At 47.1% G+C, this 47,575-nt stretch carries 51 protein-coding genes and 2 pseudogenes; 40 read left to right on the plus strand and 13 right to left on the minus strand.

Features of this window, described 5'->3' with window-relative positions; genetic code table 11:
- The first annotated feature begins 294 nt into the window (after window positions 1-294).
- The 6 genes from ACHA8N_RS00365 to ACHA8N_RS00390 all read left to right on the plus strand — a co-directional run bounded on the left by ACHA8N_RS00365 (window position 295) and on the right by ACHA8N_RS00390 (window position 5,528).
- A complete protein-coding gene (locus ACHA8N_RS00365; protein WP_393964384.1) occupies window positions 295-936 on the plus strand; it encodes a hypothetical protein in 642 nt (213 codons plus the stop codon).
- Window positions 937-1,121: 185 nt separating this feature from the next.
- Complete coding sequence (locus ACHA8N_RS00370; RefSeq protein ID WP_393964385.1) at window positions 1,122-1,298, plus strand: hypothetical protein; 177 nt, start codon at window positions 1,122-1,124, stop codon at window positions 1,296-1,298.
- A gap of 396 nt (window positions 1,299-1,694) precedes the next feature.
- Complete coding sequence (locus tag ACHA8N_RS00375) at window positions 1,695-2,096, plus strand: hypothetical protein (RefSeq protein WP_393964386.1); 402 nt, start codon at window positions 1,695-1,697, stop codon at window positions 2,094-2,096.
- Window positions 2,097-3,032: 936 nt separating this feature from the next.
- Complete coding sequence (locus tag ACHA8N_RS00380; protein ID WP_393964432.1) at window positions 3,033-3,998, plus strand: helix-turn-helix transcriptional regulator; 966 nt, start codon at window positions 3,033-3,035, stop codon at window positions 3,996-3,998.
- 79 nt (window positions 3,999-4,077) lie between these two features.
- The gene (locus ACHA8N_RS00385) at window positions 4,078-4,707 is read left to right on the plus strand and encodes a type 1 glutamine amidotransferase family protein (RefSeq protein WP_393964387.1); all 630 of its coding nucleotides are present in this window, start codon (window positions 4,078-4,080) and stop codon (window positions 4,705-4,707) included.
- 308 nt (window positions 4,708-5,015) lie between these two features.
- Window positions 5,016-5,528, plus strand: coding sequence for a hypothetical protein (locus tag ACHA8N_RS00390; RefSeq protein WP_393964388.1), 513 nt, complete (start codon window positions 5,016-5,018; stop codon window positions 5,526-5,528).
- Window positions 5,529-5,713: 185 nt separating this feature from the next.
- Here ACHA8N_RS00390 and ACHA8N_RS00395 read toward each other — a convergent pair whose 3' ends face one another.
- Both ACHA8N_RS00395 and ACHA8N_RS00400 read right to left on the minus strand, forming a co-directional pair.
- Entirely contained in the window at window positions 5,714-7,168 is a 1,455-nt protein-coding gene (locus ACHA8N_RS00395; protein ID WP_393964389.1) for a MutH/Sau3AI family endonuclease, read from the minus strand.
- A 683-nt stretch (window positions 7,169-7,851) separates the two neighbouring features.
- Window positions 7,852-9,126, minus strand: a complete 1,275-nt coding sequence (locus ACHA8N_RS00400; protein ID WP_393964390.1) for a hypothetical protein — start codon at window positions 9,124-9,126, stop codon at window positions 7,852-7,854.
- 474 nt (window positions 9,127-9,600) lie between these two features.
- Here ACHA8N_RS00400 and ACHA8N_RS00405 point away from each other — a divergent pair, with 474 nt between their 5' ends.
- From ACHA8N_RS00405 to ACHA8N_RS00495, 19 genes are all read left to right on the plus strand, one after another.
- Window positions 9,601-9,840 (plus strand): hypothetical protein, encoded by a 240-nt coding sequence (locus ACHA8N_RS00405; protein ID WP_393964391.1) that lies wholly within the window; start codon window positions 9,601-9,603, stop codon window positions 9,838-9,840.
- Window positions 9,841-10,358: 518 nt separating this feature from the next.
- A complete protein-coding gene (locus tag ACHA8N_RS00410; protein WP_393964392.1) occupies window positions 10,359-11,762 on the plus strand; it encodes a CAP domain-containing protein in 1,404 nt (467 codons plus the stop codon).
- A gap of 373 nt (window positions 11,763-12,135) precedes the next feature.
- Window positions 12,136-12,930 carry an SMI1/KNR4 family protein gene (locus ACHA8N_RS00415; protein ID WP_393964393.1) on the plus strand — a complete coding sequence of 265 codons (795 nt, stop codon included), beginning with the start codon at window positions 12,136-12,138 and terminating at the stop codon, window positions 12,928-12,930.
- Window positions 12,931-13,297: 367 nt separating this feature from the next.
- Window positions 13,298-13,723 carry a hypothetical protein gene (locus ACHA8N_RS00420; protein WP_393964394.1) on the plus strand — a complete coding sequence of 142 codons (426 nt, stop codon included), beginning with the start codon at window positions 13,298-13,300 and terminating at the stop codon, window positions 13,721-13,723.
- A gap of 403 nt (window positions 13,724-14,126) precedes the next feature.
- The gene (locus ACHA8N_RS00425; RefSeq protein ID WP_393964395.1) at window positions 14,127-14,615 is read left to right on the plus strand and encodes a helix-turn-helix domain-containing protein; all 489 of its coding nucleotides are present in this window, start codon (window positions 14,127-14,129) and stop codon (window positions 14,613-14,615) included.
- A gap of 344 nt (window positions 14,616-14,959) precedes the next feature.
- Window positions 14,960-15,148, plus strand: a complete 189-nt coding sequence (locus ACHA8N_RS00430) for a hypothetical protein (protein ID WP_393964396.1) — start codon at window positions 14,960-14,962, stop codon at window positions 15,146-15,148.
- 14 nt (window positions 15,149-15,162) lie between these two features.
- Complete coding sequence (locus tag ACHA8N_RS00435; protein WP_393964397.1) at window positions 15,163-15,387, plus strand: hypothetical protein; 225 nt, start codon at window positions 15,163-15,165, stop codon at window positions 15,385-15,387.
- A gap of 95 nt (window positions 15,388-15,482) precedes the next feature.
- Window positions 15,483-16,577, plus strand: a complete 1,095-nt coding sequence (locus tag ACHA8N_RS00440; protein WP_393964398.1) for a hypothetical protein — start codon at window positions 15,483-15,485, stop codon at window positions 16,575-16,577.
- Window positions 16,578-16,599: 22 nt separating this feature from the next.
- Window positions 16,600-18,969: a VirD4-like conjugal transfer protein, CD1115 family gene (locus ACHA8N_RS00445; protein ID WP_393964399.1), complete on the plus strand. Its 2,370-nt coding sequence runs from the start codon at window positions 16,600-16,602 to the stop codon at window positions 18,967-18,969.
- Between the two features lie 17 nt (window positions 18,970-18,986).
- Window positions 18,987-19,241 carry a hypothetical protein gene (locus tag ACHA8N_RS00450; RefSeq protein WP_393964400.1) on the plus strand — a complete coding sequence of 85 codons (255 nt, stop codon included), beginning with the start codon at window positions 18,987-18,989 and terminating at the stop codon, window positions 19,239-19,241.
- A 22-nt stretch (window positions 19,242-19,263) separates the two neighbouring features.
- Window positions 19,264-19,674 (plus strand): SadB/YajI family lipoprotein, encoded by a 411-nt coding sequence (locus tag ACHA8N_RS00455; RefSeq protein WP_393964401.1) that lies wholly within the window; start codon window positions 19,264-19,266, stop codon window positions 19,672-19,674.
- A 26-nt stretch (window positions 19,675-19,700) separates the two neighbouring features.
- On the plus strand, window positions 19,701-21,632 hold the full coding sequence (locus ACHA8N_RS00460) for a pLS20_p028 family conjugation system transmembrane protein (RefSeq protein ID WP_393964402.1): 1,932 nt from the start codon (window positions 19,701-19,703) through the stop codon (window positions 21,630-21,632).
- A gap of 4 nt (window positions 21,633-21,636) precedes the next feature.
- Window positions 21,637-21,948, plus strand: coding sequence for a DUF5592 family protein (locus ACHA8N_RS00465; protein WP_393964403.1), 312 nt, complete (start codon window positions 21,637-21,639; stop codon window positions 21,946-21,948).
- Between the two features lie 4 nt (window positions 21,949-21,952).
- Window positions 21,953-22,588, plus strand: a complete 636-nt coding sequence (locus ACHA8N_RS00470; protein ID WP_393964404.1) for a hypothetical protein — start codon at window positions 21,953-21,955, stop codon at window positions 22,586-22,588.
- A 7-nt stretch (window positions 22,589-22,595) separates the two neighbouring features.
- Complete coding sequence (locus ACHA8N_RS00475; RefSeq protein ID WP_393964405.1) at window positions 22,596-24,539, plus strand: VirB4 family type IV secretion system protein; 1,944 nt, start codon at window positions 22,596-22,598, stop codon at window positions 24,537-24,539.
- Window positions 24,539-25,654 (plus strand): lysozyme family protein, encoded by a 1,116-nt coding sequence (locus ACHA8N_RS00480; protein WP_393964406.1) that lies wholly within the window; start codon window positions 24,539-24,541, stop codon window positions 25,652-25,654. The genes ACHA8N_RS00475 and ACHA8N_RS00480 overlap by 1 nt, the downstream gene beginning before the upstream one ends.
- Window positions 25,655-25,727: 73 nt before the next feature.
- Window positions 25,728-26,777 (plus strand): serine hydrolase domain-containing protein, encoded by a 1,050-nt coding sequence (locus tag ACHA8N_RS00485; protein WP_393964407.1) that lies wholly within the window; start codon window positions 25,728-25,730, stop codon window positions 26,775-26,777.
- Window positions 26,778-26,847: 70 nt separating this feature from the next.
- Complete coding sequence (locus ACHA8N_RS00490; RefSeq protein ID WP_393964408.1) at window positions 26,848-27,426, plus strand: hypothetical protein; 579 nt, start codon at window positions 26,848-26,850, stop codon at window positions 27,424-27,426.
- Window positions 27,427-28,266, plus strand: coding sequence for a hypothetical protein (locus ACHA8N_RS00495; RefSeq protein ID WP_393964409.1), 840 nt, complete (start codon window positions 27,427-27,429; stop codon window positions 28,264-28,266).
- Between the two features lie 451 nt (window positions 28,267-28,717).
- Here ACHA8N_RS00495 and ACHA8N_RS00500 read toward each other — a convergent pair whose 3' ends face one another.
- Window positions 28,718-28,855: a hypothetical protein gene (locus ACHA8N_RS00500; RefSeq protein WP_393964410.1), complete on the minus strand. Its 138-nt coding sequence runs from the start codon at window positions 28,853-28,855 to the stop codon at window positions 28,718-28,720.
- A gap of 138 nt (window positions 28,856-28,993) precedes the next feature.
- Between ACHA8N_RS00500 and ACHA8N_RS00505 the strand changes: the two genes are divergently transcribed.
- From ACHA8N_RS00505 to tnpB, 3 genes are all read left to right on the plus strand, one after another.
- A complete protein-coding gene (locus ACHA8N_RS00505; protein ID WP_393964411.1) occupies window positions 28,994-29,245 on the plus strand; it encodes a hypothetical protein in 252 nt (83 codons plus the stop codon).
- A complete protein-coding gene (gene mobP2, locus ACHA8N_RS00510) occupies window positions 29,238-30,401 on the plus strand; it encodes a MobP2 family relaxase (RefSeq protein ID WP_393964412.1) in 1,164 nt (387 codons plus the stop codon). Before ACHA8N_RS00505 ends, mobP2 begins: the two co-directional genes overlap by 8 nt.
- Before the next feature lie 154 nt (window positions 30,402-30,555).
- On the plus strand, window positions 30,556-31,728 hold the full coding sequence (tnpB, locus tag ACHA8N_RS00515) for an IS200/IS605 family element RNA-guided endonuclease TnpB (protein ID WP_393964433.1): 1,173 nt from the start codon (window positions 30,556-30,558) through the stop codon (window positions 31,726-31,728).
- Window positions 31,729-31,799: 71 nt separating this feature from the next.
- Here tnpB and ACHA8N_RS00520 read toward each other — a convergent pair whose 3' ends face one another.
- Window positions 31,800-32,264 (minus strand): SRPBCC family protein, encoded by a 465-nt coding sequence (locus ACHA8N_RS00520; protein ID WP_393964413.1) that lies wholly within the window; start codon window positions 32,262-32,264, stop codon window positions 31,800-31,802.
- 109 nt (window positions 32,265-32,373) lie between these two features.
- Here ACHA8N_RS00520 and ACHA8N_RS00525 point away from each other — a divergent pair, with 109 nt between their 5' ends.
- The 6 genes from ACHA8N_RS00525 to ACHA8N_RS00550 all read left to right on the plus strand — a co-directional run bounded on the left by ACHA8N_RS00525 (window position 32,374) and on the right by ACHA8N_RS00550 (window position 36,577).
- Window positions 32,374-32,805 (plus strand): hypothetical protein, encoded by a 432-nt coding sequence (locus ACHA8N_RS00525; RefSeq protein ID WP_393964414.1) that lies wholly within the window; start codon window positions 32,374-32,376, stop codon window positions 32,803-32,805.
- Between the two features lie 198 nt (window positions 32,806-33,003).
- Entirely contained in the window at window positions 33,004-33,609 is a 606-nt protein-coding gene (locus ACHA8N_RS00530; protein ID WP_393964415.1) for a hypothetical protein, read from the plus strand.
- A gap of 82 nt (window positions 33,610-33,691) precedes the next feature.
- On the plus strand, window positions 33,692-33,961 hold the full coding sequence (locus ACHA8N_RS00535) for a hypothetical protein (protein ID WP_393964416.1): 270 nt from the start codon (window positions 33,692-33,694) through the stop codon (window positions 33,959-33,961).
- A gap of 5 nt (window positions 33,962-33,966) precedes the next feature.
- A complete protein-coding gene (locus ACHA8N_RS00540; RefSeq protein WP_393964417.1) occupies window positions 33,967-35,430 on the plus strand; it encodes an ArdC-like ssDNA-binding domain-containing protein in 1,464 nt (487 codons plus the stop codon).
- A gap of 181 nt (window positions 35,431-35,611) precedes the next feature.
- Window positions 35,612-36,325, plus strand: a complete 714-nt coding sequence (locus tag ACHA8N_RS00545; protein WP_393964418.1) for a hypothetical protein — start codon at window positions 35,612-35,614, stop codon at window positions 36,323-36,325.
- Window positions 36,326-36,415: 90 nt separating this feature from the next.
- Window positions 36,416-36,577, plus strand: coding sequence for a hypothetical protein (locus tag ACHA8N_RS00550; protein WP_393964419.1), 162 nt, complete (start codon window positions 36,416-36,418; stop codon window positions 36,575-36,577).
- Window positions 36,578-36,686: 109 nt separating this feature from the next.
- Here the strand turns inward: ACHA8N_RS00550 and ACHA8N_RS00555 are convergent, their stop codons facing one another.
- The 5 genes from ACHA8N_RS00555 to ACHA8N_RS00575 form a co-directional block, all read right to left on the minus strand.
- Window positions 36,687-37,247, minus strand: a complete 561-nt coding sequence (locus ACHA8N_RS00555) for a DUF5067 domain-containing protein (RefSeq protein ID WP_393964420.1) — start codon at window positions 37,245-37,247, stop codon at window positions 36,687-36,689.
- Between the two features lie 22 nt (window positions 37,248-37,269).
- On the minus strand, window positions 37,270-37,494 hold the full coding sequence (locus ACHA8N_RS00560) for a DUF3006 domain-containing protein (protein ID WP_393964421.1): 225 nt from the start codon (window positions 37,492-37,494) through the stop codon (window positions 37,270-37,272).
- Window positions 37,491-38,336, minus strand: coding sequence for a ComEC/Rec2 family competence protein (locus ACHA8N_RS00565; protein WP_393964422.1), 846 nt, complete (start codon window positions 38,334-38,336; stop codon window positions 37,491-37,493). The genes ACHA8N_RS00560 and ACHA8N_RS00565 overlap by 4 nt, the downstream gene beginning before the upstream one ends.
- A 140-nt stretch (window positions 38,337-38,476) precedes the next feature.
- Window positions 38,477-38,671, minus strand: a complete 195-nt coding sequence (locus ACHA8N_RS00570) for a hypothetical protein (RefSeq protein WP_393964423.1) — start codon at window positions 38,669-38,671, stop codon at window positions 38,477-38,479.
- 380 nt (window positions 38,672-39,051) lie between these two features.
- On the minus strand, window positions 39,052-39,237 hold the full coding sequence (locus tag ACHA8N_RS00575; protein WP_393964424.1) for a hypothetical protein: 186 nt from the start codon (window positions 39,235-39,237) through the stop codon (window positions 39,052-39,054).
- Between the two features lie 185 nt (window positions 39,238-39,422).
- Between ACHA8N_RS00575 and ACHA8N_RS00580 the strand changes: the two genes are divergently transcribed.
- Window positions 39,423-40,106 carry a hypothetical protein gene (locus ACHA8N_RS00580; protein ID WP_393964425.1) on the plus strand — a complete coding sequence of 228 codons (684 nt, stop codon included), beginning with the start codon at window positions 39,423-39,425 and terminating at the stop codon, window positions 40,104-40,106.
- 21 nt (window positions 40,107-40,127) lie between these two features.
- Window positions 40,128-40,997, plus strand: a complete 870-nt coding sequence (locus ACHA8N_RS00585) for a S8 family peptidase (protein WP_393964426.1) — start codon at window positions 40,128-40,130, stop codon at window positions 40,995-40,997.
- Window positions 40,998-41,033: 36 nt separating this feature from the next.
- Here ACHA8N_RS00585 and ACHA8N_RS00590 read toward each other — a convergent pair whose 3' ends face one another.
- Window positions 41,034-41,186 carry a hypothetical protein gene (locus tag ACHA8N_RS00590; RefSeq protein ID WP_393964427.1) on the minus strand — a complete coding sequence of 51 codons (153 nt, stop codon included), beginning with the start codon at window positions 41,184-41,186 and terminating at the stop codon, window positions 41,034-41,036.
- 65 nt (window positions 41,187-41,251) lie between these two features.
- Here ACHA8N_RS00590 and ACHA8N_RS00595 point away from each other — a divergent pair.
- Window positions 41,252-41,989, plus strand: a pseudogene (locus tag ACHA8N_RS00595) (transposase); the annotation flags it as partial.
- Here ACHA8N_RS00595 and ACHA8N_RS00600 read toward each other — a convergent pair.
- Together ACHA8N_RS00600 and ACHA8N_RS00605 are read right to left on the minus strand one after the other, a co-directional pair.
- A pseudogene (locus tag ACHA8N_RS00600) lies at window positions 41,981-42,127 on the minus strand (MBL fold metallo-hydrolase); the annotation flags it as partial. The pseudogenes ACHA8N_RS00595 and ACHA8N_RS00600 sit on opposite strands and share 9 nt — an antisense overlap.
- Before the next feature lie 568 nt (window positions 42,128-42,695).
- On the minus strand, window positions 42,696-42,899 hold the full coding sequence (locus ACHA8N_RS00605) for a hypothetical protein (protein WP_393964428.1): 204 nt from the start codon (window positions 42,897-42,899) through the stop codon (window positions 42,696-42,698).
- Between the two features lie 412 nt (window positions 42,900-43,311).
- Here ACHA8N_RS00605 and ACHA8N_RS00610 point away from each other — a divergent pair, with 412 nt between their 5' ends.
- From ACHA8N_RS00610 to ACHA8N_RS00620, 3 genes are read left to right on the plus strand one after another with little or no spacing between them, the layout of a single operon-like run.
- Entirely contained in the window at window positions 43,312-44,025 is a 714-nt protein-coding gene (locus tag ACHA8N_RS00610; protein ID WP_393964429.1) for a hypothetical protein, read from the plus strand.
- Window positions 44,026-44,029: 4 nt separating this feature from the next.
- Window positions 44,030-44,956, plus strand: coding sequence for an AAA family ATPase (locus tag ACHA8N_RS00615; protein WP_393964430.1), 927 nt, complete (start codon window positions 44,030-44,032; stop codon window positions 44,954-44,956).
- Between the two features lie 4 nt (window positions 44,957-44,960).
- Complete coding sequence (locus ACHA8N_RS00620; RefSeq protein ID WP_393964431.1) at window positions 44,961-46,004, plus strand: DUF58 domain-containing protein; 1,044 nt, start codon at window positions 44,961-44,963, stop codon at window positions 46,002-46,004.
- Between the two features lie 504 nt (window positions 46,005-46,508).
- On the opposite strand, the gene ACHA8N_RS00625 is transcribed toward ACHA8N_RS00620, so the two are convergent.
- Window positions 46,509-46,955, minus strand: coding sequence for a JAB domain-containing protein (locus tag ACHA8N_RS00625; protein WP_393964434.1), 447 nt, complete (start codon window positions 46,953-46,955; stop codon window positions 46,509-46,511).
- Between the last annotated feature and the right edge of the window lie 620 nt (window positions 46,956-47,575).

The following is a 47,575-nucleotide window of genomic DNA, read 5'->3' on the forward strand; positions in this document are numbered from 1 at the left end:
AAAAAATAGTAAAAAATGTAATTTAATCATTCTTTTCATCGTATGGGGATCACTATATCGAAGGAATGCTATCGACGTGATGACTAGCTTGAGGCTAAGGTGGGACGCCAACTACAAACGCATGTATTATCTTAACGAGCTCGGTGAACCCTTAAAGAACTACGTCGGCAACCAATAATTCTACCTGACGCCATCGACACCTATTTCGTTTCGGAAGCGAACAACGAAGACCTCGAAGATGCAGCCTTTAGTACCCTATAACCCCTGCCATCACATCAAAAAGGAGAAAAAATCATGAATAAAAAGTCGAAATTATTAATTGCGACCGCTTCGTTATTTATCGTAACTTTTCTTATCGTGTATAATCTACCAAAAAATCAAAAGTTAGATGTGAATGTAGAAAAGGCCGAAGCTGAAGTAGAATATCCGTCAGATAAAGAAGGTTTTGGAGAAAGTGTGGCGGATAAATATCAAATGACCGATGAAGAACAACAAGCGACTGACTTTTTAAATGACGGCTATTTAGACGATGTTGAGGTCCGCGCTGGCGATTATTACAAACTACTCGATGTACTGAACACGTATGTCGAAAGCTACCTTTACTTGAGTAAACAAGACGCGTTGCTTAAAATTGAATCGCACGGAGATTATGGTCTTTCTGTCCCGGATATCTCTGGGAGAGACATCATGAGTAGTGTCGATATGTCAGGGACGGATCGTACCTTGTACATGGATGTTTTGGATGAACAGCTCAGTAAATTTAGTTCTGCGCAATATGATTTCCTTGAAGAAATTAATTTGTACAACGAGTCTTTGGAAGACAACGATAGTAATCTCGAAGAACTCATACCGGAATCCAGTGAAAACTACCAATTGATGCTCGAATACGAAAAAGGTGTCCGAGCAGTCTTGTACGAATACTTAGCCAATTTGTAAGATTTCTATCAATAAAACGACTTCCCTATGACAATTAAGAGAAGAATCGGGAGGAAGTATGTACTACGCAGAAGAAAAGTCAGAACGAATGGCATATCGACATCTTCGAGTGCGAAGTAACTATCTTAGATTAAGAAAAGAATGAGATTGCGTCTTGTAATGAGAGCTCTTCTATCGCATTCGACATGATAAACGCACTCGATTTGGCTTATCGAAAAGGAATGGACTATCTCGCAGCAAAGTTGAAGGCGGAACGACTGTACGGCGATGAGACCGTCACTGCTTGCTACATGAGGAAGCGTAAAGAGGAAGAGGCGAACAACAATACCAAAAAGATTTTTGAACGCAAAGCGATTAAGTAGAAGTATCGTCATGCTCCTCCCCTCGCCATATCGAACGGATTAAAGGCTTTCTCATCGACAAGGGATACGTACAGATTTTATTCGAAGCCTATTCCCGAGAAATCCATGAATCAGATTTCATTCAATATCTTGGAGAGGACGTTCGTTACGGCTTACTGAATCTAAAGCTAAAGAGAGTCTTCGCGGACTTTACGAGTTCTGATGCCATCCTCGAGATGAAGAACTCCATACTCGTCATTTGTTTATGGGACGTGACTATCCCTCAAGAGAGCGACACCTTCTGCATCGATGATTTTCCCGGACTAACTGATGACACGATTGAATTCACCTTTCTCTCTGACATGTGAGCGGATTTTGTCTACATAGCAAAAGATGAAGGACGAAGGAGGTTTTTAGATGAGGCCTCAATCCATCAAACAGCAGACTGTTAGTTATACTCAGCTCGAAAAACAAGGACTCGTCGGTATGATTGAACGAAGTGATGACTTGCTGAAGTTGCTCCAAGAACGTGGGTTCATAAGTATCGAAGGTAAGTTCACTTCTATCTTTTCTTTTTTTCTCGAAAAACTTGAAGTACGTAAGATTGAATATCAGCTGAAATGGTTCGCGAACGATGATTCGCATCTACATCCGAATACCGAAATCAATCTCCCCTACTTCATCGATGATCGAGTGCTGTCACCGAACGGACTACGTGGTGAAAGAGAGATTCGACCACCACATTCACGGCTAAAGAGGTACCCGTATGAACCTTACAGCGTGGCAGTGAAACATAATCCCTTCTTTACGTACGGATGAACATACGGCACTATATCAGGTACTTTTGACTTGCGGATTCATCGCCTATCGAGGGAGAGCACCAGTGACTGTACTTCAGTTCCTGAGCCGACGAAAGTGTGAATTTTCCATGCGTAGCTGTTATGACGAGAATGGGGTGGAGTACGAAATCCAGTTGAATGGATTTGTCGATGATCGTGATGAGGGGGAAAGGTGAGAGGTTACCGCTGTGTTCTATTTCCTCTTTTCTACATGCTACTATAGCTATGAACGATAGGAAGAATTGGATTGTTGATTTTTGATACGATGATTTTCCTCAATAAAAACATGATGTTAGAACAGAGTTCAACGTAATATATGACCGGAGAAGATAAATAAAGAACCAAACCACTATGCAGACTGAACTGAACCCTGAATGGTGGACACTTGATAAGAGATCCCATTCAGGGTTCAGTTCACAAAGATACAGTTCGTGGGTTTCTTACCATTTTGTTTGCTGGAGCATCTGTAATGAAAATTTACTATCGACGGTAGGGATTCAATGGATTTAACCTGTCAAATAAAGAATACGGATGCCCGGATAATACAAAGACTAAAACGTTTTTGCTTTATCCGGGCATAAAAAATATAGATATAAAGTAAATTGAACTGATTTTGAGCCGAAATCGAAGTGAAATAAATTTTCCGGATTTACTTCTTCAGCTTTTATTAAAATCGATATGGAATTCACTGATTTTTTAATTTTCGGAGTTTCCTATAGCCTCTAATAAGCATCTCGATCATGTAAAATCTCCTCTTTTATTTTCTTTGTTATGTTATAAGTCTTTTTAATCTATCATTATTATCATACCTCAGGATACATTAGATTAAGCTGGAAATTATATTAACCTGAAATAATTTGGACTATAAAAAAGTAACATGCGTGTTAAAATCAGCAGAAAAAGCGGGGTAAATTTTTTGGCGAAAAGTGATAACTTACTGGCCATCCTATGGATGTTGCAATCTGGAAAAAAAGTCACTGCACATCAAATTTCAGAACATCTTGAGATGAACGTCAGAACGGTCTATCGGTATATTGAGACCCTTTGCTCAAGTGGGGTCCCGATAGTAGCGGAGGCTGGTCATCATGGTGGATATACTCTACTGGATCATTTTAAGGAAGCACCTTTATATTTTGATCTTGAAGAACAGGCTTCGTTGTACCATGCGGCTACTTTCGCAAGTGAAGCTGGATACTACGGAAATGAAGCGCTGAGTCGAGCGATCGCAAAAATAAATAGGAATTCAAGCGACAGACAGAACGAGGAGGTACAGGGGTGTATACATAGTCTTGAGGTCATAAATAATCGGAAAGTGGATCCATCGGAATCCGTTCCTCACTTAAGGGACATAGAGCGTACTATAGCGAGACAATTCAGTATCACGATAAAATACCGTAGTAAGAATGCGCGGGACGCTCAAATCCGGTTGGTGGACCCTTATAAAATCATTTATTGGAGGAACACCTGGTACGTCATCGGTCGATGTCATCTAAGGGACGCTATCCGTAGTTTTAGGATAGACCGTATCGAACATCTATCCCTGACTGAAGTGCAGTTCGATCGTCCTGCTGACTTTTCAGGGACAGAATCTTTTCTGCAGAATCTTCTCCCGAACACCGTGAACCATGAAGCGATGACTGAGTTGGTCATCGAGGGGAACGAGTCTGCTATCGAAGAGATGTGCTGCCATTGGTACCTAAAGAATTGCCTCAAACACCAAGGGAGAAGACAAGCGGTCTTTACTTTAGAACAATCCGTCTTGGATGACCAAATCCCGGGGTTGATTATAGCGTTCGGTAAGTCAATCCGAGTCATTGGCCCTGTCGATTTTAGAAATAAGGTCGTGGAGCACCTATTAGAGCTCGTCGAATTCCATAGATGAATTTTGACTTCACTGACCATGGTTGTCAGGGGAGGCATCTTATACTTGCTTCATATCAAACTTGATAGGAGCGATTTTTATGAAACGGAATGTTTATATTTATGTGTTTGACTCAATCTCTGATTGGGAGTACGGATATTTGATGGCAGAATTGAACTCAGGAAGATATTTCAAAAAGGACGTCCCCCCTTTTACGGTAAGAATGGTAGGGATAGATCAGGGCACAATCACGACCATGGGTGGTTTGAAAGTGGTACCGGACATTTCAGTCGAGCGAATGAGATTAACTAATGAGGATGTGTTGGTACTACCAGGCGGGAATACTTGGGGCGAATCCATACATGGCCCTATGCTGAAAAAAGTTGGTGATGCCTTGATGACGGGTACCTTGGTGGCTGCAATTTGTGGCGCTACGGAAGGTTTGGCGAACACAGGTCATCTAGACTCTCATAGGCATACGAGCAACGATCTATCGTATCTTCAGTCGGTCAGCCCGACCTATAGAGAAGCATCACTCTATCAAGCACTTCCCGTAGTAAGGGACAATAATCTGATCACGGCGACCGGCCTGGCTCCTCTTGAGTTTGCAAAAGAAGTGATCGAAGCATTAGACGTTTTTGCGCCCGATACTTTATCGGCCTGGTATGGACTCAACAAAACGAATGACTCTACATACTTTTTTCGGCTTATAGAAGCGATGGATATCTGAGTCTACTGGCTGGACTCGGAACACAAATAGGATTTGAAACGGCAATAAAGCAACAGTACTTTCTTTTGAAGATAAAAGAATGCTATTGCTTTTTTCATTCATGATCTTCAAAAGAATCGACACGGAAGTTCTCCGATTCTATTCGGTATCTGTTGATTTTGAGAATGCCCAATCAAGAAAAAATTCTTCCATTACCGTTGTACCGATTCATTTCATCGCAGATTCATTTGATATATTGTTACAAAAGCTAAAAAATGAGCTTTAACGCTTACAACACTGATTCGAAGAGAAAAGGAGATCAATGAACCATGTTTAAGCTAAGTAAATTCAGCATTGATTTTGATGTGAACAAGGAGACCCCTTATTTTCAAGTAGGTACAAAATATCGAGTTAGATTCGGCATGGAAGATTTGAACGGAGTGCTACTGAAGGACGTTGTAGGTACAATCTTTCAAGAAAATCAAAAAATCAATCTTATATTCGTCTCGGAATATATCGTGAACAATGTACGTCGCTCTTCAAAATCAAAGTTGGGCAGATACCTTACAATCCGCAATTGGAAAGAGAAAATCGTCCAAGACGAAATGTCTGGAGAAGGTACAGTTTACACTTTGATCAATGATTTAGACATGGATGAGGTCATGAAGTATTGCATTCAAGTTTATAAGGGGAACACCCAAGCGTACATAGCATTCTATAATGACGAATTTCTGATGTATGTCAGTACCGATGTCATAGATGTTATCTCTGATGATAGTGAGAAGATTGATAAACTGAAAGAGAAGTATAGTGAAACTTACAATAAATATTATGATAGCTAACTCAAGAGATATGTAGAGGCATAGCAAGTATAAGCCAATCAGAGTTAGAATTATAAGAGAGTATGCCAAGTGACGAATTTATAAAATCTCTGCCAATAGGACGGATTAGGGGAGCGGAGATCACGTCGCTCCCCTGTAATCATTTATCTCTGGTGATTAGTCCGAAGTGATTGATTGTGCGTCCCTCAGGCATAGGGCTGGTCGTTCAATGATTGCGACAGAGTTCTTCCTCGTATCCAGAGGTCCTGTCGATATAATGATAGTCCATTGATTTTTACGGGCTTATTGGAGGCATCACGTCCGCTTCCACGCAGGAAAAAAGTGAAATCCTCTGATTTCGGGAGGTTCACTTGAGTCGTCGGGACCTTCGTCCGAGGGGTGTACGTCACCGTACCATCCTTATTGAGCTTTATCGTCTCACGTAGGCGTCTCTCGGAAATGATATCGTGCACCTCCTGCCACGTCCGGCGCAGCTCGACCTCGAACATGTCATCCGACAGTATCAGGTGCTTGAAGCCGACGAATACGTCGTCGAGCCGGTCAGTCCCCTTCTGCGTCTCGAAGATGGCGAACAGATAATTGATCTCGCTCATCTCAGAATAGATGGCAGATTCCTCGAAGGACGTCTCCATACCGATACTTACCAGGTCGACCGGGAAGAGTTTCGTGTCCTCGACGTTCGCTCCTTTCGCCGTCAGGCGGGTCGACTTCACGACGAGATTGAGCTTCGAGAACAGGTCGACGTTCCCGACGCGCGTGCTCCTCGCCCCGAACATACGGACGACGATTGACTCCGACAGGGACTTCGACTTCTCGCTTCCTATCAGGTGGAACGTCCCCATCAGCTCCCGGACGGTCTTTCCTCCATGCTGACGTGTGAGACGTGCGAGCTCTTCGTCGAACTGTACCATGGTCGTGATGGACCGTGGGAGTGTCTCGTACTTCCTCCCCATCGATTTGTTGACGATGTTGGAGAGCACGGCGCGCTTGATCCGGAAGCGAGGCCGATTCGGCCACTTCGGGGAAGTGTCGAGGAACATGAGCTTCGCACGCAATGCCGACGAGAGGGTATGATAATGCTCCTCCGGACGGACGTGTGCTTCCTTCAGGGACTGGATATGGTCGCGGATCAGCTCCCAGTCGTGCCTGAGGGTTCGGACCTCCTCCTCACTGAATTGATGGAGGTCATAGCCGACCACCGGGAAATCACGGTAGGCGGAGGCGGGCACCGGGGTACGGGACGTGTATTCGTAATATACGAGGAGGAGATGCTCCACCTTCCTCCAGAAATGTGAGGTCAGGAACGTCTCATCCGTTATCGTGGAAGGGCTGACCGCGGTGATGGTCAAGGGTTCCTTCGCCTCGTAAGACATGTTCGTGCGACGTCGCGCTCGCCGCAGGCCAGTGGTCTTGAGCTCTACCTCCACGCCATCGACGATGATGTCGGGATCTCGACTCGGGTTCGACGGGAATCCGAGTAAGGACTGCTCGACGACGTCGCCTGCTATCCCCGTGATCTTCTTCGCCGTCTCGGTCCGCCGGAACACGTCCTTCCCGTCCAGCTCGCCTAATGTCTTGCCGATGGCATCCTCCAGAAGTTTCGTGAGGGCACTCCCCTCGAATTCGATACGTGGTTCCATGTCTACATCCTCTCCCTATCGCTTCATATGTCAATATAATACCATCATTCCTGACGTCGGCGGGCTTCCCGATCATGGAGCCGCTCCTCTCATGCGAAAAAATCTAGAGGGCATGCTTCGCGTATGATCAAGTACATCCTGCTGCGGTACATACTCGGAGTCGAACCAGGACTAAGCCCTATACGTCAAATGAATTCTAAGATGGGTCGAACTCGACGTTCGGCGTCGTACAAATCGGATGGAGGAGGTCCGGAACGGGATGCACATCGCCTCTTTCTTGCCATGGCCTTGGTCATCTCGCTAGCCGTCTCGTCACGATGCCGAACGTTTGTTCTAAACCGGAAAAATTCTGGATGACGTTCCATAGGTTACCGTCTCACTCTTCCTTTACTCGACCTGTCATATTTGTTTGAACATCCTGGCCGGAACATATATCAAGGGATGACTTTTTCCTGATGCTCGGATTCATATGTGTGCGGGAAGAGGGTTTGTCGGTTGGTACATCAGATCTTGATTCGAGGGTTGATGGAGAAAGGTTAGCCATCTTTCGTTTTCTGATAGGGCTGCCAATCCGAGGCGAACAAAAATACGATTCTTCTCGACCAAGAGAAAAATCGTATTTTGTATGCCCCTCAGCCACTCGTCACCGACTGACGAATGGCTAAGTCTGAACTAAGTTATTATCAGTACCCTTTTGTTGGTGCGACGACGACATCTAATCCTTTAGTCCCCTTGATATAGGGGCTCATGTTAACTTTCTCGAAAGTCGTCGTGTCTCTCCACGCGTCAGCAAGTTTCACGACGGTGAACGCATGGCCCGGTCGACCGAGGATGGCGGTGTTGTACCCCATCATATCCAGGACCATGATCATGACCTGTGAATCGGCGTCACAGTCCGTCACTCCTCGGAACAAGGCATCGTACGCCGAGTTGGGGGAACCGTCCTTTGGGTCAATCCCAGTATCTAAATTGGCGAATACGGACTTCACTCTCCAGTACTTGATGATGTCCGCCTTGGACATTCCTGACTCCTTGTAGAAGTTCAAGTTGTTATGTGCATAAAGCAGGGCTGCATTGTATGAAGACCTGAATTCTGGATTGCTCCTGTCCGTTATCGGCTTCGTACCTCCATCCAGATAGTCGGAGTATGCCTTCTGGCTGATGGGTGAATTAGAATAGGGACCATCCTCGACCCCGAAGAGCGCCTTCCTCGCGACCCCCATCACCATGTCATACTCGAGCTTCGTCCGTGCCCCGTACGTATGGTCGCCGTATACCGGCTTGAAATTTGGAGTGAAGGTCCTGTTGGCACGTATCCGCTTGTAGTCCATCAGCATCTCGAGTCCGCTCCCGCGGGAGATCCGGACGTCCGGGCCGAACGAGCGATACGTCCTCGCATATCTGCCATCGCGGCCCTTCTCCCCCCGGGAGAGCCCGGTCTCGTACATGAAGGCGACGGCATCCTTGTCGCTGACCTGTCGTGCGTAGTAGACGGAGGCGAGGATGCGGGCGAACTGCCCACGTGTCACGGTCTTCGAGGCGAGGGACCGGTCCTTGTCATGCGTCGCACGCGTCGCGAGCTTGTGCTCGTCTGCCAGCTGGTAGGCGACGGAGTAGTCGACGCCTGGCTCCGGCTTCGTCCGCTTATATTCCTTCGGGTATGCGTATTGGGTCAACGTGTACAACAGTTGTCCCTCCGTCAGTCCGCCGTCCGGGTCCAGCCAGTGTCCCTTCTTCTTCGTCTGCGGATGGGTCGTGTAGGTGTTGACCTGTCCCGCTGCGACGAAGGAGCGCATCGCGTCCGACCAGGCATATTGATCCTTATAGTCATCATACGTCCGGGCATCCCGTTCCTTGAACGGACTCGCGGCGTCGCCCTTGGAAGGCATTAGGATGGATGTTGCGAGGAATCCCATCGTGAGGACGGCCGTCACCCGTCCTTGCATACTTTTTTTCATTGAAGACATCCTTTCTAGGTCGGATGGGTACTCGCGTCGTAAGACGTATCCGACATCTTTCGTCTATGTCGCTCTATTTTACCATTTATTCTCAAGGCTCTCTGTGGGATTGGTCATTGAAGGGAATGAGATTTTTAAATCCTATCGTCATATCGAAGGAGCAAGGACATGGAATCCTTGACGTGGTGGGCTCGAGGGAGCAGTAGCATGTGCGATGGGGTCATCGTGTTACCTGAAAGCTTCCCGGCTTTAGATAGGTGATTCACATGCGCCATGATGTCATACCTATACAGAGCTATTCGGACGACAGTCCTGAGTCGATTTCTCGAAAGCGGGAAGCGTCAATGAGCGGCTCTTGAGTAGTACGGAACCTGAAGTCGGTAGCGTCTGGCGGACGAGGAGGTCCGCCATTCTTCATCCTAGTCCACATCTCCGGTCATACAGGGTGTCATGCATCATCGAGGAGGGAATATTTTGAACATGTCTGAAAACGACCATCGCTACTTGATGGAGGAGGTCGAAAAACTAAAATTCCATCATCGTACTTGGTCGACCCTGATTGGTAACATCTGTCCGGATGGGATGGAGAAGACGACGATAGATGAGGCGGTCGTCCTGCTCGACCTCTTCCGAAGCGATCTACGCGAGTTGCAGGACTTGATTGTCCACTATGACCGGAATCAGGATGCTCTGGTCTGGAACGAAGAGCGTTGATGATCAACCCCGTCCTCGGTCGAGATAACCTGTTCTACATCATGAAATCTTTCGTGACCTCGGAGATTCTCATCATCAGGGGCACGGAAACCTTGAGTGATGATGCATCGGAGTCGGATCGACCTGGTTTCATAGATCAGGGGATGGCCTCTGCTTCACGATATCAGAAGCAGGCGAACGGAAGTGCTGGTCCCTGATACGTTGGAGGTGAAAGCCATCTTTTCATGAAACAGACAGATGCGCTCGTCAGGATGGATGTCGAGACGTCGCCCGACCGACTCTCCTGGCCTTCTCTCCTGCCCTCACCATCATGATGTCCAATCTCTCTCTGGCTAGTGACTCCATGATCAGGATGCATCTGCCATCGTCGTCGTTCTAAGCGTTCCCGTCACTCTCCAGGTTGCTGAAGGAGCACGAAAACCTATTCCCATGATTTGGAGATACGGACGATCCTGGTGACGTGACAGCCCGTATAATGGGTGAAGGAAGAATCACACCCGAAAGATGGAGGTCGTCACATGAAACAGAGATATACGCCATTGGTCCTCTCAGCACTGCTGCTGTCCGGAGTCCCGGTCCCCCTCGCGGACCAGCCGATCAAGGTCCAGGCAGCGGAGCATCAGTATGACAAGTACCAGACGGACTTACTCGCACAGTTGAATTTCGAACGGAAGATGGTCGGGTTGAATCCGGTATCTTTGCATCCTTTGTTGGTAAAGTCAGCTGAAAACCATTCAAATTATATGAAATTAAATGGTTTGTGGGATGCTCACAACGAGACTAAAGGGGAAAAGGGGTTTACGGGTAGAAAATATGAAGATAGGTTAAAAGCAGTTGGTGTAAATGTATCTGATTATGGTGGTGGGTTTGAAACAATCTCTGGTTCAGGTGAAGATTACACAACTCAAATGAGATTACTTATTCAGACAGCACCTTATCATAGAGTATCTTTACTTACTCCTGCCACTCAATATGTCGGTTTTGGGTACACGAAAGGTGGGGTAGTTGTTACAAATGCTTTGGATAACGTAAACGAAAGTAACGACATGATAACATACTACCCGTACAACAACCAAACCAACTTAGAAACAACATATTATGGAAATGAAAATCCTGACCCACTTCAAGGAACTGGTCTAGAGAAGTCGGGAACAATCCTAACGTTTACACCTTCGAATTACTATTATGCAGGTACTGAAAAAGCAACTCTCACGAACTCTAGAGGAGAGAAAGTACCTGTTTTGTTAGAATCAGGGGGTATCGGTACACTTCTCATCATTCCGAAATCACCTCTAGAGTATAATACTCGATACACAGCTTCAGCGAGTGTTGTCGATGAAGATACAGGACGGAAAGCGTCCAAGACATGGTCGTTCACGACCATGGAAGACCCGGATGTCTTGAAACGGGCGAAGTCCTATAAGGATTACGTCAAATCTGAGTATTGGGCACATGGCCTGTTGTGGGCAGTGGAGAAGAAACACCTGCCCGTACATTCCGTGAAGAACTCGAAGACGGGAAAATCAGACCTCTACCTGAAACCCTCGACGAGGTTGACGGAGGGTGACCTGATCACCGCACTCACGAAATATTACTACCCATCCGAGTATCGTAAGACAAAACCTGCCGATAAGAACTGGAAACATTCTGTCGGGTATCAGTTGGCCAAGAAACATAAGCTGCCGACGATGGCGACGATGGACAGCCGGAAGAAGACGACCGTCTTCGTGAAGAAGGGAGACGTGCTACGGGTGCTGGCTGCTGCCCACCTGAGGAAACCGGTATCCGAGCAGGTGGCCTTCGACACGCTGAAGGGGCTCGGGGTAGTGAAGGATCGCTCGCTCACGGCATACGGACCGAAGTCCGCGGCGAGTAGAGCCCACATCGCGACCTATCTGTACCGATATATGAGCTCGAAATGAGACGGATGAGTAGAGGGGCATGCCCTTCTACTCTTTTTTTGCGGCATCGGGGAGGTCCTTAGTGACACGATTGTATCCTTACGATCCAAGGTGTCCATGAGAGAGGCCCCCTGCCCTGCGCTCTCGATTGCCCGAACAAGAGGGTCCCTACTACGATGAGCAGGAGAAGATGGGATGAAGGTTTCTTTTTTGCTGACCCATTCCCTGAGGGGAGCGAGAAGTGATGGCGGACCACTCCGACCGTGAGGTGTCTCCATCGACGGAGTGAATTACTACTTATGAAATCGATCAGTCTAGCGTAGAATGGGACTGGTAGAGAAATCATGGACACGAAAAAGGAGTGGGATTCTAGTTGACGATATGGGATGAACGGATGGATGATGAGATCGTGGCAGCATTGGACGAGAACGAGGTCGACCAGATTGAGAGAGCTATGGGTGGCCGTCTTCCGGCGAGCTATCTCAAGGAATTGAGGGTACGGAACGGAGGGGAAATCGTCTTCGATGCCGTAGCGGCCGACTTCGAGAACGGTTGGTCCGATGAAGAGGACGGTCTCCACCTACCCTTGCAGCGTCTCATGCCGCTGACAATCGGAACATTCCGTTCTGACGTCTCTGTTTTGAGGGAATGGGGGCTCGAGGATAGGAAGATGATGTTCGGCGAAGGGGCAGGCACCTATCTCTGGTACTTCGACTTCGAGGAGAATGCCGGTGATCCGACGGTATGGTGTCTCGACATCTCGACCGAGGTCACGCACCGTGTAGCGGATTCGTTCGATGCCCTATTACCGCGGCTAGAAAAGCGGCAAGGTACGCACGAGGTGACCACGGGACTGACTGCTGCGGAAGTTTTCGCGGACTACCCGACCATGGACGAGATCCGTGAGACGATCCAAGGCGATGACGAGGATGAGCGATATACGGCATATGTCATGTGGTTGACGAGATGCGAGGACCTCGGAGGATTGGTCCTCGCATTGCGTCGACGTGTAGAACGTTCGGTCGACGAGGACGAGTTGGATTCGTATGCCGAACTATTGGCCGATGTACTCATCAACTATACGGATGGCGAATTCATGACGATCGACGAGGCAATCGTGCTGTTCGATGGAAAAGAGGACATCTCCGATCTGAGCCATGTCATCGCACTACTTGAATCCGAAGTCTGAGGAACGATGAGATGAAGGTTACCGAAGCAGTAACTTGTTCCATGTCTCGGAGGCTGTTCCTCGTCGAACATCAGGTGAACGCTCTATTCGACGACGGTCAACGAACGATACATGAGATTCTCGATTTCTTTCGAGTGTCTCATTTTCACGTGTAGGAGGTAGGATGACGAGAAGAGACGGAGCACCGGGGAATCGTGAGATACGACCAGGCAGAAGGCGTTCGGTCGGCATGCCCATGAACCGATAGATCCACCCAGGCCAGGGATGGGGCCGGACGATACGCTAAGGAGGACGTCACCTACTCGCTGCAGAAGCATTCACCAGCCCTCGTCCCCGTCCGATTCGATCAATAAAAGGAGACCATAAGATGAGCATTAAAAATCCAAGCAAGACATCCGAAGAACGAGAGGCCCGTGTCGAGAGCGTCGATACCAGAGTCCTTGATCTAGAATCCAGAGTAGAGACTCTGGAAAACCTACTGTTAAAGATCATAGAAGATCAGGAGATTCACTCGGGATTATTGACCGACATCGACTACATCACGCTACAGAAGAATCTTTCTGCGGAAGAAAGAGCTGAAATCCCTTACTATCTCATCGAGACCCAAAAAGAGTTCAAGTTCGAGGGGAAGGTCCCTTCCCTGGATGAGTTTCATGAGGGGCTATTGGACGTCCTAGGCATCGAACCTGAAGAGAGAGCTGGCTACTCCATCGATATCTCTAGGCAGTTGATCAAGGAGCACGTCGAACTAGATGTCTTTCCTGTAGGGGACCGGATTCTCGGGGAACGGTAGGTCGTGATGTCAGCCATCAGCAGGTATACGATGCATGTCTACGTCCATGTTCATGCCTTCGATAGGAGTGAAAAGTGTCAGCATGTCGATGCCTCGAGGGTAGCGACATGCTGGTCCTCTTCAAGACATCTGTCGGGACGCATTCCAGCAATCCTACGGACGTCGTCCGATCTGGACGAGTCATCGGATGAGATATTTTTACAGTTTGAATACGTGTTCATTCCAGTTGGTGTATGTTCATCGGATGAGGCGTTGACACAACTCATATCGACAAAATTCGACAAACGTAACATCTTTGTCACATCAAAATAACGATTGAATTGACAGAATAACCTGCTATATTCTAACTATCAACAGGAAGACATTGTCATTTAGTGGTCATCGAAGGAAAGGAGCATTTTTCATGTACCGATTCGGAGAGTGGTTACGACGTGAACGACTGGAGCATGGTTGGAGCCAGGTCGAACTGGCAGAAAGGACATACGGGGAGGTCTCGCAGGCAGCCATCAGCGCCTATGAGCGGAACCGTTCCCTGCCCTCGCTCATGGATATCCATGTCCTTGCGACTGCCTGTGACCAGACCCTAGGGTCCATCCCATGGGACGATCTCGACCTACGGACCGAGAAGAAGCGGAACTGGTCCAACCTGACGCAGGAACGGTTCGACCTTGCTGAACTGGCACTCGCAGATTCCATCCGCACGTTCGACGGCAAGACGTATCAACTCCATGGCAGGATTGCCATCGAGCGCGACAGCCAGGAGACACGGGAGATCGCACAGCTCTATTACCGGATCCGGACCGTCGTCGGGGAGGACCAGGTCATCGCGAAGCGGAAGCATCCGAGTGATGAGCTGATCCATGTATCGCGCCGAAGACTGGTCCATCACTGAGTACTCTATGCCTACTGATTATCCTATCAAGATCATTCACCGAAGAAGGATCGATGACCGTAGCAGCATATCGCTAAGGACAGTCCCTCCAATCACATACCGGCGTGTCCCTCATCTGTGACCGGATGGGCGGGATATACGCAGAAATGGTTTGGTGAGATTCACCTAAAACTCGCCCACAGGTCACCTATTCGTTGAGGGTCATCGAAAAACCCTAGACAGATATCCGGTATCGGATATCAGAGTTCGTGGGGGAACGTGCTCCAACCCCACCGCCTTGCTCGACTCCGACTGTCCTTAAGGATGTGCTGCTGCGCATCGACCTCAAGGAAGGAGTGTACGCCATGCCGACACGTGAACAGAAGCAGAACAAGACCTTTGCCGAGAAGTTGCTCCGGATCCAAGGGAAAGACTACGAGGAGTGGCTCGACGCCCAGCATCAGCTCGTCATCCAGGAGAACCAGGAACTGATCTTAGAAGCACTCGACTCGAAACTGAACGTCACTTCGTCCGCTATCACGTCACGGGATTAAGAGGAGGAATCGAAATGGGTATAAACGAGACAGGGATTAGTTTGATCCAGTTCTTTCAAGGATTCAGCATAACTGCAACAGCATTCGCTTTCACAGTTGCTGGTTTTTACTTCACACTAGGAGGTGAACGAGGTCGTCAGAAGACAGTGAATTGGCTCATCGGAGGTGCTGGAGGACTGATCATCGTCATGGGGGCCTTCGCACTCGCCGAGATGGTCAATGACAACATCAAATTTTGATTTTTCTATATACGATCGCTTAGAACGTCATTCCGAACCGGATGGCTTTTTTTATTGTCTTCATTAAGGCGTCTTGCTTCAAAGGAGGAGAATGTATGCTATTCGTCCGTTTCACCGACGTACCGAAAGAAGCCTTACCGAACTATGAGCGTCTCCCATACGAGGAGGCGCTTTTATTATCGACGCAAGTCCATCAGGAAGCCCGGCAAGCGGACGAACGGTTCGCGAGCGAGTTCCGGATTTTCGATGATGTGGATCAGCTCGTCTATAAAGGGACGTTCCAGTTCGGCGACACGACCTATCCGAATCTCTATCAGCAGCTTAAGGAACGGATCCCGCGCATCCGGATCCGGAAGGAGGATGCGACGAAGAAGATCCTGTTGCTCGAGAACCTCGAGCGCCTGACACCAGAATCCTATAAGACGATGATCGCCGCGCCCATTCGGCAGCATGCCGACACGACACATGTCTCCCGTTTACGTCGCGGGCAACGGCGTCTCGTCTATGGGGTCAGTGGCGTGAGCCTTTTGCTGCTCGGCGCGCTGTCCGTCGTCCAACTGATGCAGCCGGACCCACCGCGTGGTGTCCGTGCGGCAACGGCAGGTGACTGGCAGTCCCTCTATGAAGAGGCATTGGACGGGGAGACGGATCCACTCGTCCGGCGTCTCGAGAAGGAAAAGTCCCTGAACGACGAACAACAACAGTTCCTGATCACGCAGTACGTCGAAAGAGAAGACTACGACCAGGCCGTCGCCGTGACGAACGATCCGATCGATGTCGAGACGATCATCATGCAGTCGAAACGATTCGCCACGGATCGTCAGGAGACGTTGCAAGCCTTCCAGGCGGCCCATCCGACGGACGAAGGCGCCTTCGATCTCGCCATGCTAAAGAAAGACTACGAACGTGCCGTCTCACTCCCGGACGTCGAGATGACGACCGCGCGCAAGGAGGCGAAGACACGTGCCTATCTCGCGTTGAAAGATGTCGCGAAGGCACAGGAGAGCGTCAAGACGGTCCGAGACGGGCGACTGAAGGAGCAAGTCGCAGCACTCGTCCGATTAGATGAAGAGATTCAAGCGCTAGAAGACCAAAAACGACAGTTATCGGAGAAGAAAGATAAAAAAGAGCTCGAGAAGCTCGATGAGTCGCTCGAAGCAAAGCAAAGACAGGCGTCTTCACTTCTTTGAAGAAAGTGTGGTGACTGAAATAATGACTAACTTCTCGATGCGTTCCCTTGCTACATCCGCTTGGGCGTGGCGATGCCTCACCTTCTTGATCGTCCTACCGGCCCTATTGTTCGTATCGCTCAATGCCGCGTTCCAATTCCTGCGACAGACGATCCAAAACCTCTTCCAGGACGGTAAGCTGGCGACCGCTCCCCCACTCGAGTTCGAGACGAGTTGGTGGACGACGCTCGCCTGGTCACCCGTCATCGCGCTATCCGTGTTCGGCGTTTGCTTCGTCATGGGTGGTGTTCTTCTATTGAAGTATTGGCTCAACTTCCGGGATCTCAAGGCATCCCAGAAAGGGAGCGCCCGCTTCACGACGTTCCAGGAGCTGAAGCAACAGTATCGGGACGTGCCGGATCGGAAGGAGACGTACACCGGTTCCGGTGGTGTCCCGGTCGGTCGGTATCGCGATCGGCTCTACATCGATGACAGTGCCGTCAACAATCTCGTCATCGGGACGACCCGGTCCGGGAAGGGTGAGACTTTCGTCTTCTCGACGATCGATCTCTACAGTCGTGCTGAACGACAGGCCAGTCTCATCATCAATGATCCGAAGGGTGAGCTGTTCGCCTCCTCGAAGGAGACCCTCGAGGCACGCGGATATCAGGTCGAGGTCCTGAACCTGATGAACCCGTCCCAATCGATGTCCTATAACCTGTTGCAGCTGACGATCGACGCTTATCTGGACGAGAACTATTCCCTCGCCCAACAGTATGCACGTTCGGTCGCCTACATGCTCTACCATGACCCGAAGGCGAAGGATCCGTTCTGGAGCAATTCCTCGACGGACCTATGTACCGCCTTGATCCTCGGGCTCTGCGAGCAGGCGAGACTCGAACCGGAGAAGATCACGATGTATAACGTCGCCTTGATGCTGTCCGACCTGGGCTCTCGGACGGTCACCGACGACATGGGACAGGAACAATCCGCACTCGACGCCTTCTTCGCCGCATTCCCGGAGAATCATCCGGCGCGCATGCAGTACGCGACGCTCCACTTCTCAGGTGGTCAGACGCGTGCCAGCATCCTCGCGAACACGAACGCCAAGCTCGGCATCTTCACGCTCGATGCGACGGCACGATTGACGGCACAGAACTCACTCGACATGAAGCTGATCGGCTTCAACCGTTGGATCCGCGGACGTGCCCTCCCCTTGTCACGATTGACGTTCTGTTTTCCGAGTGGGAAACAGCTCGCCTTGACGACGGACGACGATGGCAGTTTCGTACTACATCACGAAGAAACACTCGATGTCGGATCTACCATCACCGTGGAAAGTGAAGGACAGACCTACACCGTGACGCTCTCGGGTTGGAAGGACGAGGCGGATGGGATCTTCGACGGGACGACCGATGCCCCGATTGACATCCGGGAGATTCGCCAGCACCCGCGTCCGGTCGCCGTCTTCCTGATCGTCCCGGACTATGATCCGACGCTGAACGTCATCGCCTCGCTCTATGTCAAACAAGTCTACACCTCGCTCGCCCGTGTCGCCTCGCAAGCGACGAGCGGACGGTGTGAACGACAGGTCATCTTCCTGCTCGACGAGTTCGGGAACATGCCCGCGATCGAAGGGATGGCGAACATCATCACCGTCTGTCTCGGTCGGAACATCCGCTTCAATCTCGTCATCCAGTCCTATGCACAGCTGGAGAATCTCTACGGGGACGATTGGAAGACGATCGACGGGAACTGTGGGAATACACATTATTTGCTGACAGCGGACGAGTCGACGGCGGAACTGATCTCGAAGAAGCTCGGCGAACAGACGATCGTCACGAAGTCCCGTTCCGGACAGACCTTCTCGCTCTCGAAGTCGAAGACGGAGAGCGTCGATGGCCGGCGCTTGTTGACGGCGACGGAAGTGATGGGTTTGAAGGAAGGCGAGATGTTGATCATCCGCGTCATCAAGCGACAGGATAAACAAAAGAGACGGATCCAGTCCTATCCCCTCTTCCTGACCGGACGGACGGCGATGAAATACCGCTATGAATATCTGGCGGATGACTTCGATACGGACCGCTCCATCAATGATCTCGTGATTCCTTGCGCACATGCGCATCTCGACCTGAATACGCTACGCATCCCCTTCCATCTCGGTACCTCAGTTGCATCAAGGAACGCTGAGACGGAGGCGGAGACATCCGACGTAACAGAATGGCGTGTCTGTGATGTCCTGCAGCCAAAAATCCTGCGTTCGGTCTTCGAGACGACGGAATACGACACCTTATCCATCACGGCTTTCGAGCAAGGAATCACGGATAAAACGATTCCCGTGACCGACAACCAGCGTCACTTTTTGAAGACGATCATCACCAAGCGACTCGAGAAACTTCGTCATGGCGTCTAAGGAGGGCATCATATCATATGACAGAACTGACACGCACCGAACGCGTCCAGCGCGAACTCCGGGTCATCGCGACCATCATCAAGGAGAACAAGAAGCGCCTCCGTCGTGGTGAAGTATTGAATATCCAAACCCAAGATGGCTTTTTAGTCGTATTTGAGGAAGAAGACCCAGACTCAGGCGACCGAAAAACTGTTACGCTTATAGACACATTTGATTTTCGAGTCCATGTCAGCAATGATGACCTGACAGGTCCGGAACAATTGTCATCATAGGAAAAGGGGTGGAGGCATGCAAATGAAACGAGTACTCTCCGGACTATTGATCTCCTCTGCGTTACTTTTAGTCGGTTGTAGTGAAAATAGTGAAGTACAGTCTTTAAAACAAGTCTCTGTAAAAGAAATAAATCAGTTGAAAGACAGTAATAAAAGTGAGTTCATACTTGTCGATAGCGACAGCAAAGCAGAATTCGAGGCTTACGTAGATAAAGTAAAAGAAGTTGCTGAGAAAGAGGAAGTGCAAGTAAACCTGTTTAATCCTTTTCAGCCTAACGGCAAAGATTTAGAAGATCGTGCAACAGATGAACATGGAGAATTAAAAGGTGGTCGTCTGTACAAGCTACAGGAGGGTAAAGTAGTGAGTTCTCTCGATCTCACTACTTTAAGTGGCAAAACGCTCGAAGATGAAGTAACCTCTTTCATTAATTAAAAGTAGATAGAGAAGGGAGGACCATCATGGCTAATGGAGATGTATCATCCAAACTTGAAGAATTTCAAGACTTATTGAGCATCAGTGATTTGGTAAGCGATGCACTTCGTTCTGTCGGTTGGCTTTTCGTTAGAGGTCTCTCCTTCATCATCGATGGTCTTGAACAGATTACGAACGATATTCTTCTCCTAAAAACATTCTTTAATAATCCTCAAGTGGTTGAATTCGTTCAGACGATTCAACCATTTTTATATGTTATTTTAGCTGGCAGCTTTTTATTTACCGGTTACTTGATGATTTTCCAGAAAAAATTTGATCGAGAAGGCTTTTTAATCAATCTGTTCATCACGCTGTTAGTTTTAGGTTTATTATCTCCTACGATGATAAAAACAAGTGAATTTACGGACACTGCCATTACAAGCTTCAATCAAGATGGCATGTATGCAAATCAGTATCATACTTTATCGCAATCAGTACTTCAAAAAAATGTACACGATTTAGTCGAGTATGATAAAACCACTTTCGAAGATACGAAAATCAAAAAACCGAACTCCGTTCCAGCAAGTCAAATCAAGAATATAGACATCAATGATGTATTTGATAGCGATGAGTACCGATTGAGTAAAGAAGGTGAAGACATTTCACAAAATAAGCTAGCTTGGAATGGGAAAGAAATGACTGAAATTGAATTAGATCAAAGTGGCGTTGAATGGAACAACCAATATTACTATCGGTATCACCCGAACTGGCTGACGATTCTCGTCACGCTTGGGGTAATGGGCTTCACCCTCTTCTCGATTGCCTACAAGCTAGCTCGACTTTCGTTCGAGTTGGCCTTTAACTATGTCTTGGCGATTTTAGTTGCGCCCGCTGATCTACACAGCGGACAAAAGACGAAGAAGGTCATTCAAAGCATCTTGAACACCTTTCTCGTCATCATTCTGATCTTCGTTTCAATCAAACTCTATACGATCGGCACGGCATACCTGGCCGATACACTGGACGGACTCGCCTATTTGATTGCGCTAATCGCGTTCTCGGCCGCCTTGATTGATGGACCAAACATGGTCGAGCGTCTCTTCGGAATTGATGCGGGTCTGAAACGCGGTTGGGGTGTCGCACTCGGTGCGTATGCCGTCGGGAAAGGTACCGCGAAAGTGGGCGCTCGTGTCGCAAGTCAGACGATGAAGATGGCATCACGCCCTGCCACTCCTTCTGTCTCGGAAGCAGCAAGTACGAAATTGCCACCGAATGGCGGTACACCCGCGAGTCGTCCAGATCGTTCGCCTGAAAGTGTTCCGACTCCATCACAAGCACAAGAACAAGAACGGACATCTCGCCCGGTGGGGCAAGAAAACCAGCGAGTCGAGTCGACTGACGAGGCAATGTACGATACGGAGCTTAAGAGCGGGACTGCAGCAGCATCACCAGCATCCGTTCCACATCGTCCAGACTCTGTCGCACAAACAAAACCTGTGCCATCCACTTCGCAATCGACAATACCTGCTACGCAATCGAAGATGTCCAATGTGTCGTCGAGTGAACAACAGGTTACATTGCCTGTTGATCTCGAAGCGCCTGAAACGCCTATGACATCTCATCAGGTCACACAGTCTCCACAGGCTTCCGAAGTAAATCGCAATCCTGTTACTTCTTCAGTGGATTCGACAGCATTCGACAAAACGAATACTAGTGCGCCCGCTCATTCTGTGGAAACAACAGAGAATGTGTCTCCGAACGTCACCTTGTCTGGCTCTTCCAATAGCTCACCGTCAACCAGTGAGTCGCAGGAGACATCATCCGGAACGCAGCGTCATCGAAAATCAATCTATCAGACACTCGAGACGACGACACAAAAAGAACTCAAGCATGTCGAACAAGCCCAGACGCGCGTGACCCAGGAATCGTCCCGGATGTACTCGACCGATGTTCCACGTCTAGACCCGAAAAAGGAGTGAGAATATGCAACAGCGCCAATACCGGATTCCGAACGAAGTCACGACCGAACTGAAAATCAATAAGATGCTCTACCTCTATGATTTACTGTTTCTCGTCGCCTTGATCATCGTCCGGTTGATTGCCCTCCCGTTCATTCCGGACGTCTTACATCTTCCGTTCACGTTCTTCCTGGTCGGTTTCGGACTTTTCCTCGTCATCCGACCGACGACGAATCCAGAAAAGCGGATGGTCCACGTGCTCTATTACGCACTGATCAAGAAGCAAGACACGTATATCGCGTTGGCCGACTGGAATGAATCTTCGAAAGGAGCGTGATCAGATGAGTTTATCGGAAGATACACGATTGAAAACAAGTCCTACGAACGATATCACCTGGCTCGATGAGATGCAATTGACGACACCTCCAACGCGGAAGGAAAAGCGCGTCCGGATCCCACCATCCGTCGCCTCCATTTTGCCGATCATCGACTCCACAGCGCTCGATGTTTTCGAGATGCAGGACGGAACCTATTGCGACATCATTCAACTGACATCGAAGGATATTTACGGACTGTCCGAGACGGAGAAGGACCATGACATCTTCTCCCTCGCCTATCTCTTGCAGGCGTACATTCATCCGTTGAAAGTGATTCCACTCAATACGCCGCTCAATCTGGAGAAACAGAAACAACGCATCGAGCGACAACTACGGCAGAATCAGATTGCCGCCTATCGTCCGTTTCTCCAAAAGAAGAAACAGGAACTGATCTACCTCGAGGAGCATCGCACGAATCGCGATTACCTCCTCTTTTTTTATGCCCCGGATGAAGCGATGCTACGGGAGCGGAAGAATCAACTGACGAAACTGCTCCGACGCAGCAACCCGATGGTCGAACTGACGCTCGAACAAAAAATCCATGTCCTGTTCCAGTTGCACAATCCGAACACGAAACCGACACAGGACGGAAAGGAGTGATGGAGTCATGTGGCATACACGTTTTTTACGGAAACAGGATCCCGAGACGATCAAGCAACAGGACGGCTACAATCCGACGTTCGTCCAAGCCATCCAACCGCAAGGCGGACTCCGCTTCGAGCCGAACTATGTCCGGACCGGTGACGGTTATCTCGCCTGCCTCCATGTCTATAAGTATCAATCGACCGTCTACGACTTCTGGCTCGAGCCGATCCTCAACCTGCCCGGTGTCCTGACGACGCTCGACATCGGGACGGCGGACAAGCGAGAGATGATCCGGACGATCAACAAGTCGATGGCCGAGCAGAACACCCGCTTCGAGAACGCGAAAGATAACGTCGACCGGATCGATGCGCGCGAGACGTATAAGGAACTGAACGAACTCTACGAACAGATCACACAAGGCGAGACGATGAAGTACCTGCATCTCCGACTCTACGTCAAAGCGAAGACACTCGAAGAAATCGAACGCCAGGTACAGGACGTGATGGAGGAACTGGAGGCACGGAATTTCCGCGCAACCGTCTTCCTGAACGAACAAGAATGGGAATGGCAGAGCCTGTTCCTTAGCTACGAGCAACAGCAAAAACTGCCGAACCGTCGTCGGGGCAAAGAGATTCCATCACTGTCGATCGCGGGTGGTTATCCGTTTCATTTCACGTCGCTGCAAGATCCGACCGGGACCTACTACGGGACGACGGATACAAATGGTAGTGTCATCTTCGATCTGTTCCATAAAGACAAACAACGGAAATTTTATAACGCGTTGATGATCGGGAAGATGGGCTCCGGGAAATCGACATTACTCAAGAAGACGGTCCTCGATCAAGCGATCAAAGGCAATCACGTCCGGATTTTGGATGTGACGGGTGAATTTTCCGACCTCGTGCGTCAACTGGGCGGAAAAGAAATTGCACTAGATGGTTCCGCTGGTCGGATCAATCCGCTCCATGTCTATAAGACCGTGACGCACGCTGACGGCTCTGCGGACGAAGCACTATCGTTCATGCAACACCTGTCGAAGATTGCTGTCTTCTATCACTACATCAATCCGGCAGCCTCACAGGAAGAAGCGAACGAGTTCGAGATTCTGCTCCGTCAGCTCTATCTTGAGAAGGGACTCTGGAATGAGGACGGTGACGCCCCGATCACGACGCATCCAGCGAACGCCTATCCCGTTTTCTCCGATTTTTTGACGCTCGTTCGTTCAGAGTTATATGCCGATGCAGCACGGACATCGATTCGCGAGACCATCAGCACGAACCGTGTCAGACGGCTCGAGAACATCGAGCTCGCCATCACGAACCTTGTCCATAACTACGGCAACATCTTTGACGGACATTCCTCGATCGAGCGGTTCGATGAGGAAGCGATCGTCTCGTTCCCCTTACGCAATCTGACGAATCTGAAGGATGAGATTTTTCAGGCACAGGTCTTCAACCTGATGAACATGCTCTGGGATGGGATGATCCTCAACGGTGCCGGACAACTTCGTAGTTTCAACCAGGGTGAGCTGTTGATCGAGGATGCCTTCAAGTATCTGATCGTCATCGATGAGGCGCATCATCTGATCAACACGCGTGACATCGCGCAACCCGCGATTCTATACCTACAACAGTTCATGCGCGAAGCGCGGAAATACTTCGGCGGCATCTTCTTCGCCTCGCACTTGATCACGGACTTCGTCCCGACCGGTTCGAAGTCGGAGAACGCCGAGAACGTCAAGACACTGTTCCAGCTGACGCAGTATAAGTTCATCGGCGAGCAGGATGCCGAGAGCATCCCGACGATCCAGACCGTCTTCGACGGACAGTTGACCGAGAGTGAGACGCGGTTGATCCCTTCGCTCGAGACCGGACGCATCGTCCTTAGCATCTCCGGTGTGAAGACCTTGATCTTCGATGTCGATGTCTCGCCGGAGGAGCTGACCTTGTTCGGAGGTGGTGCCTGATGTGGAGTACGGTCCGGCAATCGGCACGCGTCGCCGTCCGGATGAAATGGCGACTCCTGACCTTGAAGTATCGTCTGATTGCACTGGGAATCGCGCTACTATTGTTGCTCCTGATCATCATCGTCGCAGGGATTCTCGATACGTTGATCGGAATCGAGAACAATCAGGCGACCGAGACACCGATCGCTTATTCGGATACCAGCCTGCAAGTCAGTGATGACGTCCTGCAATACCGGGGGGCCATCGCGCGCGAATTGAAAAAGGAACGGCTCGAGGGACAGACGAACATCGTGCTCGCCTTGATGATGCAGGAGAGCGGCGGACGCGGGAACGATCCGATGCAAGCAAGTGAATCGAAGTGTGGGCGGATTGGTTGCATCACTTCTCCGGATGAGAGCATCCGCTACGGCGTGAAACACTTTGCGTCGGTCTTCCGGCAAGCGAACGAGGACGTCAAGTTGACGCTCCAGAGTTACAATTTCGGGGGAGGCTTCATCGATTATGTACAGGAGAACGGTGGACGCTACACGAAGCAACTCGCAATCTCTTTTTCACAGATGATGTATCAACGCGAGAAGAAGAGTGGTATCTATCAGTGCCATCGTCCGAGCGCGATTGAGCACCAAGCCTGTTACGGTGACATCGAATATGTCGATGCCGTCCTCCGGTATCTGACGCCGACGGTACTGGCGGAAGGCAAGACGGGACCCATCAAAGGGAAACTCCATGCGCCCCTCGACATCCCGCTTCAGATGACGTCGGGATTCGGATCACGAATCGTTTTCGGAAAGACGGACGTTCATACGGGCATCGACTTCAGTTGTCACGATACCGATACCGTCCACGCCGTCCGCTCCGGTACCGTCACGTATAGCGGCTTACGCGGACCTTATGGGCAGCTCATCCAGATCAAACAAGGAGAATGGATCACCGCCTACGCCCACCTCTCCGCGCGCCAAGTAAAGACGGGTCAGAAAATCGAGGCGGGACAAGCGATCGGGATGTGCGGTTCGACCGGACGCTCGACGGGCAATCATCTGCACATCGAATTCAAGACGAGTGACTGGTCCGGGCACATCGACCCAGCTCCCTTGTTTCGTTCAAAGGTGATGTGAAAATGCCTACAGGAAGTATAACGAGAAAGGAGAACAAATATAGATATAGAGATTCTGAGAGGAGAAAACACATTTGCGACCAACCCATCGTCAGTTAGTAGACTATGTCAGCGACATCAAGCGACGAAATCATGCCAGTGCCGCAGCAGTAGTCGTCATTCAACAGGACAAACTCGTACACGAACACTATGAAGGTTTTCATTCTAATGATTCATCGAAGGCGATTGGCATGGATTCGATGTTCAACGTTGCTTCTGCTCGAAAAAGTTACCTGGCACTTGCAATCAGCTTCGCCTTGCACGAACGGAAGATAGACAGTCTCGATGACCCGATCGAGAAGTACCTGCGCTCCTATGATATCGAACCCTTCCGTGGGACGACAATCCGTCATCTCGTCACCCATTCACATGGTCTGATGGAACGAGCTGACGGAACGATTTCCCGTGAGTTTGATGTCGGCGAAGGATGGGCGTATCGCGGCATCAATGTCCGCATCATGATTGAACTCTTGCGATATCTTTATGGCTATGACTTCACACGTTTGCTGAAGGAAAGAGTCTTCGTCCCCTTAGGGATGACGCATACGGAATGGTCGACTGAGGCATCAGAATCGCTAGTCAAGGTTATCGATGATCCTGCTGAGGATGGGGATTTCAAACTGTATCCTCACGATGACGGCATGGGGTCCAATCTTCATACTACTGCTAGAGAACTTGCGGTATGGGGCAATCTCCACCTGAACATGGGACGCCACGACGGTATACAGATCATTCCTGAGGAAGTCATACGAATCTCCACTTCCGTTCAAAATCCCGGATACAACGAACGAATCTCACCTGCCAATGGACTGTTCTGGTATGTGCAGGATGGAGCGAGGGCGAACAGCGAAATCGGAGACCGTGTCCCTCGAGGATCGTATCAGATCCTAGGGAACACCGGACCCCTCCTACTCGTAGTCCCAGAAAGTCGTCTGGTCATCGTGAGGATGTACAACAAACTTTATAATTATGGTGGGAACGACTATCTCCACCATCTTCGAGCGTTCAGTAATATGGCATATGAGACCTTTGCGATTGACGCCTCTACGAACTTCGATAGATCATCTAATCAATCATCCAGATAACAGCCAACGAGCACATGACGAAATCCGTCACGTGCTTTTTCTTTTGTAACTGACGGAAGGAGTAATTTCGATGGATTGGAAATGGCATCACCTGACGTATCTATTCGGTGTGTTACTCTCGATTTCTCTCATGGCGAATGTCTCCATCCTCGTCTCTTCATCGAATACGTCGAAAGCTGTGGACGAACGCATTACGGAAGAATCAACCCGACAACAGAATCTTCACTCTAATCCTAGTGATACGAAACAGACATCAAAAAGCATGGATCCAGAAACCGAGAGACGTTCGAAAGATGAATCTGTTAATGCTGCGACTCGCTTCATAACATTCGCTTTCACATGGGAGGATGGAACCTACCCGACGCGCAAACGGCAGGCTAATCTCTACATGTCATCACAACTCGAACGGACCTTGTTCGCAAGTAGCGGAAGCGATGGTAAGTTTACTGCCGCTGTCTCTGACATCGAAGTCTTTCCGAGTTGGGACGACCCAGAGCTTTGCCTCGTCCGCTTCGAACGGACGTTGACGATCGATTCAAACGACTATGAAGAGACATCCGATGAGTTGGTTGAACTGACGTTTACACATCAAGACGGACGCTACATCGTCAATCAGATGAAGAGCCTCAAGACGTCAGGAGGTGTCTAAATGAGTACAAAAAAACGTAAGACGTTGACCCGTGACTGGTCGCGCCTGTATCTCGGAACAAGTATGTTCTTCTTGATCGGTTTTCTCTTTTTCGGTTTCTCTTCCCTCTTCTTTGCCGAGGAACAACCAATCAACGCGACGCCAATCGGTGAAGAAAAACGATTGACCAATGGACAGACCGTCACGCTCCTCGACTGGTCGTACGATGAAGAGCAGACCCGGATGCGCGTCCGTCTGCTGTTCGACCAACCACAAGACTATGCGACAAAACTTGTTGCTCGCATCGCTTACAAGGAACGACCGACGGATGAGCAGCGCGTCCGAGTCGTCTATCACCAGGACGAGCACTACGTCTTCGAAATCGAAGATGTACCACGCGACTTTGATCAGCTAGCACTCCGTTTGTATGTGATTGAACCACAACAGTCGCTCGAGAAACTGGATGCTGTAAAGCGAGAAGATATGCTGGTCGAATCACTCTATATGGATCAGCGTCGTGTCTCAATCAAGTCACTTCCTCTTCAAAAAGCGGACGATTATGCGCAACTTTTTCTCACTGACGAACACGCACAAAGTCAAAAACAGATTGAAAAAATCAAACGTGAACAGATAGAACAAGCTTCTCTCATCCAACAGATCGAACAGGACATCGAGTCGAAACAAGCTACGTTACCCGACCTGACACTCGATGAACAAGTCGAGCGCGAGGATGAAATCTTCAATCTGAAGCAGGACAAAGAAGAAGCACTTCTACGACAAACCGAACTGAAAAAACAACTCGGCCAAGAAGAAAAACGACAAGATCAGATGCGCATTAAGGCACGTGAACTGAAATGGTAAGGTGGCACACAGCGTGCCAGAATGTCGTTTTTAGTGGCACAGGGTGTGACCTTTTCGCGATTTTGATGATATCAGGGAAACACTAGGCTCCGCCTAGGCTAGAACGCTCCGTGATAGCAGTTTCCCCTTATGCTCTTTTTCACAGTTTTAGATCCATCTCTGTTTCTATGGTCTCTAAGTTTTTGGTTGGAGACAACTCATTTTTTCTGTTTGATTGAATAAAAAAACGAGCATCGCAGCTCGTTGAATTCGTTCCATGATTATTTTTTTAACGTCTCAAATACTTTAAACATGACATAAAACGAACCGAAGCTACATGCTAATCCGAACAAAGCGAGTGCCCAAACCGTCATCCTCAATTCCCCCTTTCATTCTTATACATGATTCGGGAAAGCGAGGTTTCAACAAATGGAAAATTTTATTAATTCACTCTCATCTGATCTTTATTCGATTAATGAACGTCCCTCATATTTGGTGAATCAGATTCACGTGTGCGTGTTCTAGAATACATGTTTTTCAGGAATTCGACGATCAAGGAGACGCTCACGGCTTCTCCAAGTGCGTAACTTTGTTCGATGATCGACTGCATGTTGTTCCCTCCATTCCTCGTCTGAGTGGTATCAATTTTCTCACTTGTAATGACAGGAGGAACAGCTGAATTGTTCGGAAAGCATTTCATTTTTTTAGAAAGCCGAGACTTACTTTCATGATGGAAGGAGGAAGACAGATGAATCTCTTGATTCGCGATATCGACCCCGTCCTCGTCAGACAACTCGACGAACGAGCAGAGAAACAGAGGTGTTCCCGACAAGAATTGTTGAAAGGTTTACTGACTACCTGGTGCGCGGACGGCATCCAGTCGACACAGGTTGCACGCCTCGAACGACAACTCGAAGCAAATACTCTGCACCTGAAGCGTAGCGCAACAGAACTCGAACAATTGACCAAATTCTTCCGTGAGGTGATGCAGGATGACTAAGGTTCCCGGTGTCATCATCAAGTCGAAGTTTAAACTACCTCAAGCAACCCGACGTGCTCGTCGCTATACGACGTACCTCCGTTACATCGATCGACCGGAGACGAAAGCACGGTCGCAACAGTTTGAGAACTACCACGATTATATGGAGGATGAACTGAAATCGAGTGGTCTGTTCACGGCGACGCAAGACCGATTGAACGCGACCGAACGAGAGCAATTACGCGAGGTCTTTCGACGAGCTCAGGAAAACGGTAGCATCCTGTGGCAGGACGTGATTTCATTCGACGAGACATGGCTACAGGAAGTCGGTGTCAAAGAGAATCGCTACATCGATGAACAACGTTTGATGCAAGCGACACGAAACGCGACCGCGCTGATGACCGAAAAGGAACAGATGTTGCACGCGACATGGACCGCGGCCATCCATTACAACACGGATAACATCCATGTCCATATCGCGACAGTTGAGACAAGTCATCCACGCGAACGCGGTAAACGAAAACCGAAAACGATTGAGAAGATGAAGGCACAAGTCGTCCATACGCTTGCCGACCGGACTCGTGAACAAGAGAAACTGAATGCCTTCATCCGTGACGAAGCACTGGCACACAAACGAAATCGTTCGACGACGTCCGCTTCGAATCGAATCTTTCATCCGGAACTCGTTCGGCAGTACAAAACAATCCAAAAACAATTACCGGATGACAAGCGACAGTGGTACTACAACATGAGCGGCATGAAAGAATTACGTCCTTCACTCAATCGACTGACCGACACGTATCTTGCAACCTACTTCAAGAAAGAGCACACCGAGTTCAAGCAACGGCTCGATACCGAGGTCGCGTTCTACGAAAGGAGTTACGGATCGGCATCCCAAGCGTCCTCTTATCGAAAGACGAAGGAACATGATCTCTACAAGCAGATGGGAAACGCCATCCTGTCCGAGATGCGTGAGTCTTCAACATCACCTCAGAAGGTTACGAAAACATCTTCTGTCCCATCACCCGAACAACGAATCCAGTCGGCGTTTCGACGTGAACGAATCATGCAAGAGACGCTTTATCGGATCGAACGGCACATGAATAATGAATGGGAGCATATGCAGAATCAAAAAGCCTTTGAACGACTTCAATGGGAAATGGAGTACGATCGGTAAAAGAAAAAGTCACCCTTTCGACAAAAGGATGACGGACAACAATTTTTTATCAAAAATTAGGCGAGAATACGCCCACTTCTAAACGAAGTGAAAGTGGGAGATGAATCGCCAGCCTGCCTGTCGGGTATATTCCCTTTGAAGGAGGTGAAAAATGGTGTTGAAGCACAAGGCCTACAAATTCAGAATCTACCCCACAAAAGAGCAGGAAATTCTGATTGCGAAGACGATCGGGTGTTCGCGTTTCATCTTCAACCACTTCTTGGCGAAGTGGGATGAAATGTACAAGACCACTGGAAAAGGACTGTCCTACGGTTCTTGTTCCAAAGAAATTCCTATATTGAAGCAGGAGTTCGACTGGTTGAAGGAAGTCGATAGTACATCTGTTCAGATCAGCGTCAAACATCTTGCTGATGCGTTTGACCGCTTCTTCAAGAAGCAGAACGAACGCCCTCGATTCAAGTCCAAGCGCAATCCCGTCCAATCTTATAAAACGAACATTCAGGGCAAGTCCCAACTTCCTGAAGTTTCAATCGTAAGCAATAAACTCAAACTTCCGAAGCTGAAATGGGTTCGTTTCGCCCATTCGAGACACATCACAGGCCGTATCTTGAACGCCACGATTCGACGCAACGCTTCAGGAAAATATTTCGTCTCCCTGCTCGTCGAGCAGGAGATCAACGAACGGCCGAAGACCGGTTCATCCGTCGGCGTCGACGTCGGACTCAAGAACTTCGCCATCCTGTCGGACGGCACGGTGTACAAGAACGACCGTTACTTCCGTTCGCTTGAGAAGAAACTGGTGCGCGAACAGCGTAAGCTCTCCCGCCGTCAGCTCATCGCATTGAACAAGAAAGTGAAGCTTTCCGAGTCGAAGAATTATCAGAAGCAAAAGCGGAAGGTCGCCCGTATCCACGAGAAGATCGCCAACAAGCGCACCGACTTCCTGCACAAGATATCGACCGAGATCGTCCAAAACCACGACGTCATCGGGATCGAGACCTTGCAGGTGAAGAACATGCAGAAGAATCGCAAGTTAAGCAAGGCCATCTCGGAAGTCAGCTGGTCGGAGTTCTTCCGTATGCTCGAATATAAGGCGGACTGGTACGGGAAGATCGTCGTGAAGGTCGGCAAGACCTTTGCTTCGAGCCAACTGTGCTCCAGTTGCGGACATCAACACAAAGACGTGAAACATCTAGGCTTGCGTGAATGGACATGCCCGAATTGCGGGATCCATCACGACCGGGATGTGAACGCAGGACTGAATCTTAAAAAAGAAGCCGAACGTATCTTAGCTTCTTCAACCGTCGGGACGAAGGGGTTAGCCTGATCAGGTTTCGACCGTTAGGTCGGATCACTCAGGAATCCTTCACCTCTAAGCGAAGCGTAGGTGGAGGTAGTTCAACGATGATTCATTTGGATTGAATAGTCAATTAAACGACGGAATTCTTCCTTGTACATTCGGTTCAATCTTGATTTAGAAAGTTTGTAAAGAATAGCATAAGCCCACTTCGGTGTCTCCACTAAGAAATCGATTTGTAACTCTGTTCGATTCTGTTTTGATTGCAAATGGTATTGACCAATCATCGTTCCCATGTCGTTCGCAGTTCTGACATCAATGAAGGACGGTGCCTCGATTTTCTCGACCCAAGCATCAGCAGAATACCTTTTCCCACGATGCTCTTGGATAACTTGAAGTTTCTGACCAGCGTATAAGTATTGCAATGGTTCTCCTTCTGCGTAGATATGATCCTTAGTCATATTGCTCCAGCTAAGAATATGTTCATTCTTCGTCAGGTAATCGTATACCTCTTCAATGGAGGCATCAATCACTTGAACAGATTTGTAAAAATGAATTTTTGACATGTTTGTACCTCGCCTTAACTAATTTATATGTTAATCATACCATTCGAACGGAGTCCTGTTTCTTTGGCAGTCGTTTTTACAATTGATGATTATAGAAAGGAGAATACAGATGGAGGAAACAAAGCAAGTCCGGATCCGGCTGAGTGCCGTGACTGCAGAATTTTTAGAGGAGTATCGTGAGAGGGAACGGCTGTCCGGGATTGGTCCGGCAATCGATCACATCATCCGTGACTATCAGGAGATGATCAAGAAGCAATGGGATTTGAACTATATCAGTCGTTCCGTCTCAAAACAGATTGAACAAGAATTGACATCGTTCTGGGAGGAACAGATCACGAAAAGTCTCTCTCCATTACGGAAGAGCGTCCACCAGACGGACCTCCAGACACAAGTATTGATCGAACTGGTACAAGCCTTGATGCAGACGGAGAGCATCGAGGACATCATCCCTACGACAGAATACCGCCCTTCGTTTCTTGAGACGGCAGAGACAGCCGTAAAACAAAAGATTTCCACTAGAAAGCAACATGCATCCTCTTGATTTCTTTATTTATTCAGCACCAAATTCTATATATGTAAGTACGTCATAACTGAAATCAAATTAAGTTGGTTAAATATACAAAACAGGATGATGATTAAAATAAATAAAATAGACACTAAACCTATTGGGATAGTCATTTTCAAATGCTAACTTAATTAAGCAATGCATTGCTATTTCTATTCTAAAAGGAGATTTTCTATGAATTTCATCAAACCTGCTTTAGCAGTAGTCGTTACTTCTGCACTTACTTTTTCTCTGGTCCATGATGTAGGAGCGAAATCAACAGAATCATCACAGCACCAAAAAAATGTTTACTATAAGCAGTATGCAGTGGCAATCAATCAAGTGAATGAAAAGTATCCTGATGCCGATTTAGAGCTTGCGTCCAAAAAGCAGTTCAAAAAAGAATATTGGGTTTCACCGGTCCAATTTAAAAAAGTAGCATTGAAGCGTGTCAATAACGAGTTCCCTGAAAAAAATAATGATTCAAATAAAATGGCTACCTTCTCTAAAACCAAAACGAAGTCATTCAAGGCAAAAGCTGTAAGTGCTTCCATTGCAATCACAGGTGAATTCGAGACGGATACTCGAGGAAAACGTCAAGTATTCACTGGCGTCCTCTCATTGACTTCAAAATCGTCCTCTAAAGGGACGTGGAAACAAACAGGTTATTCAACGGACTTAATCGATGCGCTGACGACCTATGATATTTCGGTAGGTGGTAAGTATACAGAAGGTGGCATCACTACCTCTCATATCATTCCCGTCCAATTCCACTGTGAAGTAGGTGGAGATGTCATCTAATGACAAATATTAAGTTTTTCGAAAGGACTCATGCGATGATGCATGAGTCCTTTTCAGTCATTTTGAAAGGGTGATACACATCATGCAAAATTTCAATCTAGTCCTTCTGCTAGAGATTCAATCCAGCCATATAAAAGTTCGCCATGAGAATGGAACATCTAAGGTTTCCATTTCGTCGACTGAACAGGCGTTACTTGAAGTCTTGCAGGAGGAGCCGTCTTTGTTGCTTCCTGTGTCACGTGATGGTCGTCATCTACTGCTGGAGCAACTCATCACTGATCCGATTATCCTACAAGAACTGGAAGATTTCGAAGGTGCTGCTGATTCGCCCGTTTCGTCGGAAGGAGCGTGAGACTCGTGGGATATAAGAAGAAAACACGTGAGGATTATCAGAAGGAAGTACAAGCCTTGACCGACAAGATGGAGACGCAGCTCGCCTCTCACTTCGTCAGTCAGGAGAGCATCAAGGAACATCTCGACTTCATGAGCCGGTTCCATCGCTACTCGACTCGGAACATGCTATTGATCGAGGAACAGTTCCAAGGTGCGCGTGCCGTCGGTTCCTATGCGTACTGGGAGAAGCAGGGCGTCCAGGTCCAAAAAGGAGAGAAAGGTATCAAGATTTTTGTGCCCTCCCCTGTCACCTTCATCAAACGAGATACGGATTGGGTGGCATGGAAGGACGCGACGAAGACGGAGCAAAAACGTGCGAAGGAAGGTGCGCTTCCGACGCGGAAAGCGATGTACTATAAAATCGGACATGTCTTCGAGTACACGCAGACCGATGCCCGGGAGAAAGGTCTAAAAGTCTCCGAGCTGTTTGCTTCGTATCATCGGAGCGGTTCGATCCGTGAAGCAGAATCGTTTCGTCGTGCGTTGAACAGGATTGCTGAGACACAAGACGTGACGTTATTCGATCAGCCGATTCATGAACTAGGGACCGCGAAGGGGTGCTTCTATCCGGAGCTGAACGCGATTGCCCTGAATCCGCGGAACTCGGACATCGAGAACGTCACCGTCATGATCCATGAACTCGCGCATGCGAATCTGCATAACACAGAACGAAACGAAGAGCGCGGAATCGAGTTGAATCCGCACGAGAAGGAGTTCCAGGCGGAGATGGTCGCCTACACGGTTGCAGCTCATTTTGATTTTCCGACGGATGAGTTTTCGTTATCGTATCTCGCCAATTGGACACAAGGGAGAGACCTACGTGACAAAGAAGACCTGTTGCACGAAGTCCATCAGACATCCGGTCATTTCATCCGGGAGATTCATCGTTCAATCGAGCAGGAGCAAGTCCTTGAACGAGAAGCATCACCTCTCAAGATGATTGAACATATCGAGAACGTGGCACACATCACGGATCAGGGAATGCCCTTAGCCGAACGACTCGAGCGGATCATGCAACACACACCGGAAGACGTCGGAGCTTACCTGACGAATATCGCCAAGCAGGACACGCAGCAGGATCTCTCGACGTTCGATGATCCAATGATGCTCGTCCATGGCACGACAGACTTCTTCGAACCGTTCGCGAAAGCCAACGACCGCGACTTCGACGAACATGAGACGATTGCCTATACGTTGGTCATTCCTGGTGAAGAACCCATCAGTCAGCACTTCCGGGGTCTTGAGGAAGCCAGTAGCCCGTTACATCATATCCTGAAGACAGAGGTCGTCAGCAAAGAGACAGAGCAGGTACTGGAGAAAGCGTGGTATGACGAGATGATTTCGACCGAAGATTGCGATTTGGAAAAGGTAAGGCAAATCGTAAGTCGGCAACTCCATATTCCATCGAAAGACTTTCATACAAGATGAAAGAGCATAAAAGAAATCACATCCTCATGAAATGTGTAGAGTTAGGTATTTTAAACCTGACTCTTTTATTTAATCGTATAGTCTGAAATATGGTAAATTTATCTACCAAAAATTGTCCTCCTCTTCTAACAGTGCGATATACTTTAAAATAGCCTTTAGTCACTTGAAGGGAGTACCTCAAATGGAAACTGAAAAAAGTGGAAAAATTGAATATAAAATCTTTTATGATCGAGATATTATTCATTTGATGAATCTATTACTTGCGACAAAAAAAGAATTAAATCATGAAAAAACTGAATTGTCTTACAACATTCAATATAAAGATGGAACGATTGATAGTGGATTTGATCAAGCTGTAATAAATCAGAATAGACCGATACAATCGGTATTATTGAGTCTTACTAACGAAAATCCCGGTGTATCCATCATCATTGATATCAATACGAACAATACGAGAGACAACAATATCTATTTTGTAAAGAGTGAGGACTGTGACTGGGTGAATGAAAAATCATTACAAATCCAAAGAGTCATTGCAGCCACTTCGAATCAAAATTATTATCTTTCTCACCCGTCATGGAAGATACGTATTCGAATCATCTCAAGCATACTCGTTTCTAGTTTTATTGGCTTACTTTTGGAGGGCTTGCTTTTAGAGGCATATGCGGCTGAAGTTCATTTATTCGTATTGCTCCTTGTGATTATCTATATGACGATTTCTCAGATAGACCAATTTTTAGAAGAAGAATTAGAAAGTTTATACCCTATAGTCGATTTCGATGCTTCAATAAAACCTCAAAATAAAAAAAAGAAAAAACTCTTTTTATTAAAATTCCTTGTCATCTATTTTATTCTTTACTGGTTTTATACATTCTTTCTGCAACAAATGATGTAACAGTTACAAATAGAATGTCTGAGACAGATACTACGATATAATACAATTGAAGGAAAGCATCACAACACACCAACAAATGGAGGAACAACCATGAATAACAATCAAGCAGTTGCTTACGCCGTCATTGCCCTGGAGCAACTCGGCTATACAATCGAGCAGATTGAAAAAGTTCAAGCCAGCATGCTATCTGAGATGGACTGGTCGGATGAAGAAACAGCAGAAAAGAAAGCAGCTACTATCTTAAAGGGATAAAATAAAACAGCAACATCGCTTTAAAAAAAGAAGCGATTTTGCTGTTTTTGCTTACTTGAAATATTTCTGCTGTAAACTTCATTCAACGTGATTCTTTTTATTCATCTGCTTATTTCAATTCAATCTTTTTTTCACCTAATTCTTTTCCCGCCATTCCTTGAGTCGCTTTCAATGTGACGACCGCTTGTGGATCATCGATGTCGTAAGCCATGACTCCCTTCGCGGTACCTCCTGGTTTGATGTCATCAAGCTGATGTTCTAAATAAGAGGCATACTTCTCTTCTTGTGGTGTCATGCCTACCTCTAACTTATTGATCGTATCGGTTCCTTCTTGTGTCGCTTCGAAACAGGCAATCCAAGTGGTCATTCCATTCAATGGTTCCTTACTGTCATTTGTCGTCTCATATGTGAAGACGAGCTGCGGCTTCTCCCGGAAATACTCCTTACTGGGTTCAAGCACTTCTGTCGAGAGGATCTTGATGGTCGCCATGTCGATTTTCAGAGTATCATCCTTGAAATAAACATCCTCTTTTTTCGTTTCCGCTACCTCGACCTTTTCGGTCGGATTTGCCGCCTTCTTAGGTGTATCTTGTGCTGCTTCTTCTGTCCCACATCCGACAAGTGATAATCCCAACCCGACGATGACGACCGCTTTTCCTAACTTATTCATATCATTCAGCTCATTTCTTTTTTTAGTCTTCCCACAGTTCTTCCATCAACCCGTCGATTTCGTCCGACAGTCGCTGTCGTTCGCGGTCATCCTTCTCGATATGACCGTATTCATCGATCCAGATGACATCGCCGGATTCCACCGTCATGGGAAAGCGAGAAATCAGGATGTCCCGCATTCCATCTTCGAACTCGACGACGACCCACTTTCCTTCAATGCGATCGATGATCCCTTTACGCTTACTCATTTTGACTTCTTGATCGTGTAGGACGATCCGTTCCCTTCAAAGACGATTGTCCCATTCTTATCCGTCTGTAGCATCGTCGCCTTCGCGCGCTTCAGGTTCGTCACGACTTCGTTCGTCGGATGTCCGTAAGCATTCTTGCCGACACTAATAACGGCATACTTCGGTTTGACGTATTTGAGGAACGTCGCGCTCGTCGATGTCTTTGCCCCATGATGCCCGACCTTCAGGACGTCCGCGCGCAACGTCTTCTTCTTCGCAATCATGTCTTGCTCCGATTTCAGTTCCGCGTCTCCTGTGAACAGGAACGTGTTCTTCTTATAAGCGACATGTAGGACAGCACTCCAGTTGTTCAAATCACTGTTCGCATAATCCTTGACCGGTCCGACGAACTGTGACTTGACCCCTTTAACAGGAAGCGAGACACCAGCCTTCGCTGTCTTGATCGTCAGCTTTTCGCGTTTAACGGCCAGCAAGAAGTCTTTATAAGCTTGCGTCGTGTGTTTGACCTTCGGAGCATAGACACTCTTGACCTTGAATGAGTCGAGGACCTCATCGAGTCCACCGATATGATCCGCATCCGGATGCGTCGAGATCAGCATCTCGATGTCACCAACCTTCTGCTTCTTCAGATAGGCGACGAGTGCATCGCCTTTCCCTTTGTTCCCACCATCCATGACGATATCCTCACCACTCGGCATCTTGATGTAGATCGCATCACCTTGTCCAACATCGATGTAATGGACCTTGATTTTCGGAGTCGCGGCCTCCGCACTCTGTAACGGTCCTACCAATAAGCCCACGCTTGCGAGTACCAGGCTGGCGCCCATCCATTTTCTCTTCATCTTGCATCGCTCCATTTCTGATTTGTAAGTTATCTTCAGTATAACGTGAATACCAGGAGAATAATGGGTATATTTCCCACCTATCATTTTTTCTTGATAGGTCGCATCTTTTAACGAGAAACATATAAAAAAACAGACCTTTAACGGGCCTGTTCCAAATAGTGTTGCTGAATAAAAGCGAGCAGGACATCGACATCAACGAACCAGGTCACATGCTCGATCGAACCATCTACTTCTCGCACGAATCGAAGCTGAGCATCGATCAATGTCACCTTATCTGATATCTGTTTTCCCTTCGCTTGCTCCATGATCTCAAACATCTCAATTATACTCATGTACTCCACCCCTAACCGTTTTGTTAAGCACAGCATAGAATGATTCAAGAAGCTGTACGAATTACCTTACATAAGATAAGCGAAGTGATATGTAAAATAACCGAGTCGTTACGAAACAATGCACGATTGATTTTTCACGCATAAAAAAAGAAACGACTTTTTTCAACATCGTTTCTGCCATAAAAAAATCATTCTTACTATGCACATCGAATCAATAGAGATAAAGGAGTATACCTACTATCAGAATGAGCGGAACCAAAAGCACTTTATCTGTCTGCCTCAAGAAGTTCTTCTTTATTTGTAAATAAGAACTCGATCAATAAAAAAAGTTCTCCTCAATTTTAGTAGTCAAGGAGAACTTTACTCTGGAAAGATTAAAGTTATTTATAGCTATTATTTGTTTTTCTTTTATGATTTTTCCAGTAAAAATAGGAAACTAAACCATAAGCAACTACATAGAGTACGATTAGCGTTTGCTTTAAAGTGTATGATAAATCCATTTGGTTTAGAAGTAAAAAACTTGCAAGTAACAAAATAAAAAGTGATCCTGCTAATTTTTTAGTCATAACATTACCCCCCTATAAATCTAATTACTTTAACCTTATTTCAGGCTATCATATTTAATCAAATTCTGCAAATATGGTATTTTATTTCTATTTTAATATTTATTTTTTACAATTTAGGGTTTATTTTTTTACATTTATAGTATATTATTTCACCGTAAGCAAAAAAAACTTTATGAGGTGTTAACATGAAAACAAAATTATTTGCAGGTGCTTTAGCTACAACATATGTATTCGCTGGCTTTTCTTCTACAGCTTTCGGTGAAGAAAACTCAACTAATCCTGAAAAATTGACTAATGATTTGCAGTCAGTAGTTGAAAATATGGATAAAGAGATTGTTATTAATAATAATGGTGTAAAATACAATACGGATTCCTTAGTGGAAGATATTAGCGATGAAGAGTTAGATTCTATTAACTCACTAGCTAAAGCTCAAGGGCTAGATGTTGTGTATACAAAAGAATCATTTATTAATGAAATGGTCGCTGGTCTCAAAAAAGTTGATCAGCAAATTGAAGATGGTGAGCTTGAAGTATTAAGTGACGGAACTATGATTGAAAGTGAAGATGATAATTTTTATTTGCAGGGTGGTTCTACATATACAACAACACATTACTGGGGTAAAAAATTCTATAAGAGTACGGCAGCTACAAAAGCTTGGGCTTATAAAGCAAGTCAATTAGCTGTAGGTCATGCAGTTGGTGGAGCTGCGATTGGAGCTCTATCTCTTGGAGCTGGATTTATTGTTGGTGGTATTATGACAGGATGGTATTCATTATTTGCTAACAGCCTAAATTATCATAATGGCAAGCGTGGTACCGTTTCAGATATCACATGGGCAATGGTCTATAAAGTTCGTGCTCAAAAATAATCTTTCGAGGTGAAATGCATTTTGAATTTTAGAAAAAACAAATTAACTGCCACTTTAATTTCAATTATTGTGGTAGTTTCTCTTTTCATTCTATATAATTTTACTTTTGGTAACGATGACATCATAGAATCTTGGGAACAAGATTCTATGCAGTATAAAGAACTGCATAAAATTACAAAAGGAAACAGTCAAAAAATTGCCTTGATTGATAGTGGTATTTCAAAAGATCAATTAAGTGATAAAGTAAAAAATTTGAATTTTGTTAAAGGTGAAAGTAATTATGATTTAAATGGACATGGAACAATGATGCTAAGCTTAATTAAAGGAACTAAGAATAATCCTGGAATTTGCCCAGATTGTTCAATATTATCAATTAAAGTTATGAATAAAGAAGAATCAATAAATCCAAAGTTAGTATCTCGTGCTATTGAAACAGCAATTAAAGAAAAAGCTACAGTAATAAATTTTAGTTTAGGATCATACCATAAAAATGATTTAGTTGAGAAAAGTGTTAACAAAGCTCTCTCTCGTAATATTTCCGTAATTGCATCTTCAGGAGATTACGGAACGAAAGAATTAATGTTCCCAGCGAATATGGATAAAGTAATATCAGTTGGAGCAATTGATAGAGACAACAAAATTTGGGATCAATCAAATGCGAGTAAAGAAGTAGATATAAATGCTCCAGGAGTAAATGTTACAGTTAGTGCTTTAGATAAGACAGAATTCTTATCGAGTGGTACATCACAGTCAACAGCTTTGATTTCTGGCTACGTAGCACTCTACAAAAGTATAAATCCAAATACTTCAATTGATGAGTTAAAAACTACACTACAAAAGATAAACAAAAATGAGCAATCTTATGTTCAACTTTTGAAACAAAAAAGTTGAGTTTTTATGAACTGATATATGTCTAATTGACATATATCAGTTCATACTGAAGACAAAGTAGCGGTTTTTCTCTTTATCGAGAAGAATCGCTTTTTTGTTCGCTTCGAATCGTTTTCCTGTGACAAGCATCGCTTCGCTGCTGGGTCGCTCCTGCTTGTTTTTCCCTAGGAAGCGATTTCGAGCGAACAAACGCTTTTTCTTTCACGCTTCCGGGTATAAAACTAACATAGATATTCGAAAGAGGAGGAATCATTATGATGGGAAAAAGAGATCAACATCATCGTTCTGAGAACATCACCATCACATTGGAACAATTGGTCCCGCAGGACCATCTCGTTCGAAAAGTGGATCCGGTCATGGACTTTGAATTCGTCTATCCTTTAGTAGAGAAACTATATTGTGAAAATAACGGAAGACCTAGTATCGATCCTGTTTTATTGATTAAGATGGCGCTTCTCCAATACCTATTTGGTATTCCATCAATGCGTCGGACCATCAAGGAGATTGAGACGAACGTCGCGTATCGGTGGTTCCTCGGAATCGGATTGGATGAGAAAGTGCCGCACTTCTCTACTTTCGGAAAAAATTACGTCCGTCGGTTTCAAGACACGGATGTGTTCGAAACCATCTTTTATCGTATCCTCTCGCAAGGTGTCGAAGCCGGTTTCGTGGACCCTTCGGTCCTATTCATGGATTCCACACACATCAAGACGAACGCAAATAAACGGAAGTTCAAGAAGAAAAAGATCGTCCGTCGCGCTATCCAACAATATAAAGAAGAACTCGCCCAAGAAATCAACGAGGATTGGGTACTGCATGGAAAAAAGCCCTTCGCCCCCAAGGAGAGCCGTCTTGAAACACGTGAGATCAAGGAAAGTACGACAGATCCCGAGAGTGGTTACTACGTGAAGGGGGAACGTGAACGACTATTCGCTTATTCTTGCCATACAGCCTGTGATCGAAATGGCTTCGTACTTGGACTGATCCTCACCACTCGGCATCTTGATGTAAATCGCATCACCTTGTCCGACATCGATATAGTGGACCTTGATTTTCGGCGTTGCGGCCTCCGCGCTCTGTAACGGTCCTACCAATAAGCCCACACTTACGAGCGCCAGGCTGGCGCCCATCCATTTTCTCTTCATCTTGCATCACTCCATTTCTGATTTGTAAGTTATCTTCAGTATACCTTGAATACCAGGAGAATAATGGGTATATTTCCCACCTGTCATTTTTTCTTGATAGGTCAGCCGATATGTATATCGATACACAAAAAAACAGACCTCAACGGGTCTGCTTATTAAAGTGTGTCTGCATGAAGTCCGTTAATCGATCGATATCGATGAACCACGTCACGTGCTCGATCGAACCGTCTACTTCTCGCACGAATCGAAGCTGGGCATCAAATTAATGTCATCTTATCCAGCTTCTCCTCCCTCCGTCCTTTGTTTTGATCAATCATTTCAAACATCTCCAGCACGCTCACATACTCCACTCCTCACTGTTTTCTTGATCACAGCATAGGACTAATCGAGAGTGTTTACGAATTACCTTAAATAAGATAAGCGAGATGTTATGCGCGATAACCAAGTTGTTACGAAGCGACATACGATGGCTTTTCCGCGCATAACAAAGAAACGACTTTTTCTAACATCGTTTCTGACATGAAAATAAGCATGATTCCTCTCGCACATTGAATCAATAGAGATAAATGAGTACACCTATGATCAGAATGAGCGGAACCAACAGTACTTTACCTGTCCGGCTCAAAAAGTTCTTCTTTTCTTTTGCAAACAAGAAATCGATCAGTAAGAAAAGTCCGAATGCAATCGGGACGATGTAGAGTAGATTGACATTCGTAAGTGCTGCACCTAATACATTGGTCAAACCATTAAAAATCATATGTACTACCTCTGTCTCTAGACGATCTGGTATGAGATGCGTCATTCATTAATGAAACGATCATCACGATTTCGTGCACGTATAAGACACTTTCATTTTAGTACGCCATTTATCTCACTCAATAATGGCTTGTTCATTTCTTATTCTAGAAACATACAATTTTTTCGATGAAATAAAAAGTAAAAAAATAACTTCATACGATTATTTTTTCTTTTTTATTCCATTTAAATTCCAATAGTCATATAATGAAGGTATATTTTTTGAATATTGCATCTTTTTCCGTTCTATTTGAATTTTAAAAAAATCTTACGTTGATAGTCTAATAATAAAGAATATGCACTTCATTATCAGACCATTTTTCTCAGTATTTTTGTATAGTAAGCAATTAATCTCATACTAGAAGGAGGTATCTATGAAAAAGAACAAACTTTATCTTTTGATTCTATCGGTGCTGACTGTCGTACTTATTTTCAAATTCTCCTCGATTTATGTGTATACGAACTACATAAAAGAACCCGAAAAGAAATATGACACGTTTGGATTCTTCGAACGAAAATCGAACGGCGTACCCGTCAAGCGCCCTGAAGGGGATGGCTATGAATTAAGAAGTTCCAATCAGAAGGATGGATCCGGCGGAACAGCACAAGCAAATACGAATAAACCGCTTAGCAGTCTTTCAGGCGCATATGATGGCATGCTGTCAGCCACAAAATCTGGATTGATTCCAGCACTCATCCTTCTACTTGGAATTTCGATTTTCTTCTACCGTCGTCGTAGTCGAAAGAACACTCAACAATCGACTCAAATCTTTGATGAAGTGATGAATGATCTATCCGTCCATCAATCGAATGAATCCGGTCAACCTGGAACTCCCCTTTCCAACTCGACATTCGGATCTGAGACACAGCTACGGCAGATGATGCGCGCCTTCAATGATGCACTCTCGTCAAAACAGAAGCGACAACATCAGGAGAGCCTGACTGAATGGTTCGAGCGTATCCAATTCATATCGTCGAGTCGAATCATCTATGATGCCCACCGTTATGGGAGTCTGGCTAAGGAGGACATAACTCGAACTGAAGTCGAGCAGTTAGAACGCGACATGAAAACATTCTTAGGAGGTTGAATCCATGCATATTCAAGAACTTATCAAAGAAATCAATACAATCTATCTCGGGAAGCCAGAGGTAGTAGAACTCTGCTTCACATCCTTACTCGCGGATGGTCACATCCTACTCGAGGACGTCCCTGGTACCGGGAAGACGATGCTCGCGAAGACGATCGCTGACAGCTTCCATGGTGACTTCTCTCGGATTCAGTTCACGGCAGACCTCCTTCCCTCCGATATCATCGGGACGGACTTCTTCAACCTGAAGACACAAGAATTCGAAAATAAACAAGGACCAATTTTCTCGAACATCGTGCTGATCGATGAAATCAACCGGGCGGTACCGCGTACCCAATCTGCCCTCCTAGAGGCGATGGAGGAACGTCAGGTCACGATTGGTGGCGCGACCTACAGACTGCCGCAACCGTTCTTCGTAATCGCGACCCAGAACCCGATTGAATCTTCAGGGACATTCCCACTTCCGGATGCTCAACTTGACCGATTCATGATGTGTTTGAACATGGGCTATCCGGAAAAGCATTTCGAGGTGCAGCTGCTCGAAGAGATTATGACCAACATGCGTCACGAGATCGGGATTTCCATCTCTTATGATGAATTACTGGCACAAAAGGAAGCTATATCATCAGTCCTGTTATCACGAGACCTCTTGCACTACATCGTCGACTTAGCAGACGCTACGCGATCGCATCGTCACGTCGAGACAGGTGTCAGTCCGCGGGCGACGATTGCCTTAGCGAAGGCAGCTCGTAGTCTTGCCTACCTGAGAAATCGTGATTATGTCATCCCAGAGGATATCAAGCACTTAGCACCACATGTCCTCTCGCATCGCCTGACCTTATCCATCGAAGGCGAAATCAAGACGACGAAGCGAGACATTCTACTCGAAATCTTGAATCAAGTCGCCGTACCCGTTGAAGTAGGGATGTGATCAGGTGCGGACAACTTCCGACATTCCGTTCTATCTCGAGCCGAAACTGATTCCTGTACACCTGACGTTCATTCTCGTTTTTCTATTCTTCCCGTATGTCTATTGGCTTTCTTTCCTGTTCACCCTACTCTTGACGTTATCCATCTATGTCGAGTGGTACAGAAGGAAGCTTCAATCGCATCTAGACGTGTCCTTCGAGCAAGAAGACAGCATCTTATTCAAGGATGAACGAAGTCACCTATTCATGTCCATCGACAATGCACAGCTCATCAATGAGATGAATGGCACGATTCAACTTCGCCTTCCTTACAGCGACTCTTACGCCGTCACTCATCCATCCGAGAAAGGATCAATCATCGAACTAAAAGAACTACCCGAGCGACTCGAATTCACCATCATCGGTAAGAAACGCGGCCCTGTTGCGATGGACGAACTTGCTCTTTTAATCCGTCTCCCATTACGTATGGGCAATACGGTCGTGTCCATTGATTCATCGCTTAGCTGGACGGTCTATCCTGCAATCGAATCACAACAGACTGGCAAAATCCGTACGCTCTTTAATCTAGGTGACCGTGCAACGAATCACTCACCGATCAAGGATCGCTCTCAACAGGTTTCTTCTCATCCCTACACGATTGAACCATCACGTCAGATTGATTGGTTTGCGACCGCTAAGCGCGGTAGTCTTCAGGCGAAAATCTATCAGCCGAGTGCTCAGGATACGTTCACGCTCTTCCTCGACCTCTCTGCAGTAAATGGTCCCGGCCTGAATCATCGATTCGAGGACTTGATTGCACAGACGGCACTCGTCAGTCGGATGCTCATCGCCGAAGGCGGTAAGATCGAACTGTTCATCAATAAAATCGATGGCAATGGCAAGGTCACCCATCTCAAGATACAGGAAGGTGCCAAGCAACTGAAGAAGATTTTGTATCTACTCTCGCAACTCTCAGATCGGGATGTCTATGTCCCACCTGCGCGATATAAAACCTATGTGCAGCGGTTCAAGAATAAACAGAGTCAGTTCGTCACAATCTCAGTCTCATGATTTTAGTCTCGGTTCGCTCCGTGCCCTCCGTTGCAAGGAACAGGAACGTAGAGATGCCTCGCGCAAGCGATGTGCAGCTCTCGTTATCGGTCCGGCAGGAGGGCAGCGGTGCGATGAGGATGTTGCTGCGTGCAGCCTACAGCCTCACGCATGAGCCCGAAAATTCTCCTTGTGTTGTACATCCAGTAGAAAGAGCATCACTACCTATCTACAGGAGAATCAATTCACTTCAATCAGCTATCTCTCCTCGAACCTTCATACACTCCACTACTTGTCTCACTACTGTATCTTCCATAACACCCTTCTACATAGAAGAGACCAAATGTACTTTCTCACCCGCAGTGGATCCGTCCACTGCGGGTCTTTCAATGCACTTGGATTCGGGACGAATCCATTCCTTACTCGCTTGCGCTCTCTCAAAAGAAAAACGTCGTCGTTTTTCGTCCATGCCCTCGCGCGCAGACAGGACAGAGGTTTCCAGTCCGTCTACGCTCTATCATCTCTTTACAGCACACCTTGTGCTTTCAGGCTGACGTATTCTTCTCCGGCACCGACGATAATGTGGTCAAGGAGCTGAATACCGACGATACGACCGACCTCGACGAGCCGTTCGGTCACTTCGATGTCTTCCCGTGATGGATGCGGGTCACCGCTCGGGTGCTGATGACTGACGATGAGCGATGTCGCATTGTTTAGGATGGCGGACTTGAAGATTTCTCTGGGATGGACGACGCTTGAGTTGATACTTCCGACGTGTGCCCGATGGACGGCGATGACGCGGTTCTTCGTATTGAGCAGGATGACGAGGAACACCTCGCGGTCATCGTCCTGGATGAAGCGTTTGGCGACACAGAACGCGTCCTCGGGTGACGTGATGTGCGTCGTCTCGAGTGCGTCGTCCGGTTCACGGACCTCTTGGCGGATTCGAGTGATTTCAACGAGTGTGGTCAGTTTCATGGGAAAGCTCCTTTCGCGAGTGGGATGCAGTCCGACACGGTGCCGTCCTGTTGACGGGAACGCAGCGAGCGTCGCGAGACGGCGCAAGGGTGACCGCAGGGAAAGATCAAAAAAAGCGAACAGCGCACCGGGACGAAGGCTTCCGGAGCCCGCGAGCGAAAAGCTTTGCTTTGAGCCAAAACGCGGAGGAAGACGAGGAACGGCAGCGGCTTTTTTTGATGGCCCTTGCGCCGACGAGGAGCGAGCTAGGGTACGGAAACAGGACGGCTTGCGGTCCCTTTCCATCAGACAGAGCGGTACCGCTCTGTTCCATGCTTTTAAAGGATCATTTATCGCATCAGCTATTCCAAATAGGGCGCCTAAAATGGATTCTCCATTCCTCGTCGATTTCCCGAAAGAACGGAAGATCACGAATGGATATAATCCATGCTTACTCTTCAGTACGCTGGAAAGAGATTTATACTATCGAGGGTCTCTGGAATGCCGACATGCATGCGAAGAATAACGTCGAGCCCGAGTAGTTTGTGAGCGAACCGCTCCGAACATTTGAAATATCTGATCTTGCTACTGACACAAAGTAATGTATGAAAAAAGAGACGGATCCCAGTTTTTAG

It is taken from the genome of Exiguobacterium sp. S22-S28, from assembly GCF_043359615.1.
GTDB lineage: Bacteria > Bacillota > Bacilli > Exiguobacteriales > Exiguobacteriaceae > Exiguobacterium_A.

What these genes read in the sequence shown, in the direction of transcription:
- ACHA8N_RS00480 (WP_393964406.1), top strand. Translation starts at nt 24,539, where the DNA reads ATGTGGAGTACGGTCCGGCAATCGGCACGCGTCGCCGTCCGGATGAAA.
- ACHA8N_RS00390 (WP_393964388.1), top strand. Translation starts at nt 5,016, where the DNA reads ATGTTTAAGCTAAGTAAATTCAGCATTGATTTTGATGTGAACAAGGAG.
- ACHA8N_RS00385 (WP_393964387.1), top strand. Translation starts at nt 4,078, where the DNA reads ATGAAACGGAATGTTTATATTTATGTGTTTGACTCAATCTCTGATTGG.
- ACHA8N_RS00430 (WP_393964396.1), top strand. Translation starts at nt 14,960, where the DNA reads ATGCCGACACGTGAACAGAAGCAGAACAAGACCTTTGCCGAGAAGTTG.
- ACHA8N_RS00470 (WP_393964404.1), top strand. Translation starts at nt 21,953, where the DNA reads ATGAGTTTATCGGAAGATACACGATTGAAAACAAGTCCTACGAACGAT.
- ACHA8N_RS00450 (WP_393964400.1), top strand. Translation starts at nt 18,987, where the DNA reads ATGACAGAACTGACACGCACCGAACGCGTCCAGCGCGAACTCCGGGTC.
- ACHA8N_RS00575 (WP_393964424.1), bottom strand. Translation starts at nt 39,237, where the DNA reads ATGACTAAAAAATTAGCAGGATCACTTTTTATTTTGTTACTTGCAAGT.
- ACHA8N_RS00490 (WP_393964408.1), top strand. Translation starts at nt 26,848, where the DNA reads ATGGATTGGAAATGGCATCACCTGACGTATCTATTCGGTGTGTTACTC.
- ACHA8N_RS00495 (WP_393964409.1), top strand. Translation starts at nt 27,427, where the DNA reads ATGAGTACAAAAAAACGTAAGACGTTGACCCGTGACTGGTCGCGCCTG.
- ACHA8N_RS00465 (WP_393964403.1), top strand. Translation starts at nt 21,637, where the DNA reads ATGCAACAGCGCCAATACCGGATTCCGAACGAAGTCACGACCGAACTG.
- ACHA8N_RS00560 (WP_393964421.1), bottom strand. Translation starts at nt 37,494, where the DNA reads ATGAGTAAGCGTAAAGGGATCATCGATCGCATTGAAGGAAAGTGGGTC.
- ACHA8N_RS00455 (WP_393964401.1), top strand. Translation starts at nt 19,264, where the DNA reads ATGAAACGAGTACTCTCCGGACTATTGATCTCCTCTGCGTTACTTTTA.
- ACHA8N_RS00475 (WP_393964405.1), top strand. Translation starts at nt 22,596, where the DNA reads ATGTGGCATACACGTTTTTTACGGAAACAGGATCCCGAGACGATCAAG.
- ACHA8N_RS00570 (WP_393964423.1), bottom strand. Translation starts at nt 38,671, where the DNA reads ATGAGTATAATTGAGATGTTTGAGATCATGGAGCAAGCGAAGGGAAAA.
- ACHA8N_RS00400 (WP_393964390.1), bottom strand. Translation starts at nt 9,126, where the DNA reads ATGAAAAAAAGTATGCAAGGACGGGTGACGGCCGTCCTCACGATGGGA.
- ACHA8N_RS00505 (WP_393964411.1), top strand. Translation starts at nt 28,994, where the DNA reads ATGAATCTCTTGATTCGCGATATCGACCCCGTCCTCGTCAGACAACTC.
- ACHA8N_RS00440 (WP_393964398.1), top strand. Translation starts at nt 15,483, where the DNA reads ATGCTATTCGTCCGTTTCACCGACGTACCGAAAGAAGCCTTACCGAAC.
- ACHA8N_RS00370 (WP_393964385.1), top strand. Translation starts at nt 1,122, where the DNA reads ATGATAAACGCACTCGATTTGGCTTATCGAAAAGGAATGGACTATCTC.
- ACHA8N_RS00610 (WP_393964429.1), top strand. Translation starts at nt 43,312, where the DNA reads ATGAAAAAGAACAAACTTTATCTTTTGATTCTATCGGTGCTGACTGTC.
- ACHA8N_RS00460 (WP_393964402.1), top strand. Translation starts at nt 19,701, where the DNA reads ATGGCTAATGGAGATGTATCATCCAAACTTGAAGAATTTCAAGACTTA.
- ACHA8N_RS00565 (WP_393964422.1), bottom strand. Translation starts at nt 38,336, where the DNA reads ATGAAGAGAAAATGGATGGGCGCCAGCCTGGTACTCGCAAGCGTGGGC.
- ACHA8N_RS00425 (WP_393964395.1), top strand. Translation starts at nt 14,127, where the DNA reads ATGTACCGATTCGGAGAGTGGTTACGACGTGAACGACTGGAGCATGGT.
- ACHA8N_RS00500 (WP_393964410.1), bottom strand. Translation starts at nt 28,855, where the DNA reads ATGCAGTCGATCATCGAACAAAGTTACGCACTTGGAGAAGCCGTGAGC.
- ACHA8N_RS00605 (WP_393964428.1), bottom strand. Translation starts at nt 42,899, where the DNA reads ATGATTTTTAATGGTTTGACCAATGTATTAGGTGCAGCACTTACGAAT.
- ACHA8N_RS00410 (WP_393964392.1), top strand. Translation starts at nt 10,359, where the DNA reads ATGAAACAGAGATATACGCCATTGGTCCTCTCAGCACTGCTGCTGTCC.
- ACHA8N_RS00375 (WP_393964386.1), top strand. Translation starts at nt 1,695, where the DNA reads ATGAGGCCTCAATCCATCAAACAGCAGACTGTTAGTTATACTCAGCTC.
- mobP2 (WP_393964412.1), top strand. Translation starts at nt 29,238, where the DNA reads ATGACTAAGGTTCCCGGTGTCATCATCAAGTCGAAGTTTAAACTACCT.
- ACHA8N_RS00520 (WP_393964413.1), bottom strand. Translation starts at nt 32,264, where the DNA reads ATGTCAAAAATTCATTTTTACAAATCTGTTCAAGTGATTGATGCCTCC.
- ACHA8N_RS00535 (WP_393964416.1), top strand. Translation starts at nt 33,692, where the DNA reads ATGCAAAATTTCAATCTAGTCCTTCTGCTAGAGATTCAATCCAGCCAT.
- ACHA8N_RS00580 (WP_393964425.1), top strand. Translation starts at nt 39,423, where the DNA reads ATGAAAACAAAATTATTTGCAGGTGCTTTAGCTACAACATATGTATTC.
- ACHA8N_RS00525 (WP_393964414.1), top strand. Translation starts at nt 32,374, where the DNA reads ATGGAGGAAACAAAGCAAGTCCGGATCCGGCTGAGTGCCGTGACTGCA.
- ACHA8N_RS00550 (WP_393964419.1), top strand. Translation starts at nt 36,416, where the DNA reads ATGAATAACAATCAAGCAGTTGCTTACGCCGTCATTGCCCTGGAGCAA.
- ACHA8N_RS00420 (WP_393964394.1), top strand. Translation starts at nt 13,298, where the DNA reads ATGAGCATTAAAAATCCAAGCAAGACATCCGAAGAACGAGAGGCCCGT.
- ACHA8N_RS00445 (WP_393964399.1), top strand. Translation starts at nt 16,600, where the DNA reads ATGACTAACTTCTCGATGCGTTCCCTTGCTACATCCGCTTGGGCGTGG.
- ACHA8N_RS00415 (WP_393964393.1), top strand. Translation starts at nt 12,136, where the DNA reads ATGGATGATGAGATCGTGGCAGCATTGGACGAGAACGAGGTCGACCAG.
- ACHA8N_RS00365 (WP_393964384.1), top strand. Translation starts at nt 295, where the DNA reads ATGAATAAAAAGTCGAAATTATTAATTGCGACCGCTTCGTTATTTATC.
- ACHA8N_RS00555 (WP_393964420.1), bottom strand. Translation starts at nt 37,247, where the DNA reads ATGAATAAGTTAGGAAAAGCGGTCGTCATCGTCGGGTTGGGATTATCA.
- ACHA8N_RS00615 (WP_393964430.1), top strand. Translation starts at nt 44,030, where the DNA reads ATGCATATTCAAGAACTTATCAAAGAAATCAATACAATCTATCTCGGG.
- ACHA8N_RS00435 (WP_393964397.1), top strand. Translation starts at nt 15,163, where the DNA reads ATGGGTATAAACGAGACAGGGATTAGTTTGATCCAGTTCTTTCAAGGA.
- ACHA8N_RS00545 (WP_393964418.1), top strand. Translation starts at nt 35,612, where the DNA reads ATGGAAACTGAAAAAAGTGGAAAAATTGAATATAAAATCTTTTATGAT.
- ACHA8N_RS00395 (WP_393964389.1), bottom strand. Translation starts at nt 7,168, where the DNA reads ATGGAACCACGTATCGAATTCGAGGGGAGTGCCCTCACGAAACTTCTG.
- ACHA8N_RS00530 (WP_393964415.1), top strand. Translation starts at nt 33,004, where the DNA reads ATGAATTTCATCAAACCTGCTTTAGCAGTAGTCGTTACTTCTGCACTT.